We start from the raw sequence: 57,671 nt of genomic DNA on the forward strand, positions 1-57,671 counted from the left end.
ACAGAGGCGTGGATGACGCGAAGAATATTGCGAAGATTTTGCATTGGTGCATAAAACAACAGTAATATAACAGCTTGGCAACTCAAAAAGTGTAATACCAGCTCCCTTTTAAAAAGGGAGTTTTTTTATTTCTGATTCAGCCACTCTTCATAGGAAACCACACCCAGTTCCGGTTTTCCGGCACCTTCCAGAATTGAAATAAATTCCAGCTGGTTTCCGTCCGGATCATTGAAGTAAATGGCCAGTGCCGGCATCCATGCAAAAACCATGGGTGCTTCAGTTCCGTTTTTGAGGAAATTGTAAGGCTTTAATTTTTTGCCTTTTAAAAACCCGGCCGCGTAATGCAGGATGTCTTCCACATCAGCAGAAAATGCAAAATGCCTGGTCTGCAGGTTTTCTTTCTGTTCCCACAATCCCAGCATGGCTGCTTTGTTTTTTCCGATCCATAAAAATGCAATCGGGCGGGTTTCATCCCGGTGAGCCGGTTCCAATCCCAAAACTTCGGTGTAAAACAGTACAGCGTTTTCCAGGTTGCTTACCTGAATATGGGTTTCGTATAATCCTTTAATCATCGTTTAAATTTTAATTAAACAAATATAAACAACCGGCTTCCAAAAGTGGCCGCCTGCTCATCTTTTTAGGCAAACTGAATGATAGAGAGATTTTATTTCTGATTGACTTTAAAAAGTAACAGCATTTTGTTATTCCGTAGGAATCTAATCATGAGTATGATAAGTATTGCCAAGATTCTTACGCAATGGTAAACTTTACAGTTATTCTGATACTGGAAAAACTATTAATTAATAAAAAATAAAACTTTTTTTCATAAAAACTTAACTGCGCAAAAACACTGCGCAATACCGTCATTACTTTGCATCAGAAATCAGGGAGGAATGATGATCCTCAAAAATGTTTAACAATAAAAACAGTAACCATGAAATTTAATTTTTTAAGAAAATCAACGCATGCCGCCACCAACTACGAAGGGGCAAAAGCATTCACGATGACCCCTGCAGAAGAACTGTACAGTGCTGTTGTTACCACAGGATTATCAAACACGTCTTATGAAAAGGGAAATGACAGATTAACAAGAATCCAGTCTCTGATTCAGAAAAACGACCCGGAATTTGTAGCAAAGCTGGCGGTCTATGCAAGGAAAGAAATGTACCTGCGCTCTATTCCATTGGTTTTAACGACTGAATTGGCGAAACAGGTTTCGGGAACAGATCTGGTAAGCAAAACGGTTGACGGAGTGGTTCAGAGAGCTGACGAAATAATGGAATTGCTGGCATATTACCAACTGGCCAACCAGAGGACGGATGTTAAAAAACTGAACCGGCTTTCAAAGCAGATCCAGAAAGGCCTGATGAAGTCGTTCAATAAATTTGACGAGTACCAGTTTGCAAAATACAACAGGAAAGCTGAAGTTACCCTGAAAGATGCCCTGTTCCTGGTGCACCCGAAAGCAAAGGACGAAAACCAGCAGGCTGTTTTCAACAAAATCGTAAATGATTCTCTGGAAACTCCATATACCTGGGAAGTTGAACTTTCCGTGTTGGGCCAGACAAAATTTGCGGATGATGCCGAAAGGAAATCAGCGTTCAGAAACAAATGGCAAGAACTGATCTTCAGCAACAAATTGGGGTATATGGCAACGTTGCGGAACCTCAGGAATATCCTGGAAGCAGGCGTTTCTTCAGAGGCGATGGCCAAAGTGTGCAGCTACCTGTCGGATGAAAAGGCTGTCAGGAACTCAAAGCAGCTGCCCTTCAGGTTTTTGTCGGCATACAGGGAATTGAAAACAATCGATTCGCCTTACCTGTCCTCAATCCTGGAATCACTGGAACATGCGGTAACGGTGAGTGCGAAAAATATCAAAGGTTTTGGTTTTGGCACTTCGGTGGTTATTGCAGCGGATGTTTCCGGTTCGATGCAGCAGCCGGTTTCCCCGAAATCTAAGATTCTGTTGTACGATATCGGCCTGCTGATGTCGATGATGCTGCAGTCGCAGTGCAGAAATGTAGTTTCCGGGATGTTCGGCGACCGCTGGAAAAGAGTGCCGATGCCTAAAAACGGGATCCTGAGAAATGTGGATGCTTTTTACAAAAGAGAAGGCGAAGTAGGATATTCCACCAACGGTTATCTGGTGATTGAGGATTTGATCGCCAGAAAAGAGAAAGTGGATAAAGTAATGCTGTTCACCGATACGCAGCTTTGGGACAGCAACAGCGGAGGAAACTCTTTTGAAAATTCATGGAACCGGTACAAAAGCATCAGCCACAATGCAAAATTGTATATTTTTGACCTGGCGGGTTACGGAAAACAGCCGCTTGATATCAGGAAAAATGATGTGTACCTTATCGCAGGCTGGTCCGACAAGATTTTCGATGTCCTGAATGCTTTGGAAGACCGGAAATCAGCTGTAGAACTGATTAAAAAAGTAGTGCTGTAAAAGGCACTGCTTTTAAAAATAAAAACTAATAACCATTTTTTTCAGGAGCTATTTCCCGCTTTCCGCTGTATCTTTTTCGCCAACGCTTTTTTTTTAAAGCCATTTCAGAAAAAGGATGCCGCTTCAATCGGGGCTAGGAAATAACTTTAGTATATTTGATTACCATAAAACGATATAAATATGATTTGTCCACATTGTTCAACAATAGTAAAATTTGAATGGAGATTATTTTTAGCCGGAGCTTCCAGGTCTTGAATTTGTGGATCTTTGCTCTTTTCTTCAAGGGAAAACGAATAGAATATAAAATTATCGAATTAAAAAATAATTTCAACTGCGTAAAAAGAATGCGTACCAATGCAATAACTTTGCAGCAACAAATAATAATAACCATAACCATAAAAACTTAAAAAATAACCGGTGCCGTAAGAAAAGAAATCCTTCGACTTCCCATTGAAACAGAGTCTTTTCGTGAGATCGCCCGGTTTTAAACTAACCAATGTCGTCCATAAGAGTTTCATCGATCAAACTTTCAATTTGAATACTATTTAAAAACTCTTATACCCTGTTACTTGGTTTTTAAATTAAAATAATTCAACTGCGTAAAAAGAGTGCGTACTGACGCAATAACTTTGCAGTAACAAATAACCATAACCATAACCATAAAAACTTAAAAAATAACCGGTGCCGTAAGAAAAGAAATCCTTCGACTTCCCATTGAAACAGAGTCTTTTCGTGAGATCGCCCGGTTTTAAACTAACCAATGTCGTCCATAAGAGTTTCATCGATCAAACTTTCAATTTGAATACTATTTAAAAACTCTTATACCCTGTTACTTGGTTTTTAAATTAAAATAATTCAACTGCGTAAAAAGAATGCGTACTGATGCAATAACTTTGCAGTAACAAGTAATCATAACCATAAGAACTCAAAAAAAGTAAGTGTCGTAAAACAGAATTTCTTCGTTTGGGGACAGCAATACAGGTTCGACTCCTGTTCCCGGAATCGGGATGGCGTAATGGTATCGCTCTGTCGGTAAGTCTCTGTTTGATTTTTTACCTTACTTAAAACAACCGGTGTCGTAAGAAAGGGTTCCTTCGACTTTCATTGAACAAAAACTCTTTTTAAAAATTGCCCGGTTTTAAATTATCCTGCCAGTGCCGCAGATAAAAGTTACTTTGATTTTTACAGGGGTTCGAAATCAAAGATTCGACGGAGTCAATCCGCTCGCCGAAAGGTATGGTCGAGTGGCTATACAGTTTTAGACAAAACTTTTATCAGTATTTGCTTTGTATTTTTAAAAATAAAATAATAAATATCAAGTGTCGTTTTAGAATCATACTTCGAATATTAATCATTGGGTCACAGGTTCGAATCCTGTCTTTTCCCTCGAAAAGGAGAAGTAGCTCAGCGGGTAGAGCAAATGCACTGAAAGATTCTTAATTTTTTACCTTGATTTAAAAAAGAAGAGTGTCGTAGAGAAAACTTACTTCGGTACATCTTATGATATGGGTTCAACTCCAAAAATAATCCTGAAAACGGTTTATATAAGTTTTTTCATTTTTTACCTCTTTTAATTTAAAACAAAAACAAGTGCCGTAGAATAGCGTTACTTCGCTGTCATAAAAGGGGTCGCGGGTTCAAAATGCAAAGTATTCGTGAACACAAAGAATAAAAATAAGAAATTATAAACAATCCCGCCTTTTCCACAACAAAAACACAAATGGAAACGGGAGCGTAGTTCAGCTGGTCAGAGCACGACTGCACTTTCTGAATGTTGTCTTGTTTTTATACATAAAGTGCCGTAAGGGAAAGGTACTTCGTCTCTTTGGGGAGGAATAATGAAGCCGGTAATTCCGGCAAGATTATCTGGTTCGACTCCAGCTTGACGTGCCCCGCCTTTTTTTCTTTTCCTGCCTTTTGCCTTTAATAAATAAATCCGGAAACGATGCGCATCGTTTCCGGATTTATTTTTATATTACGGTGCATCAGTTATTTGGCCTGTATTTTTTCAAATTCTTTTTCAAAGGTTTTTTTCCACTTGGCGATGGTCGTTCTGCTGATCCTGTATTTTTTAGACATAAAGCTGGTAGACAGGTTATGTTTCTGCTGATACTGCAGGAGCTTCAGCATGGTCTTCTTATCATAGGTCTTCAGCTGCTGGTTGTTTTTCAGGCTTTCTTTGGATGATTTAAAAATCAGATCGTTAAGTTTTAATATGTCCTCTGAAGTCTTCAGGTTATTCAAAAGCCTCAGGGTTTTAGGGTCTTTCAGCTTTTCAGGATACTTTTCCCTAAGCATATCCTGATAAATTTTCTTATAATTGGGGCGCATGATATTCAGGGTTTAAATTTTTTGCAGCCAGCGGTGCAGCGTGCTTTTGGGAATGGAATATTCATTGATAATTTGAGTATGTGTCATGTCGCCGGACTTTATCTTACCAATAATGAATTCCTTTATTTCCTGGGTATAAATATTTTTCCTGAAGTAGGGGATCTTTTCAGAATTCAGGCTCTTGCTTTTATCAACGGCAGAAGGCGGCGAGTATAAAATCAGATGGGAGCTGTAGATTCTGAAAAAATCATACTGCAGCAGCTTGGAGCATTTTAAAAGCACGTCTGTATCCACAGAAGCACCGGCATAGATTTTTTTAAGGCTTTCCTCATCCTTTTTCAGGAAATTACAGATTCTTTCAGTACTTATTTCCAGTTCCTGTACTCTCTCTTTAATGAGCTTTCCTATATGTATTTCTTTGTATAGCATTATTTAAGTAAACATTAGCGTATCAATACAGCGGCAGATAGTTTGGTTATCTGTCTGTATCAAGTTGATTGATAGAATAAATATTCTTATAAAGATAAATTTTTTTTAACAATAATGCATTATTATTATTTTATTTGTAAAATTAACCGGACAATAATCATATAGTTTATCAATAAATCAGTCATGATAACTTTTAAAAGATGTCATCTCCATAAAATATTTGTTATGTGAGTTGATAATCTGTCTCCTATGCCCATTACTTTAAATTTGTTAAAATTAATTAACTATTTTATTTCAAATGTAAGAAAATTATAAATAAAATTGTTTAAAGAGGTTTAAACTAGTTATTCAAAATGAAATATTGGTTAAAATTTAAAATTTTAAAACCTTTTAACGTCAGCAAGGAGCTGATGACCGTTTCTGAGCAATGCAACAGGATAAAATTTGTGCAAAAAAAATCAAGTGCCTACCTTTGGGGCCTCATGAAAAATACCTTAAGCCTGTTCGATTTTTCGAAAAAAATAAATTATAAAAATGAGTTGCTGGCCGGATTTACCGTAGCCATGACCATGATTCCGGAATCGCTTTCATTTGCAATTCTGGCCGGTCTCTCTCCTTTAACAGGTCTGTATGCCGCCTTTATGATGGGGCTCGTTACTGCTGTCCTGGGAGGCCGGCCCGGCATGGTTTCCGGGGGTGCGGGCGCAACCATCGTGGTGCTGATAGCGCTGATCAAAACCCACGGGATAGAATATCTTTTTGCAACCGTTATGCTGGGAGGTGTTTTGCAGCTGATGGTCGGGATGTTCCGGTGGGGGAAGTTCGTACGGCTGATTCCGCAGCCTGTGATGTACGGCTTCCTGAATGGGCTGGCGGTCATTATTTTTATGGCCCAGGTTGAACAGTTTAAAATTACGGGTGCAGACGGGGCTGTGAGCTGGCTGCAGGGCAGTTCGCTCTATATCATGGCCGGATTAACCGCCTTAACAATCGCTGTTGTATACTTTTTTCCTAAAATTACAAAAGTGGTTCCGGCATCTCTGGTAGCGATTATATTTGTTTTTGCCGTGGTTTCGGGATTCGGGATCAGTACGAAAACCGTTGCCGACATTGCCAGTATCAGCGGAAAGCTGCCTAAGTTCCATATCCCGCAAATTCCTTTTTCATTGGATACTTTACAGGTTATTTTTCCGTATGCGATGATCATGGCCGGAGTCGGGCTGATTGAATCGCTTCTGACCTTATCCATGGTGGATGAAATTACAAACTCCAAGGGGAATGCCAATAAGGAAGCCGTAGCACAGGGGCTGGCCAATATCACCAATGGTTTCTTCGGCGGAATGGGCGGCTGTGCCATGGTGGCACAAACCCTGGTAAACCTCAACGCAGGATCCAGAACGCGGCTTTCGGGAATTATCGCTTCGCTGACTATTTTAATTATTATCCTCGTTGGGGCCCCGTTCATTGAGAAAATTCCGATGGCTGCTTTAGTGGGCGTAATGATGGTGGTGGCCATCAGTACGTTCCAGTGGGTATCGATCAGGATTGTCAACAAAATGCCGAAATCCGATATCTTTGTTGGTATTACGGTAGCTCTGATTACAATCATCCTTCATAACCTGGCCCTGGCTGTTTTGGTCGGCGTAATTATTTCAGCCCTGGTTTTTGCCTGGGACAATGCGAAAAGGATCCGTGCCAAAAAATATGTGGATGAAAGCGGTGCTAAATACTACGAAATTTACGGGCCGCTGTTTTTTGGTTCTGTCACTGCCTTTACCGATAAATTTGATCCGTCAGGGGATCCTGAGGTTGTGGTTGTTGATTTCAGGGAAAGCCGGATTGTTGATATGAGTGCCATTGATGCCCTGGATAAACTGTCAAGAAAATACAGTGAGATGGGTAAAAAACTTCATTTAAGGCATCTGAGCAAGGACTGTATAAAAATGCTGAAAGATGCGGAAGCGGTTATTGAAGTGAATATTCAGGAAGATCCTACCTATAAGGTAATGCCTGAAAATTAATCAGGATGAGACTTTAATTTCAAAAACAGATCCCGGTACTGTACCGGGATCTGTCTTAAACAATCATATTTGATTTTCTAAAATACTATTGGTTTTAGGGTTGTTTTTTTAGTAGCTTCAGCTTTTTCCCCTTCTGTTTCATGAAATGAGCATCTCTGGTCAATTGGGAAACACTTGTTTTTTCCTTATCGGATAATAAAGGAGATTTTCTTCATAGTTACGTGTCTGATATCCTGAAATTAATGATAGTGTTTATCAAGTGTGGTATTTATTTTGTGTTTTGTTAAATTTTTAAGGCTTTTAATTGTTTATATTTCATATAATGTATGTATATTTTATTATATATAAACCGGCCACAGCATCTTTGGACAGTGCAGTGCATATCAGAAAGTCTTAAATAATTCTTAAAAAAAATCAGCATAAGTTTAAAAATTCTATCTTTGGGGAGAGTTGGTACAATTCAGTAAAAACTAATGATTAAACCTGAAGTCAATTCATTTTTTCTAAGCTAAATGAAACTTTAACTTATAAGATTTTGAAAACAGATATAGACATCCGCAGTCACTCACATTTCTCCTTTGATCTGTGGCTTACCCTCATTAAATCCCATCCTGAATTTAAAGCAAAAAGAGTGGAACTTTTTTCTTCATTCTTTGAAGTTGACCAACCAGTTGGTGAAGTGGCGAAAGTGGTAAAATACTATGATGATCTCTGTAACACCATTAATGAGGTGACCGGCGGGAACGTAGACACTTTTGAAATCTATCTGCTGATTCTGGGTGCATTGAATGCGGACCTGAAACAGCTGGACCAAGAGAAATTAAACGGCTTCTACCAGAAAAGCGAAGACCTGTTCCTGGAATATAAGCCGGTTGTGATTTTCGAAAATTTGCATGATTTTTTTGAAGAAATCAGGAATCAGGGCAAAACCATCAGCATCCTGAGCAATACAGGCTTTATCAAAGGCAAAACGATGAGGAAATTCCTGATCAATGAAAACCTTGACCAATATATTGATTTCCATGTATATTCCGATGAAACGAACTGCTCAAAGCCCAGTCCGCAGATATTCCGGGAAGTGAAATCCTTAATCAAGAACAGGGAGCTAGACTTACACCGGATCCTGCACATCGGTGACAATCCGGTAGCGGATTACCAGGGCGCAAAAGATTTCGGCTTTAATGCACACCTGATCAAACACCCAGTATTATAAATAATATGAACACAAGATACAGCTTACATCCCATTCATTCGGCAGATGCGTTTACCTTTTCTCCTGAAGAATACAGCTATTTTAAATATGGCGACAAGGCATATGCAGAGAAATTTGCCAAAGAACTTTTCAATGGCTTCGTTTCTGAACACAGCGGCCTTTTGGATACCGAAAAAGAAATCGTCGTGCTGCCTAGCCCTTACATGGCGATTCCTACAGCTTCCAATTTTTTGTGTTTTTACTTTAAGAAATATCTTGATTTTTACCTGTTTAAAAAAGGAAAAAAATCGAGCATCTTATCAAAAATCAACAGGAACCATACCTATACCGCTGATTACGGAAACCTGAGTTTTGAAGACCGGAAAAATTTAATATCCAATGACACCTATTACCTGGACAGGGATTTTCTTAAGGGAAAACTTTGTATTTTTATAGACGATATTAAAATCACGGGAAGCCATGAGTATACCGTAAATAAAATTCTGGAACAGTATAACGTAGAAGGGGACTTCCTGTTTATGTATTATGCTGAACTGATGAATTTTGAGATCGATCCGAAGATTGAAAACTTCTTTAATTACTATGCGGTGAACAGCGTGGAACATATTGCGGAAGTGATGATGAAGCCCCGTTTCCAGTTCAATACAAGGATCGTAAAATATATTTTAGGCCTGGAATCAGGTAAATTTGACTATCTTTCGTCTAAAGTAAAAAAAGAACAGATGGATCACCTGCTTGAGCTGGCCATCAGCAACAATTATCATTTAATAAAAGATTATAAAAACAATATAGACACTTTAACACAAACTGAATTATATTATGGCTATTAACTTACAGAAAGGACAGAGAGAAAATATAAACGCGCCTAAATTCACCGTAGGATTAGGATGGGATGTCAACAATACTTCAACAGGCACAGGCTTCGATCTGGATGCTTCCCTGTTTTTACTGGGCGAAAATAAAAAGCTGGTTTCCGATAGCCACTTTATTTTCTACAACAACCTGGAGTCTCCGGACAAAGCTGTTATTCACACAGGGGACAACCTTACAGGGGACGGATCGGGAGATGATGAACAGATTAAAATCGATTTAACCAAAATTGATGATGCCGTAAAGGAAATCACGCTTGTTGTCACCATTCATGAAGCAGATGCCAGAAGGCAGAATTTCGGGCAGGTAAGGAACTCTTTCATCAGGATCTTCAATACCGATACCAATGAAGAGATCCTAAAATATGAACTGGACGAAGATTTCTCCATTGAAACGGCTGTGGAATTCGGAAGAATTTACAACAGAAACGGGGAATGGAAATTTGAGGCCGTAGGAAGCGGGCAGAGAGAAGGCCTTGACAAATTTGTATCAATGTATCAATAATCAACTATGGATAATCAACCCAACCAACCTATAGACCCGCTTCAGTCCATTGAACCGCTTAAAACCTTTGAGCCTGCACCTATGCAGCAGCCTGCACCGGCCGCTAACCAGGGAGCTGCACCGGTAGTGGTGGACAGGGACGGAAACGTCAACCTGGCCCAGTTACAGGTAGAAGAGCGCAGGAAATATGAAGTGCTTGCCGATTCCATCGATGAAACCAACCCTGGATCCATCGTAAATTTCGGAGCCGATCTCCAGAGGACCCTTTCCAATCAGAGTGACAGCTTCTTAGGCAATGTAAGACGTTCAAATTCCGGAGAAGTGGGAGAGCTGATCAATAATTTACTGGTCGAGCTTAATTACGTGGATGTCGAAGAACTCAACCAGAATAAATTCAAAAGCTTTCTAAGCAAGCTGCCGTTTATGAAGACGCTGATGACGCAGGTAGAGAATTTATTCGCGAAATATGACAAGATCATCAATAATATCGACCAGATTGCCTATAAAGTCAATGCGGGAATTATTACCTCGACAAAAGATAACGCAGTACTGCAGACGATTTTTGAAAGCAATGTAAATGCGATCAAACAGATTGAAGAACTGGTAATTGCCGGAAACCTCAGAATGGAAAAAGCAGCGGCCGAGCTCGCAACCATGGAGGCTGCCCCGCAGAATTACCAGGACTATGAAATTGCAGACAAAAGGGATTTCATCGCGAGGCTGGACCGCAGGCTGGCAGACCTTAAAGTGGTGCGCCTTATCATGATGCAGTCGCTTCCGCAGATCAGGCTGGTACAGAACAACAACGTTTCCATTGCTGAAAAAGCGCAGACGATCCTAACGACCACACTGCCGCTCTGGAAAAACCAGCTTTCACTGGCTGTGGCCATGTACAGGCAGCAGCAGAGCATTGAGATCCAGCAGAAGGTTTCTGCCACTACGGAAGAAATCCTGAAGAAAAACGCAGAGCGCCTGGGCCAGAACTCAATCAATGTAGCGAGAGCCAATGAGCAGACGGTCGTTTCTGTGGAGACTTTAAGAGAAACCACTTCAAAACTGATCAGTACCCTGAATGAAGTAAAACAGATCCAGAAACAGGGAGCGGAAGGAAGAAGAAAGCTGGATCAGGATCTGATGACGCTGGAACACGAACTGAAAGCAAACGTAAGAGGATAATAATACCCTGAAAAGGTGGATGATGAAGCTGTAAACATACTGTCCCAAAGCAAAAGAAGGTTAACGAGACTTAAGCTTCTTGCCAATTTTTTTGAAAATGCCGATATAATCTCGATCTATATTAAAACCGATGTTATACATCATCTTTTTCAGGAAAATGAGGCGCTTGACTACAGTAAGCTTGAGCTGTTCCACCTGCAGTATACCGACAGCCTCATCGAACTTCTGACCAAAATCAAAAGGCAGAAGGAACATGATATGCTGGCAGTCATCAATGAAATTGATGTCAATAATAAATACATTTCAGGTTTTGAAGAAAAGCAGGCCGATGGTTTTGAAACAGACCGGAGAATGTACAGCGGAATATTTTCCAGCCATTTAAGAAATCTGTATAAAGACCTTACGGAAGATAAATTCCGGCTGAACTGGGAAAATGTGCTGTATTTCTATAAAAAATACGCAGCCGAATTTTACAGGGCTGGTGTGGATGAGGAACTGTTGAAGTCCGGTTCATTTCCGGCATATCAGTACCATGATTACCAGATCGAAAGGAAATTGCTGGGAAGGCTTAATATCCAGAACTTTAAAGTCCGTTTTGTCTGCGGGTACAACATCTCTGGGAATGAGTATGAGTTGTTTAAGCTGTTTCAGACGGACGACTGTTTTATATTTGATATTGAAGGCAGGAAAATGTACCTGATTGATCCCAAAAAGCTGGAGAAACTGGATGCCCTACCCAATGAATCAAACCGGCAGACCCTTGTTCAGCAGCTGAAGAACAAAAACCGGAAGCTGGAGGAAACCATCGGGGAAAGAAAAAGAATGCTGCCGGACCAGGTGATTACTGTTTTGCAGGATTATCTGAAAAATCTGGAAAATGTAGACATCATGAGCAGGATATTCGACATCAATGAAGAAACCAATATCCTTCGTGCGATGCTGAATTTAAACCTTAATAATTAGTAATAAAACCAAACCGTGAAACCGCGAGACATTAAATTAAAGGTGATGAACGGTTTTGCAGAATAATAACAACAACACTAAACATAAAAATATGGCGATTAACTTACAGAAAGGTCAGAGGATCAACCTGACAAAAGAAAACGGAACAACGCTTACACAGGCTTGTGTAGGGATCAACTGGGGAGCAATAGAGAAAAAAGGCTTTTTCGGAGGAACTTCAAAAGAAGCTGTGGATCTTGACGGAAGCTGTATTTTATACGATGCAAATAAAAATGCCACGGAAGTGATCTACTTCGGTAACCTGAAATCCAAAAACGGATCTGTAAAACACAGCGGTGATGATTTAACAGGTGACGTGAACGGGGATGACGGGCTTGACAATGAAGTAATCACCGTAGATTTCAGCGGCCTGGATTCCAGTGTAGAGCATGTTGCTTTAGTATTGAACAGCTACAGAGGACAGGATTTCGGAACCATTCCTTTTGCTTCAATCAGGATTTATGAAGGGACGCCTACCAATGTGAGAGAAGTTTTCGCTAAATATGATATTGCCAATGATGCCTCTTTTAAAGGTCATGTGGCGATGGTTATGGGCGTATTCTACAAGAAAAACGGAGAATGGAAGTTCAATGCCGTAGGAGATCCCACAAAAGACAGGAAACTGGAGGAAACGGTTGAAACCGTAAAACAGAAATACCTGTAAATAATAAATGAATAAGTATTTTATTAGTGTCAATAAAAAGGTTTAATCCGGTTTTACCACTGATAAAGTATACATATTTAAAAATCAGCAATACCTGTCTGTTGTACAGCTATTGCTTTTATCGTATCATAAGCACATTAGAAAGTGGACAAACATCAAAGTATTTTAGATCTTCACCCCGGTCTGGTTTGGGGATTTGCGGTAACTGTAGTTATCATGCTGCTCCTGGACTTAGGGGTTTTCAATAAAAAGAGTCACGAAGTTTCCTCAAAGGAAGCCACCATCTGGTCTGTTGTATGGATCTCGCTTTCCATGGTTTTTTCAGGAGTGGTCTATTGGGTTTTCAATACAGACGGTTCACCGGAAAGCCATGCTTTGGCAGTAGAGAAATTTACGCAGTATCAGGCAGCATACTGGATTGAGAAAGCCCTTTCGGTAGACAACCTGTTTGTATTCATCCTGGTTTTCGGTTTTTTTAAAGTCCCGAAATACCTTCATCACAAAGTCCTTTTCTGGGGGATTATCGGGGCACTGATTTTCAGGGCGATATTCATCTTCGCAGGAGTGGGTTTAATCAATCTGACCTATCTTCCTGAAATGAATATTTTCGGGCACGCAGTGAAGATTAATGTTGTGATGGCCCTGTTCGGCCTGTTCCTCGTCTATGCCGGAATTAAATCCTGGGGAGGCGGTGACGGTGATGAAGACGAGGATTACAGCAATACCGCGGGAGCAAGGCTGATTAAAAGATTCTGGAAGGTTTCCGATAATTATGCAGGAGATAAATTTTTCACCGTTCAGAACGGGATTAAAATGGCAACGCCCCTTCTGGTAGTGGTTGCCGTAATTGAATTTACGGATGTGCTCTTTGCAGTGGATTCCATCCCTGCGATCTTTGCTATCTCCAATGACCCTTTTATCCTTTATACCTCCAATATTTTTGCGATTTTAGGATTAAGGTCCCTGTATTTCCTGCTGGCAAACTTCATCCATATGTTCAGCAAGCTGCCTTACGGGCTGGCCGTGATCCTGACTTTTATCGGGATAAAAATGCTCATTGCACCGTGGATTCATATTCCGTCCCCGGTTTCATTAGGAATTGTAGGCGGAGTCCTGGTCATTTCCGTTCTTTTATCAATCATTTTCCCTGATAAAAAAGAAGATGACGGTAAAGAAGAGCTCGGACAATAAACTAATAAAAAGGCTTTACCATGTGTAAAGCCTTTTTATTTATGATAATTATTTGATTGAATAAATTATTACCGCTGGTATTTCAGAAGCTTATTGATCTTCCGTCGGGTCTGGACAGAAACTTTGTACGCCTCATCCCTGAGCCTCTGGATTTTCCCTACAGGCTGAAAGAAAAGTTTGTTTTCAAAAGGATTAAATGACAGCATTTCGTTGTCACAGGATGTGGCATCCAGAAGCGAATTCCTTTCAATCCTTACTTCCCCGATTTTTACATAGGGGGACTTTTTCCATTCCACATTCAGCTGGTTGACAGGCTGGTGCTTCAAATTATAACAGATCTGGATCAGAACATCAGCTGTAAAATCCTGATTGTTTAAATACTGCTCAATCGCATCCTTTACTTTTAATTTTTTTCCGAAATGCCTGTCCACGCCCTGCGGTTTCAGCTTAATCTTCATCATATGGTCTCCCAGGCGGTATACGCCTACAGAATGGAAATCGAATGATAAAATAAAATCATTTCTCTTATTCCAGAGTTTAATCACATTTTTCGCAAAGGAAGCGGTAAACGTAGAAGGAATTACTTTGATAAGCTGCAGCAGCAGGGAAAAAGAGTTCCATTTTTTAACAAAGAACTGGTTTACTGAAGTGAACAGTTTTAAAAAAGTACTTACGGAATTAATCGGGAATAAAGGAAAATTAACCATCGGGTAATTCGCGATGAGCATACCGTTGTTATCCTTTATTTTAACGGCAAAACCATAGGCAGGAATGTCTTTTTTACCACGTTTAACTTTAAGGTGCGCATTGGAGAACCTGATGGTCAAATCATATTTTTCCTCATCAAAAAACGGCTGGAATTCCTCAGGAATACCTTTGGCAATTAAAAATTCGCCCTTCACAACCGCGTAGGTCTTCGCATGGGCATTACGCGTGGCGTAGTTAATGTCACTCGTCGTAGGTGACTGTTCAACGAAATCCGAAATGCTTTTTTTGTTAATTTCAAGAAGTTTCTCTTCGTCTGCAGTCAGCTTATCGTATTCCTTATTGTATTTTAATGGATCTGGCATTCAGTTTTTAAGTCCAATTATAACGCCAAGTTTTTGAAACGGTGTTAATAGAGTATTAATGATATTTGAACTTTCTTGACGATAAAGGTTTATGGTTAACCGATTTAATATTAAAATACTGAAAACAAAAAGGTTAGAGCGGGTAAAGGAGACCTCAACTGAAAAGTCTTCACTTTACCGTACAGATCTTCGCGCCTTAAAAAATACTATATTTGTAAAAAATATCAATTATGGGCGTAGCAGATATGTTATTTAAGCGTAAAAAAGAGCAGGCAGAAAAGAATCTGAATGACGGTAAAGAGTATATGGAAGCATATGGCAAGCGTGAAACGGTTGTTCAGCTGCCAAGCGGCCTTCAGTATGAGATCATCAAAGAAGGAGACGGGGAAAAACCGGGCCCGAGGTCTACCGTAAAATGCCACTACCACGGAACCACGATTTCCGGAAAGGTTTTCGACAGCTCTGTGAAAAGAGGGACTCCTGCTTCATTCCCTTTAAACAAGGTAATCAAAGGATGGACGGAAGCATTACAGCTGATGCCTGCAGGAAGCAAATGGAGACTGATTATCCCGCCGCATCTGGCGTATGGAGACCAGCAGATCAGCAAGGAAATCGGGCCGAACAGCACCCTTGTCTTTGAAGTTGAATTGCTTGAAATTAAATAGGCCCATCTTAAAAATAGCTTAAAATTTACCCGGATTCCGGGTAAATTTTTTTATTTCCGTATTTTAGTCAGGAGATTAATTAAAAACAGTTAGGTAATCACAACAGGATTGGAACAGTCTTGCTGATTAATAAAATACAATGAAATGAAAAAACTGATTTGCCTTTTAACAGCCTTCTGTCTGCTGGCTTCCTGTATGTCCAGGAAAAACCAGGCCATCAGGCAGAATATTCTGACTTTAAAAGACAGCTACTGCAAAGCCCCCTTTAAATACAATTATTCAGAGAAAATACCGTCTTACCGTTCAGATTCCATTATTGCAGCCAACCAGGACCTGAAAGGTATTTTTTCTGACCAGAGCATCCTGATTTTAAATGCCCTGGATAACCTGGATGAAGTTCATGAAATCATGGAGCTTAAAAAAGATACTTCCCTTGCATCGCAGGTAAAGGTTCTGCAGCTCAAAAGTAAAATCAACAGCAAAATAACCATTGCTTTAACGGAACTGGATGCGGTGGCCGCAGAATTTGACTGTGAAGGAGAGCGGGTGGCACAAATCGGGAATTATGTGGATAACCTGAATGATTCAAGGAACAACAGGCTGATCTTATATTCCATTGTTACAGGCGCCGCCGCATCCATCGCAGGAGGAATTATAAGAGATGATGCGTGGAGCAGTGCCGTTGATATCGGAGGCGGCGCTTTAGGCGCAGGATTCGGCCTGGCCACTTTTAACCCCAAAGGGAAAAAAGTGGAATTCATCCATCAGAGGAACCTATTGAGGGACATCTGGAAGGAGAAGCTGGAATCCCCAAATTTTCCGCCTTTTATATGGTATATGTACACAGAGAAGAAATTTTCAAACAAAGAGAAACATTCTATTATCAGCAGCATGAAACAGCGGTGGCTGCATTATCAGTTTGATGATGATCAGAACGCCGCAGACCGTTCCGTTATTTTCAGCGATGGAGGGTACTACCGTTCCGGCGACCTGCATGACAGGGCGGCTATGCTGAACCAGATGCAGTCGGCAACACGGACCATCAATCAGAACATCAATTACCTGCTCCTGGACCTGGACAAGCTGATCTTGTAACCAAGTAAGAAATAAGGCCGTTTTTTCTTTAAACCGGCGGTTAAAAGCGCCTGAATCTGTACATTTGCTGCTGATTATTGTTACAGATGTCAGAATTAAAAAAAATCAGGGAAGAACAGAACCTCACGCAGGAAGAACTGGCCGGAAAGTCAGGCATTTCCGTCAGGACCATTCAAAGGATCGAAGCAGGAGCCGATCCTAAGGGTTATACGCTTAAAAATTTGGCCTCAAGCCTTAACATCACTGAAAAAGAGCTATTGGCTCGGGACATTCAGGCAGAGATAAAAATACAGGCTGAAGAACCTTTTTTTACAGGAGAAAAAGAAGAATCCGTTAATTATACCTGGGTTAAAATGATCAATATTTCTTCACTTCCTTTCGCATGGTTACCGGTTGCTAATTTCCTGCTGCCGTTATTGGTGATGTTTTTCACAAAACAGAACTCTTCAATAGCCAAACAGATTATTTCCCTCCAGATATTCCTGGCCGTCATTTCGCCCGTTATTTTTATGATTGTCGCTCTTCTTAAGCTTGGGTCTAAGGCTGTCCTCATGACCATGATCCTGCTCACCCTTTCCAATATATACATCATCCTGAGAAATGCGTATGAAATTGACCGGAAACAAAAACTTTTCTATAAGCTGAATTTCAGTATTATATAAGGCTGGCAGGCAATTGTCAGGTCTTTGTCAGGTTGAATTTTCAGGTTCTATTTAATTATTTCTGAATCTTTGCCAAAAATAATTCAATGACAAAACGTACCTGCATCAGCATCTTTATTTTCTTTCTTTTCATCGGGAGCCTGAAAGCCCAGATCGATAAAAATTCACCTTTATTTACAGAACTGAAGAAACAGGACAGCCTCTTTTTTGAGCGCGGATTCAATAACTGTGATATGTCCTACCTGGAAAAATCAGTAGCCGGAGATCTTAAGTTTTACCATGACAAAGGCGGTTTTCAGGATAAACAACTATTTCTAGAAAGAACAAGACAGAATATCTGTTCCAATCCTGACCAGAAGCCTATCCGTAAAGTAGTAGAAAACAGCCTGGAGGTTTTTCCTCTGTATAATAACGGGAATCTGTATGGTGCGATACAGTCCGGGGAACACCGTTTTTATATCCGGGAAAAGAATAAAGAAGATGTGCTGGGAGGCCAGGCAAGGTTCACGACGGTCTGGTTGAAAAAGGACGGAAACTGGATGATGAGTGATGTCCTGAGCTATGATCATCAACAGCCGGGTAAGGCACAGATTACAGATCCTATTGAACAATTGATGAAAAACAACCGTATTCCGACTTTAGGATTGGGCATTATAGAAGGTGGAAAACTGACACAGGTAAAAGTATACGGAACGCTTGACGGCAAAACGGCCGCACCTTACAACAGTCTTTTTAATGTTGCATCTTTGACGAAACCGGTAACCGCACTGGTTGCTTTGCGGCTGGTAAGCCTTGGGAAATGGAGCCTTGATGAGCCGCTTTATCACTATTGGACAGACCCTGATCTTGCAAAGGACGTCCGGCATAAAAAATTAACGACCCGATTGGTGTTAAGCCATCAGACCGGTTTCCCGAACTGGAGATGGCAGCGCAAAGATAATAAGTTAAGCTTTGAAGCTGATCCCGGAACGCGCTACCAGTATTCAGGAGAGGGCTTTGAATACCTGCGGAAAGCGATTGAGAAAAAGTTCCGTAAAAGTCTGGAACAGCTGGCAAAAGAACTTATATTCCGGCCTCTGGATATGGGCGACACCAGTTATATCTGGAACGAGCAAAAAGATTCGGAAAGAATGGTTACAGGTTACGATAAAAATGGGAACCCTTACGGAAACGTAAAAAATAAAACAGTGAATGCAGCGGATGATCTCATCACTTCTGTAGAAGATTACGGTAAATTTTTAGTGGCTGTACTGAATGACAGTCTGCTGTCACCCGCTGTTTTTGAAGATGTGAAAACCAGGCAGGTTAAAATCAAAAACGATAAATATTTCGGACTCGGTTTTGAAATCTATGACCTGGGAAACAATGATATCGCCCTTTCACACGGCGGTTTAGATAAAGGTGTCAATACCATTTCTTTCCTGTTGCCCAAAACAAAACAGGGCCTTGTCATTTTCACCAATGTCGAAAACGGATATACCATTTATGAAGCCCTGATCAATCAATACTTTGGCGGGGCCGGAAAAAAGATTGTAGAAATAGAAACCAGGTAAGGCTCAATGAACCGGAATAAATTACAGTTAATTTTGCAGTCGGGTTAAAATTATTTCTCGCAGATTTTTATGTGCATTTAAATCTGCGAGATCTAAAAAAACCTGCAAGAATATATGCAGCAAGCAAGCTTTAAAATTTCGCAGAGTTTCAGTACTTAATTTAACACATTTTTAATTGTAATTGATTTTGTTACAATTAAGAAAATATTTACCTTTGCAAAGTAATCAAGATGAATAACACAAGATTTGCAACCGCAGTACATATCATGACGTTACTGGCAGACAGTCCGCAGGATTGGCTTACATCCGAATGGATGGCAGGCAGCATTAACATCAATCCTGTAATGGTCCGTAAAGAGCTGAGTATTCTGAGGGAAGCAGGTCTGGTAATCAGCCGGCAGGGAAAAGAGGGTGGAAGCCGGCTGTCCAGAGATGCGGAAGCTGTTACCATTGCGGAGATTTACGCTGCAGTGAAGAACACGGATGTCTTAGGTAAAAAGAACCGAAAGCCCAATCCGCTTTGTCCTGTTGGAAAAGAAATCAATGATCATTTAAATGCCCTGTTTTCAGAAACAGATCAGCTGGTTATAAAATTTCTGGGAAATAAAACCCTTAAAGAATTTACAGATCATTTCAGTTAAATTTTTTTGATTATAAATGTAACAAAATGTATTACAATTAATTTAAATAAAAAAGTATGAAAAAAGTAGCAGTAATCGGAGCCACAGGATTTGTGGGAACACATGTGATTAAAGAATTGTCAGACAGAGGATATGAAGTGGAAGCTATCGTAAGAGATGCCTCAAAAGTTCAGCAGAATGAAAAAGTAACGGCAAAAAGTGTTGATGTAAACCATGTAGAGGAACTGGCGGAAGCCTTAAAAGGAAATGATGCGGTGATCAGTACATTCAATGCAGGCTGGACCAATCCGAACCTGTATGATGATTTCCTGAACGGTTCCGTGAATATTGAAAAAGCCGTAGAACAGTCAGGGGTAAAAAGATTCATTACCGTTGGCGGGGCGGGCAGCCTATTTATTGACGGAAAGCAACTGGTGGACGGTCCGGATTTCCCTGCCGATATCAAGCCCGGGGCCACTGCCGCGAGAGATTACCTGAACAGAATTAAAGAAAACAATACATTGGACTGGACATTCTTCAGCCCGGCTATCGAAATGCATCCCGGAACGGCAGGCGTAAGGACAGGAAGCTACAGAACGGCTCTTGAAAATCCGGTATTTGATGAAAACGGACGAAGTGTGCTTTCCGTAGAAGATGTTGCCGTAGTCTTGGTTGATGAACTGGAGCAGAATAATCACATCCGTGAGCGTTTTACAGCGGCTTACTGATCTTTTTCAGAATCTGCTTAAAAAAATTACGGCGGCCTCGTTCTGAACGAGGCCGCCGTAATTGCTCAATATAATCATTTAATCTCTTTATAAATTCATGAACAGCTTCGGGTTTACAGGCGTATTGTTCTTATGCACCTCATAATGAAGGTGCGGGCCGGTAGAGCGGCCGGAATTTCCTGATTTGGCAATTACCTGCCCCACTTTTACCTTGTCATTTGCTTTAGCTACCAGCTGGGACAAATGCCCGTAAAGCGTTGCAAGCCCGTTGCCGTGGGATACGATCACACAGTTCCCGTAACCGCCTTTCTGCCCTGAGAAAATAACCGTCCCGGCAGCCGTTGCCACCACGTCAGAACCGAACGGTACTGCGATATCCAGTCCTTTATGAAACTGCATCTGGTCTGCTTCCGCCGGTGGATTGTTCTTTTCTGTCGGTTTTTCCGTGTTGCTGCCTGCTGTATTTTTTGCTGATGCAGTGGCTGCCGGAGCCGAAGGAGCGGCTTTCGGTGTTACCATCACCTTTACCTGCCTTTTTTCTCCGTAGCTGTCGGTAACTTCAATAATTCTTTCTACCGGTTCAGCCTTTACTTCCGGAGCAGCAGGGGCCGCGGCAGGTTTCGGCATATTGCCCGGAGCGGACTTCACAGAGGCAAAAACGGTTTTAAAAGGGATCGGGTTCTTTCTGATCCCGAAATTCGATGAAATGTATCCTTCAGTAGGCATTCCCAAAGGAACCTGCATCAGTTTCTTTTGAAGATCCATCAGGTACTGGCTGTACCGGTTGGCCTGTCTGGCCAGATAAATGGAATTGGAAATGCTGTCTTTACTCAGAATTGTCAGTCTTTCAATGGGTACATCCTTAGACCTCAGGAAAGAATTCAGTTCTGTAACAGTCTGATCTACCAAAGTGAGATCTGTTTTCATTTTCAGGTAATCAACACTGTCTTTTTCAGTATTTATTTTAACAAGATTTACTTCATAATTTTTGTCGTCTTTTTCAGAATACAGTCTGGCAATGAACATGCCCTGTGCAAAAACCACTGATAAAAGCCCTCCCAAAAGGATGTTTATGTTCCTTCTGCTGCTTAGAAAGTTCTTCATTTTTCTTCTCTTAGTATGTTACAAAACGGTTTAAGCCTGCAAATTTAATTAAAAATATACTTTATGGCATATTTTTAACAACACTTTAAGTATTCAGATAAATAACGGAGAATTAAATATTTAATTGTCCTTAAATATTAATTTTTATTGGAAACGAGATTTTATCATGTATCTAAATACGTGCTTCAATCTTTGTTTTAATATATTTGCAATTCACATTTTCTATCATGGCTAAAAAGAAAACGGTTACAGAATCTAAATCGAATACAAAAAAAAGCAAGAATGATGTTGCAGTAGGGGTTGTCGGAAGCGGGAGTTTTGCAACGGCTATTGTAAAAATGCTTGTTGAAAACTGTAAAGTGGTACATTGGTGCGTAAGAAACGAATACGTAAAAGGAGCCATTGAGCAGAGAGGCCATAATCCGACTTATCTTACGGCAGTGAATTTTAATCTTAAAAATTTAAAGCTTACCACCGATATCAATGAGCTGGTGTCTGCCTGTGACACCATTGTGCTGGCTACGCCGTCCATCTATCTTTCTGATATGATGGGTAATATGACCTGTGATTACAAAGACAAGATTTTCGTTTCTGCCATTAAAGGGATTATTCCCAAAGTAAATGATGTAGTGGCCCATTACCTGCGGGATGAATTCAGGATTGGGTTCAGGAACCAGGCAGTTATTGCCGGGCCTTGCCATGCCGAAGAAGTAGCCATGGAGCGGCTTTCGTACCTTACGGTTGCTACGGTAGAAGAATCAACCTCTCAGAAATTGGTAGATATATTCAATTCTGATTTCATCAAGATGCGTTCCAGCAAAGATATCTTAGGAAATGAGTACAGCGCAATCCTTAAAAATATTTTCGCCATCGGAGCCGGGATTGCCAGTGGCCTGGGATACGGGGACAACTTTACGGCCGTTTTCGTCTCAAATGCCATCCGGGAAATGGAGACCTTCCTTGAAGCCATCTATGAGGCACCGCGGGATGTGAATGAAAGTGCTTATTTAGGGGATTTACTCGTAACAGCGTATTCACTGTTCTCAAGAAACAGGAACCTCGGGAATCTGATCGGGAAAGGCTATACGGTAAAATCTGCAATCCAGTCTATGAACATGGTAGCAGAAGGATATTATGCAGCGGATTCTATTTATAAGACCTCCAAAGAGAAAGGGCTGGCCCTTCCGATCATTGATACCATTTACGGAATTCTGTATGAAGGGAAAAATGCAGAAAAGCAATTCAAAAAACTCACGACAAAACTAAATTAATCCAGATCAACTGGATTGATTCGGGAATTTTATATCTGACACTTGGGTACCATTAATCTTAATGGTTGATTTTGCGATTTTGTTAGTCTTGTCATTGTATACCATCATTAAAACGTCATAAGTTGATTACTTTTGCCTATGTTTGAAAGGCAATACCCGTGTTCATATAAAATAAGGCAGATAAATTGTTTAAACAAGCCTTTACTCTGAGAAGTTTTCCCGAAATTTGATATCATATTTAAATTTTAAATTATGTCACAATCGCTTACAAGCAGAACGCCGAAACCGAAATACGACGTTGTCCTTATCGGTGGCGGGATCATGAGTGCCACCTTAGCTACTTTATTGCATGAATTTAATCCGGATCTGGATATTGCCATATTTGAAAGACTGGGCAGGTTTGCCAAAGAAAGCACCGCAGCCTGGAACAATGCAGGAACAGGGCATTCTGCATTTTGTGAACTCAATTATACGCCTGAAAAACCTGACGGAACCATAGATATCTCCAAAGCGGAAAGTATTGCGGAACAGTTTGAGATCTCCAAACAGTTCTGGTCTTATCTGATTACCAAAGGATACATTCAGGAGCCCAGAGACTTTATCAATTCCTGTCCGCACATGAGCCTGGTATTCGGTGAAAAAGATGCTGAATATTTAAAAAAGCGTCATGATAAGATGTCGGGTTCCGCTCTGTTCAAAGGAATGGAGTTTTCTACGGACCATGAAAAACTGAAAGAATGGATTCCTTTGGTCATGGGCAAAAGAAATCCTTCAGAAATTATGGCGGCTACGAAAATGGACTTGGGAACAGACGTCAATTTCGGGGCCCTCACCAGAAAAATGGGCAGGCATCTGCTGGAAGATTCCAATGTTGAGGTTTTCCTTTACCATGAAGTGAAAGACATCGATCCCAAAGAAGACGGAACCTGGGAAATGAAAGTGAAAGACAGGATCCACAACCATAAACAGGAAGTAAGAGCAGACTTCGTTTTCATCGGTGCAGGCGGATATGCGCTGCCGTTGCTGGAAAGTTCCGATATCAAAGAAAGCGAGGGGTACGGCGGATTTCCGGTTTCCGGGCAATGGCTGGTAACCCATAATCAGGAATTGGTGGAGAAGCATCAGGCAAAAGTCTATACCCAGGCCACTGTTGACGCACCGCCTATGTCTGTCCCTCATTTGGATTTAAGGATTATTGACGGTCAGAAAGCCTTGCTGTTCGGACCTTTCGCAGGGTTTTCAACAAAATTCCTTAAAGAAGGAAGCTATCTTGACCTTCCTGAAAGCGTCAATACCAAAAACCTGAAATCTTTATTCGGGGCATGGTGGCATAATATTCCGCTGACAAAATATCTGGTTCAGCAGGTAGCAATGACCAAAGCACAGAGGATACAGCATCTCAGGGAATTTGTTAAAGATGCCAGAGAAGAGGATTGGGAACTGAAAGTGGCAGGACAGAGAGTTCAGATCATCAAAAAAGACGAAAAAGCAGGCGGCAAACTAGAGTTCGGTACTGAAGTGGTGGTCAATAAGTCCGGAACCATCGCTTCTCTGTTAGGCGCTTCTCCCGGCGCATCTACGGCAGTGTATGCCATGCTGAATGTCCTTGAAAAATGCTTTCCTGAAAAACTGAACGTAGAATGGAAAGAAAAATTACTGGAGATGATCCCTTCCTACGGCCAGAAGCTTTCCGCAAATCCGGAGCTTACCGAAAAAGTGAGGGATTATACCAAAGAAAAGTTAAAACTTGAATACTAAACACCTGTAATGAGCAATGGGTGATAAGCAATAATCAGTTATCTTTGTAAATTACTTATTACCCATCACTTATCATTAAAACTGAAATGTCTGATACCCTTGTAAAACCGGTCATCGCAAAAGAACTTCTGGAATCTCTTCAGGCAAAAATAGAAGAGGAGCAGCAGGTGATTGTCCACTGCTGTTTTCCGGCATCGCCGTTTTTGGGAAACCTGATCAGGATCTGGAATACCACTTATCTTTTTGATAACCAGTCGGCACACGAGAGCAAGCTGATTCATGCAGAAAATATTACCATTTACCCGAACTGGACACCGGTTCCTTTTATGAGAGATTTTTGGTTTACCCTGGTTTTTTCAGGCCTCCCGAAAGACTGCAAAAGTTTTGATCTGAAAGAAGTAATTCCTGAAGAAGGCGGTTTTTTTGTAGAATCCATCAAACGGAACTCTTCAGATATTTACCGCGTAAAGATTTCTGAATCTTATTAATTCATGTTAGTCAGGGTCAGCCTGAAAGCCAAATATGGAAATAAAATTCAGTTTTTCACAACCATGCTGTGAAAAGCTGAATGTAAACCTTAAAAAAAGTACCGGTCAGCAGTAAAACCCTGAAGCCTTACGAAGAACGGTTTGATCAGGTTTATTATGAAATAAATGACTGATGATAAAATACTTAATGCTGCCGGAAATCAATGTAAATAAACTCATAATGAAAAATCACCTGTTTATCTTTTTACTATTTCCGATAATAATCTTCGCACAGAAGGCTTCAAAAGAGGAGCTGGAAGTAAAAAAGTTTCAGAAAGCACTGAATGAAGAATACCTGAACCCGAAGGAAACGCCTTTGCGTGGAGATCATTTCACCAATTTCAAAGCACACCCGTTCTTTCCGGTTAATTTAAAGTACAGGGTTACGGCAAAACTCTTAAAAACAGAGCGTGCAGAACCTTTTGACCTTCCTACCTCATCCGGCAAAACAAAACCGTACCGGGAATACGGCAAGGCCACCTTTACTTTAGAGGGGAAACCCTATACGTTAACCCTGTACCAAAGCCTGGATTTGATAAAACAGGCAAAATACAGGAATTATCTTTTCCTCCCTTTCCGGGATCTGACCAGTGAAAAGGAAACCTACGGCGGAGGAAAGTACCTGGACCTTACCATCCCGAAAGGCAATACCATTGTGCTGGATTTTAATAAATCCTACCATCCGTACTGCGCCTATAATGCGTATGATTACAACTGCCCGGTTGTGCCTGAGGAAAACAGGCTGCCCGTGGAAATCCGTGCAGGCGTTAAATATGAAGATATTTATCATTAACCTATGGTGAGCCTGCAGTTTTATAACGAAAGCGATTTTGCCGGAGTAAACTATACGCTGGATCATATCCAGGCGGCATATACTTCCACTGCAGCACTGGCACTGAACAGAATCTCAGAAAGGGACACCGGTCTGGAATTTGCCGTTACCGTTTTCAGCAATGAAAATCCTGCCGGGTTTTTTACCCTGGATTTCGGTGATGACAAGCTTGATGCAACAGGCAACCCGGATTCCGTATTGCTGCGGTCTCTGTCCGTTAACCCGGAATTTCAGGGGAAAGGAGTAGGGAGACGCATTATGTTGCAGGTAGACGGCTTTATTCGCGAAAATTTTAAAGACTGCAATGAAATTGTTTTGGCTGTAAACCATGATAACAGTTCCGCTTACGAATTGTACCTTAAAGCGGGATATCACAATGAAGGCCGGACCAAAACCGGCAGAAACGGGCTGCAATATCTGATGTATAAAAAACTTTAAGAAATTTTTAATCCATATTCTTATGTTTGGCGTGATCCTTTCTTCTCAATTGAGGTAATTCAAATCATAAAACATGGAAATCTCTCTTCAAAATCAGGTGGCGGTAGTTACAGGAAGCTCCAGCGGAATCGGGGCCGGAATCGTAAAATCTTTGGCATCAGCCGGGGCAACCGTTGTCGTTAACCATTCTTCCGAAAGGTCGGCCGGCGAAGCTGAAGCCATTCTCAAAGAAATCACCGAAGCAGGCGGAAAAGGAATTGTCTGTCAGTGTGATGTTTCCAAAGAAGACCAGGTAGTAAAAATGTTTCAGGACGTGGTTTCACAACTCGGCACTGTAGATATCCTGGTTAATAATGCAGGCGTTCAGAAAGATGCTAAATTTACTGAAATGACCCTCGACCAGTGGAACACTGTGATCGGCATTAACCTTACCGGCCAGTTTCTCTGTTCCAGAGAGGCCATTAAAGAATTTCTCCGCCGCGGGATTGATCCTTCACGCTCCGTTGCCTGCGGAAAAATCATCCACATCAGTTCGGTCCATGAAATTATTCCATGGGCAGGGCATGCCAACTACGCCGCGAGCAAGGGTGCCATCAGAATGCTGATGCAGACGCTGGCCCAGGAATATGGGGCTGATAAGATCCGCGTGAATTCCATCTGTCCAGGTGCGATTCAGACACCGATTAATAAAGATGCCTGGAGCACTCCCGATGCATTAAACTCCCTGATGAATCTGGTTCCTTACAACAGGATCGGACAGCCGCAGGATATCGGCAACCTTGCTGTTTTTTTGGCAAGTGACCTGGCAGATTATATTACCGGAGCCAGTATGTTCGTTGACGGCGGAATGACTACTTTTGAAAGCTTCTCAACGGGAGGATAAATTTTTGGCGCACACTTCCGGCTTTCACTGCTCGCTTTTTTGTGCCTGACGCATTATCCGGAGCTTACAAAAAGAGCTCAGACATGCCGTTCAATCCGGGGCGCAGGGCACGCAGGCAGGAACGGAAGATATTTGATACTGAAAAAACGCAATATTTAAATAAAATTATGAAAGAAAAAGACCGGTTGTCAGACATTGCATGGAAAAAATGGGGACCTTATGTAAGCAACAGGGAGTGGGGGCTTGTACGTGAAGATTACAGCGAAAACGGGGATGCCTGGAACTACACCAACCATGATACTGCAGAAGCTAAAACATACCGCTGGGGAGAAGAAGGGATCTGCGGAATCTGTGACAGCCTGCAGAAGCTGGTATTTTCGGTCGGATTCTGGAATAAGAAAGACAAGATGGTCAAGGAAAGGTTTTTCGGCCTTTCCAACGGGCAGGGCAACCATGGGGAAGATGTAAAGGAATACTTTTATTACCTGGATTCCACACCCACCCATTCCTATATGAAGATGTTGTACAAATATCCTCAGAATGCGTTTCCTTACGAAGACCTTATAAGTACCAATGCGGAAAAAACCAAGCAGGACCCTGAATACGAGCTTATAGACACCGGGATTTTTGACCGAAATGAATATTTCGATATTTTTATAGAATACGCAAAGGAAAGCGGGCATGATATACTGGTAAAGCTTACAGTCATTAACAAATCTGAAAATGAAGCACCGCTGGTTATTCTGCCTACTCTATGGTTCAGAAATACATGGAGCTGGGGTTATGATGCGTATAAACCGCGGATGACTTCTGGAGAGGCAGACCGGATCAGCATCAGCCATAAAGACCTGGAAATTAAAAATATCTATGCCGGCCAGTCGGGAAAAGTTCTTTTTTGCGATAATGAAACCAATAATGAACGCCTTTACCAATCCCCCAATGCAGCAAAATACTGTAAGGACGGCATCAATGACTTCATTATCAACGGAAATACGCAGTCCGTCAATCCGGAAAATACCGGAACCAAAGCATCGTTCTTGATAGATGAAACTTTTCAGCCGAAAGAAATAAAAACTTTTGAATTCAGGCTTTCTGATAAAGACCTGGACCAGCCTTTTGAAGATTTTAAAGATACTTTTGAAGGCAGGAAGAAAGAAGCAGATGAATTTTATCAGGAAATCCAGGACGGAATAGAAACGGATGACGAAAAAATGGTTCAGCGCCAGGCTTTTGCCGGCATGCTCTGGAATAAAATGTTCTACCATTACAATGTGGAGAAATGGCTCAAGGGCGATCCCGGCCAGATGCCTCCTCCAAAATCCCGCGAAAACATCCGTAATTCCGAGTGGAAGAGCCTTAACAATGAACACATCATTTCAATGCCGGATAAATGGGAATATCCCTGGTATGCTACCTGGGATCTTGCTTTTCATTCGATCAGTTTTGCACTGATTGATCCTGATTTTGCAAAACATCAGCTGAAACTGTTCCTCCTGGAATGGTATATGCATCCGAACGGCCAGCTGCCTGCTTATGAATGGGATTTCAGCGATGTAAATCCTCCGGTTCACGCTTGGGCGGTCTTTCGTGTTTTCAAGATTGATGAATATTTAAAAGATAAGCCGGATATTGCTTTCTTGGAAAGCACATTTCAGAAACTGCTGATAAATTTTACATGGTGGGTCAATAAAAAAGACATTAACGGAAATAATATTTTTGAAGGCGGTTTCCTGGGGCTTGATAACATAGGCGCTTTTGACCGCAATGCGGAATTGCCTGACGGCGAACATCTTGAGCAGTCTGACGGGACGAGTTGGATGGCTATGTTCGCTTTAAATATGATGAGAATTGCCATGGAACTGGCCCTGTATAATAAGGTCTATGAAGAAATGGCCATAAAGTTCTTTGAACATTTCCTTTCCATTGCAAATTCCCTTGATAATATGGGTGAGGAATGTTTCAGCCTGTGGGATGAGCAGGATGAGTTTTTCTATGATGCTATTTCTTCAGGGTATGGCAATCATATGTATCTGAGATTGAGAACTATTGTAGGTCTGATCCCGATGTTTGCCGTTGAGGTGATTGATGATGCCATGATCGAAAACCTGCCGAATTTCAAAAAAAGAATGCAGTGGGTACTTGAAAATAAGCCGGAACTCGCAGCCTTGGTTTCGCATTGGGACGTAAAAGGCCAGGATTCCAAACACCTGCTTTCCCTTTTGAGGGGCCACCGCCTTAAGAGGCTGTTGCACAGAATGCTGAATCCGGAGGAATTTTTAAGTGAATTCGGGGTGCGTGCCTTATCAAAGGAATATGAGGATAATCCGTACACCTTACAATTGAACGGGACCGATTATACGGTTAAATATACACCTGCAGAAAGTGACAGTGCCCTTTTCGGAGGCAACAGCAACTGGCGCGGCCCGGTCTGGTTTCCCATCAATTTCCTGATAATCGAAAGCCTGCAGCGTTTCTTCTTTTATTACAGCCCTGATTTCCTGGTAGAATATCCTACCGGAAGCGGGAATTATTCAAACCTGGATGAGATTGCAGATGCTTTAAGCAAACGGCTTTCAAAATTATTTTTAAAGGATGAAAACGGGAACCGCCCTTTCAACGGACAGTACCCGAGATTTCAGGACGATCCGGATTTCAAAGACTATATCCTGTTTTATGAATATTTTCACGGGGACAACGGCCGTGGCGTAGGGGCTTCCCACCAGACGGGATGGACCGGCCTGATCACCAAGATCCTGATGCCCAGATTCTCAAAAAAGAAAATTGCAGAATCGGAAACGGAACTTACAAAAGCTGATGAATAATTAAAGGCCAATGCTTTGTCCCAGACATCAATAAAATAATTTAAATATCTCAGATTTTAAAAATATAATTATTTGATTTTTAGCGGTTTGTTTTATATGCTTTACTCAAATATCTGTTGGATGACCTCAAGTGAAGGCGGTATCTGGAAGTCTGTAATATGATAATGGTAATAGACAAGGAGGCTGTCCAGCAGGTCTTTTCTGTAAACCGGCGGGATTTTTACACGGTAGGGGTCCGGAGCAGAAATGATCATTTTCCAGACGGCAGAAACTTCTTTATTGAACAGCTGGTGCATCGGTTCAGCAGAAAATGTGCCGGTCTCCGGATCAAGGAAATTCCCGGTATTCAGCAGAGGGGCAACCCCATGGATTTTTAAAATCTTAACTAAAAAAATATAATGTGCCTGATAATTCCGGTTTTCCAGTTCATGGATAAATTCATGAATGCTGACGAAAACATTCGGATTCTTATTTTCATGCCTGAGGTTCTGATTTAAAAAATCTGAAATAAAAAACACAACGGTGCTGCATTTTATGTCCGTATAAATGTCACTGCTTTTTACCATCTCGAATTTTGAAATGGTCTGTATTCCGTTTCCTTTTACCGGAAGCAAGGAAAAACTCAGGTGGCTCAATGGCAGAAGCAGGGCTTTCTTCTTATTCTTTTTGGTATAAATACCTTTCAGGAAATAAGACTGGAAGCCGTCATCTTCCGTAAAACAATGCAGGACCGCATCATTTTCACCATATTTTATATAAGATAATAAAAAACCGTTTTGTGAATTCATTAATTTAATTGACTACCGCAATCTTGGCTGTTGCTTTATCAGATCCGTCTTCATTGGTCATGAGTACGAAATAGATCCCTGAAGCTACCCTTGAACCTTTCTGGTTATTGAGGTCCCATTCGTAATAACCGCCTCTTGCTACTGCTGAGTTTACAATATTTCCGGCTGTATCGGTAATTCTGATATTGGTAACTTCTGCCAGTCCTTTGATGGTCACTTTCCCTTTAAAATTGCTATACACTACAGGATTCGGATAAACCAGGACATTCCCGAAATCCGAGGTAACATCGGCAATATCTCCCTGATAGGTAACAATTCCGTCATAAGAAGCAAAATATACCTTTCCGGTTTTCCGGTCTACTTTGATATCCGTAATGGTATTGGTAGGAAGCGGAGAGTTTTCTTTGGTAAAATGTTTGATGGTCTGCTGCCCGTCAGCAGAAAGATAGTATACCCCGCCGCCGTCTACGGAAACCCATTTATGATCCCCTGCATCCACTTCAATCTGCAGAATCTGGGTATCCCTGAAGAGTTCCTCACCAAGCCCGTTCTGTTCGATAATAACAGGCTCAACCACTGCACTTGCCGGGGTTTTTATCGCTGAAACGGCATTCGGTAAAATCCTTAACCCGATATCTCCGCCGATCCACGCATCACCTGATTTATCAACCGCAACTGAAATGGTTCCTCCGGAACTGGCAGCAAAGCCGTTGGCCTGGGTTAGAATATACTCCTTATCATCTGAAATATTTGTAGTTTTATTTGCATCATACGCTATGAAACTATTAGTTCGGGGAGTAGGGATGAAAAGCAAGCCTTCATAATATAGTGCTTTCTGTGCAGCCCCGAAATTCTGATTGGTGTTTCTTATCAGAAAATTATCGGTAGCCCTGTCATAGGCACCAACAGCTGTAAAAGGTCCGGGCGCTGTTCCGTCACCTGAAAAAGCAACCGTTACAAATAAATTATTGACATCATCAAAAGTAAGACCCACGGCTCGTCTTGCAGAAGTATCATCAGTGCCCAGGTTATAATTTTTGGCGAATGTAAAATCTTTGCTGCCCGCATTATATTTCATTTTATAAACACCACGGCCGTTTGAAGTCGTATAATTGGTAAAGAAAACATCAGCAGGATTTACAGGGTCCGAAACCGCATCCAGCACATTGAATCTCGTTGTGTTCCCAATAAAGTAGGAAGGGTAAATCCACTCCGTTCCGTTGAAATAATAGAATCCGGGATTCTTCGGATTATTGACTCCTGTATTGTATCTGCCTTCTCTTCCTCCGGTGGAAACGAGCATCTGGTTTTCACCATACAGACTTATTTTATAGGCGTAATTAAAATAGGGGCCGTCCGGCCTGAAAGTATTGCTGCTTTCATTTTTTATGCCTGATAGAACAGTTCCGCCGTATACACTGCTCCCTACAGTGGTTGCCGTGTTGCAGTCTTCCCCGAAGCTGACGGTATTATTGAAATTTCCGTTTGTATTGAATGTGTATACCCTGTTTACATCAGTAACAATGATATTGCTGTTGTTAACCACAACATCACGGACGTTGCTGAAATTCTGGGAAAGGGCTACCGCAGTCCCGCTGTTGTAGATATATCCTGTTGTTGCAGATGAAAAGCTCAGCACACCTTCTGAATCAATATGCCTGAAAGCACCTGCCAGATCTGTGGTCCATGTTGTGAATACCGGAAAAGTAGTGTTCATTTCATGGCTTTTTAAGCCTGTATTGGTTACTGCATATACTTTATTCCCGAAGATCGTTGCCTCATTACTTGCTTCATAGACACCTCCGGATAAAAAGAATGCCGAATCTTTAAATTCTTTTTTCTTCAGATCAAATATGGAAACACCATAGCCTGCGGAAATAACAGCCAGGTCTCCTGTAATGGAAATATGATTGATTCTCTTGCTTCCGTTGTAGCCTGTCGCAATTGGAATATCAACAACATATTTTATCCCGTCCTGAGAAATCACATCCAGCGACCCGTTTTGATAGCCTACTAGAGCAACTTTCGTCTGCGGATTGTAATCAAAAGCTGAAATTTTTACCTCATGCAGCCCATTAGCTTTCGATAGCTTGGTAATTTCACCGGTAGAAATGGTATAATAGAAAATCCCGTTTTCTGCTGCTGCCACAAGCTTCCCGTTGTCTTCCTTCATGGCCAGGACATTGTTGTAAGAAAACAGGTCTCCCCATTTTTTTGAAGAAATAGTCTGTGCATTTGCCAAAGGCAGGGATGCCAGGATACCGAGAGAAATTAAAGAGAGTTTTTTCATGCTTATTATGCTGTTATGCTGCTGTCAATCACCTGGTTATTCCAGGAAATGTGTTTTATATTTTTATCTGTATCAAAGAAGAAGTCTATTCTGCCTAAAAGCAGTCCGGCCCAGCCTACCTGGTTAACCAGGACATTTTTGCCCTGCCTGTTGATGAAAACCTGGGGCTCCGGCAGGAAAGTATGGGTATGGCCTCCTAAAATAAGGTCTATATTTTCAGTTTTAGCGGCTAAAATGGTATCACTTATCTTGTCCGGTTCGTCTTTATAATCATAACCGATGTGTGAAAGGCAGATCACGAGGTCACATTTCTGTTCGTTTTTAAGAAATGCGGAATAATGCTGTGCTGCCTCAACCGGGTCTGAATATACCGTTTCACCATATTGCTTCTTGCCTACCAATCCGTCCAGCTTTATTCCAACGCCGAAAAGCCCGACTTTAATGCCGTTTTTGTTGAAGATTTTGTAAGGCGAAGTTTTTCCGTCAAGAACAGTATTCTTAAAATCGTAATTCGAACAGATAAAAGGAAATTTTGCATTAGGCAAAACTTTTAAAAATCCGTCCAGTCCATTGTCAAAATCATGATTCCCCATGGTAGAGGCATCATAGTTCATCATGGACATTAATTTAAATTCCAGTTCACCTCCGAAAAAATTGAAATAAGGGGTTCCCTGGAAAATATCTCCTGAATCAAGAAGCAGAACGTTGCTTTCCTGATTCCTGATCTGCTGGATTAAGCCTGCCCTTCTCGCAAAGCCTCCCTGGTTAGGGTTTTTGGTGTAGCTTGCATCAAAAGGCTCTATCCTGCTGTGCTGGTCATTGGTATGAAGAATGGTCAATTGGTTTGCAGCTTTTACGCCGGGAATTTTTAATTCTTCCGCCATCATCATGTTCGGAGCCAGGGCTATAGCCAGGGTTCCGCCGCCTATTGTTTTTAAAAAACTTTTTCTATCCATTACTTCTTACCGGTAAAATTTAAACGAACATCTGTATTGGCCTTTATTTCCGGACTGTTTTTGAAATATTCAATAAAAAGGTCCCTTAATCTGATGCCTGTGGAAATGGCTTCTCCCTGGGCAAAAAATTTCATATTGTCGCCGCCCAGAGCCAGGTAATCAGAGGTGGCAATATAATAATCCTGAGCCGGATTAACGGTTTTGCCGTTGATTAGAGTTTTGGTTAACTGCCCGTTATCCGTTTCTATATACAGATGGGATACGGGGTTATTTACCTGTGTTTTTGCATAATAATCAAAAAGCCCCTGTAAATCGCTTCCTTTCATTTTTACAATGATCACTTCATTTTCAAAAGGCATTACTTCAAATATGCTTTTCAGTAAAATATCACCTTTCCCTATGGTTGTCCGGATGCCTCCGATATTGATGAGTGCGGCATCCACATTTTTATTCAGGTGGGCTTTTGCCCAGTTATCAGCTCCGCTAAATGTATAATCTGCTAAAAGGTTTCCCAGGTTGCTGTTGTTCCCCTGTTTTGTAAGATCTGTATCCGTATGGGAAATCTTCTGATTCATCTCCTGGTCCAGTTTCTGCTTATAAGGCTCAATAACCTTCATAAACGCCTCGTCATTCTTCAGTTCATTATTAATAGGAATGTTCTTCCGGGTCTGTATATCTGCCACCTGAAGCGGGGAAACCGTCTTACAGGAAGAGAGCGCAGCCAGTGCAATTCCTAGTAATAAGAATTTATTTTTCATATGTTGCCAATTATTTTAAAGATTGTATATAACCGCCAGTACCTAATAGTGCTTTATAAGCAACCCGGTCATGGCGATGGGATAATATCTTTACTATATGCAAATATAATTATATGTATAATAAAACATTATTATTTATGATAAATTCTTGGACTAAATTATTAAATTTGGAAAAATAATTCTTACAGATGAGCATTTTAAAAGGAGTAGGTGTGGCTCTTGTAACACCCTTTAATGAAGATTTATCCGTGGATTTCGACAGTTTGACAAAACTTGTGGAATACAATATTGAAAACGGAACCAGTTATTTAGTTGTTTTGGGAACTACGGCGGAAGCGGCAACACTTTCCGGTGAGGAAAAGAAACAGGTGGTAAATCATATCATTAAGGTGAATAATAAACGTCTGCCTTTGGTACTGGGAATTGGCGGCAATAATACCCTTGAGGTGAAAAAACAGATTGAAGAAACTGACCTTACCGCTTTTGAAGCAGTGCTCTCCGTATCTCCGTACTACAACAAACCTAATCAGGAAGGGCTTTACCAGCATTATAAAGCGTTGGCTTCCACAGGGAAAAATATTATTATTTATAACGTCCCTTCCAGAACGGGGCAGAATGTTGAAGCTGAAACAACACTGCGCCTGGCAAAAGAATTCCCGAATTTATTCCTGATCAAAGAAGCTTCACCGAACATTCTCCAGTATTTTGACATCCTAAGAAAGAAACCTGAAGGCTTTTCACTGGTTTCCGGTGATGATGAATTCACGCTTCCCGTAACTTTAGCCGGAGGCGATGGGGTAATTTCAGTAATCGGACAGGGATACCCGAAAGAATTCTCTGCAATGGTTCAGCTGGCTTTTGAAGGAAAGGTAAAAGAAGCCTACGAAATTCACAATAAAATGGTTGAGATTACAAGATTAATTTTTGCCGAAGGAAACCCGTGCGGAATCAAGGCGGTACTGGCTGAAAAAGGGATTGTGAAAAACTACCTGAGGCTTCCGCTTGTGGCTGCTTCAGAAGGCCTTTATGCAAAAATAAAAGCCGAAATGGAAAAAATATAACAGATAGATGAGCCGTCATAATAAATGGACGGTTTTTAAACTGGTAACTTTTTGAAGGTAAATTTATCACGATTAATCAAATAAATGGAATAAGGAAAGTGAAAGGCTGCAGGCTTTTCACTTTTTTAATCATCCTATTTAAAATAATGGAATTAATAAAAGCAACTGAAAGCGATATCCCTTTAATCCAGGATCTTGCGAAGCGATCCTGGGAAAGTGCGTATGCAGGAATAATTTCGGACCGGCAAATTGCGTATATGCTGGATTTAATGTATTCCGAAAAGGAAATATCAGCCCATTTTCAACATCCGCATTATCATTACTATCTGATTTTTGATGAAAACAACAAATCATTTGAAGGATTCATCGGATATGAGCACGGATACGAAGAGCAGACAACAAAACTGCACCGGATTTATCTTGTTCCTGAAAGTAAGGGCAAAGGCTTCGGAAAAAAGGCCCTTGATTTTTTAAAAGCACAGGTGTCGGGTAAAGGCGATACAAGAATTATCCTTAATGTTAATAAAATAAACAGTGCAAGGAAATTCTATGAATCACAGGGTTTTAAAATGTACGGTGAAGTTGTAGTGGATATAGGAAACGGTTTTGTAATGGATGATTTTGAAATGGAATTTTTAACTCACGGATAATAGACTTAAAATTCTGTAACATTTAGTCGCAATTCTATAAAAGGTGACATATTTATTTTAGCCATCTTTGCACCAGAACCAAATCACTTATAATAAATACATTCATATGCTTGGTCATAAGCTCAGGCTTTTAATCAGTATATTTTTTTCATCCTTAGTGTTTAAATTCCTGCATTTTTATAATGCAGGGATTTTTTTATATCATTGTAATAATTATTTCTTCGTATTTCACATTTAATTGAATAAATGTTTATATTTACGCTGTTGTTAAATGCATTAAAAAGGGATGAAAATGTATGTTAAATTTGACTTCAATACACTGTGCAAAAAGGTATTGGAAGAAAAGCTCAAAGAGCATGGACTGAAATACAGGCTGGTAAATTCCGGTGAAGTAGAATTTTTAGAGTCGGTTACCGGAACGCAGCGCCAGGCTATTAAGAACAGCCTGGAAGAATACGGAATGGAAATCATAGAGAGCCAGAAGGTAGCTTCGGTACAAAAAATCAAGGATATCATTGTAAAGCTGGTCTTTTCCGGTGAAATGATTTCTGTGAAAGCCTCAGTTTACATTGCGGAAAAAATGAGCCACAGTTATGGCTATCTTTCTACTCTGTTTTCAGAAGTAGCCTGTACTTCAATTGAAAATTTTATTATACTTCAAAAGATTGAATACGCAAAAGAGCTGATTATCAGTAATCAGTACAGCCTTACTGAAATTGCTCATAAACTCAACTATTCCAGTGTGGCGCATCTAAGTACCCAGTTTAAAAATACCACAGGGGTTACCCCTTCTTATTTCCAGAAAATCATTGCGGGCAGGAGGAAGGCAGACAGTTACAACCAGCAATACCGTAACGCGGTATGACCAGGGAATGTCTTAATGTGATGCTGATGGATCATGATGAAGGGAACCATATTTTCTTTAAGAATATATTTCAGGACCTGAAAATCAGGATAAAAACCAGTGTATTTTTTACCGGGCCTGATATGGTTAATTACCTGAAAAGTGAAAAGGCCGTTATCCCGGAACTTCTTTTTATGAATTATGATATTCCTGAGAAGAATGTATTGAACTGCCTGGCTGAAATCAGGTCATGCAGTAAACTCAGCCAGATGACTGTTGCTGTTTATTCATCAGATTTATCATCGGATGCAGAAGAAGAAATCTTTATAAAAGGAGCAAATGTTATGATGACGAAGCCGGATAATTATAAAGATCTGAAGAAGGCACTTACTGAAATAGTGACGGTTAACTGGCAGTATCACACATCCGGGCTCAACAAAGATAATTTTATCATGAAAGTGTGAAAAATTATCATTAAGTTATTTCCATATTAAAATTAATTGTCTATATTTGCTGTATAATATTCACATAATGGTGAAAACAGAACGAGATTTATACTTTAAATTTTACAGAATGTTTTCTTTATCAACATGGATTTTAAACTAGATTATATCATCACAATGTTAGTAAAACAGAATGAATTATACCAATTTCCAGCTATAAGCGCAGAAGATCTTTAAGCAAAACGGTACAATCATGAAAACTCGGAGAAGTTAAAGGAAATTATACATGTTAATTCATTGTAACCCTTTGGCAACAACAAGTTAGTTTTTATAAATAAGCAAGTTGGAAACATAATTCATTTTGTTTTTTTACTTTATTTTAAGCTTAGCATCAAATAATTATATCATATTCAGATCACCAAATCACAAAATATTAAGCGAAAAATAAAAGTATGAACAGTGAAGTAAAGTAATTTTCTTCAAATAATAGTTTTATAAGGGGAGGCCGCGGAAGATTATTTCTTTTCGCGGTTTTTTTATGAAATTTTACTCCACTTATTTTTTCCTTTGTACTGCCTTAAGTAATAATTTTTAAGAACCTGATGTTCCGGCAGGGCCAGGAGGGAATCTCTTGTAAGGATTTTTTCTACCGAACTTTTTGTGGTCTTAATAATCGCTGAATCATTCACCAGGTCAAGCTTTTTGAAATCCACGACTCCGCTCTGCTGTGTGCCCAGAATATCTCCCGGGCCCCGAAGCTGCATGTCCACTTCTGAAATTTTAAAGCCGTCATTGGTTTCCACCATCGTTTTAATCCGGGTCCTGCTGTCGGATGACAGTTTATCGGAGGTCATAAGGATGCAATAGCTCTGTTCTGCACCCCGGCCCACGCGCCCGCGAAGCTGATGGAGCTGTGACAGTCCGAACCTTTCTGAACTTTCAATAACCATTACGGAAGCGTTCGGAACATTTACGCCTACTTCAATAACCGTTGTGGCAACCATGATTTCTGCTTTTCCGGAAGCAAAATAGCCCATGGCCGCATCTTTTTCGTCCGGCCTCATTTTTCCGTGAAGCATGGTGACATTATAATGCGGAAAATTATCCATGACGTTTTCCAGCCCCGTCATTAAGTTTTTATAATCTAAAGTCTCGGATTCTTCAATTAACGGATAGACAAAATAAACCTGCCGTCCTTTCTGTATTTCTTCGCGGCAGAAATGATAGACATAGGCCCTGTCTTTTTCCCGCCTGTGGGCTGTAATTATCGGTTTTCTTCCTATCGGCAGTTCATCAATCACCGAAACATCCAGATCAGAATAAAAGCTCATGGCCAAAGTTCTCGGGATAGGGGTAGCCGTCATGATCAGGATATGGGGCGGGATTTTATTCTTGGCCCAAAGCTTGGCCCGCTGTGCAACCCCGAATCTATGCTGTTCATCAATAATCGCCAGCCCGAGATTATGAAACTTAACTTTATCCTCAAGAACGGCATGGGTTCCCACCAGGATTGAAAGCTCACCATTTTCCAGTTCCTGATGGATGATCCTGCGTTCGGAAGCTTTTACAGAACCGGTAAGGAGCCTTACGTTCACGCGGGTTTCTTTCAGAAGGTCTTTAATCCCGTTGTAATGCTGCTGTGCAAGAATCTCCGTGGGAGCCATAATACAGCTCTGGAAGCCGTTATCCTTTGCAATAAGCATCGTTAATAAAGCAACCATGGTTTTCCCCGAACCCACATCACCCTGCAGGAGCCTGTTCATCTGGACCGGGCGCTTCATGTCCAGCCGGATCTCTTTAAGCACCCTTTTCTGGGCACCGGTAAGGTCAAACGGCAGGTGGTTATTGTAGAAATCATTGAAATAATCACCTACAACCGGGAAAGGGTTTCCTGTCGTATGGCTTTTGTGATGGAGTTTTTTTAAAGCGTAACCCAACTGGAAGAAAAAAGATTCTTCGAACTTTAACCGATAATTGGCCTTCTCAAAATATTCCATATCCTTTGGGAAATGGATGTTGAGATAGGTGTGTTGTCTTGACAGGAATGAAAAAGCCTTTATCAGGTAATCCGGAAAATTTTCATGGATAAGGTTCGGGATCTCTTTACAGATGTTTTTTAAGACCATCTGAAAAAATTTCTGGTTCAGCCCTCTTTTGGTAAGCTTTTCCGAGCTCGGATAAATAGGCTTCAGCCGCATATCCGTGTCTTTTTTTTCTTCAATTTCTATTTCCGGATGCGCCATGGAAAACTGGCCGTTGAAGACATTGATCTTTCCGTAGATATAAATTTCCTGATTAACGGGAAGCTGTTCTTTCAGCCATTTCGAATACTGGAACCACACAAGGTCCATAGAGCCCGTATCATCATTGAATTTTGCCGAAAGCCGTTTTATTTTTCCGGTCTGTATTTCCTGGATACCGGTAATTTTCCCTTTAAGCTGAACGTCAGTGCTTACTTCGTGGAGCTGGGCAACTTTATGGACCTTGCTTTTATCCAGGTAGCGGATCGGGAAGAAGTTCAGCAGGTCTTCAACGGTAGAAATTCCCAACACATTTCTGATGAGTTTGGCTTTTTCAGGACCTATTCCTTTGACGTATTCTATGGAGGTTTCTAAATTCATTTAAAAGGTCCACGAATTTCGGGAAAAATTAGAAATTAAAAAAGGCCTTCATCAATGAAAGCCTGTATTTTATTCTTTTATTTTAGATTTGAATTTTTTCTGGTAGTCTTCCCACTGTTCCCTTGACCGGATTTTTTTGAAAAGGTCCTTGCAGATAAGATCCAGATAAGGCTCCAGTTCCCTGGCAGACAACTCTCCCTGAAGAATGGTAATCGGGCCTCCTTTTTCATCAAGGAAAACTGTGCTCGGCACTGCGCCTACATTCATATACTGGGTGAATTCGTGTAAAGAATTACGGACTTTCTTATGTTCCGTATTCGGGTTTGAAAATGTTCTTCCGAAAATTTCCACCTTATTTTTTTCTTCTGCATTGAATTTAACCGCATAATAATTTTCATTCAGGATTTCAGCAATTACCGGATGGCCATACGTTTTTTTATCCATTATTTTACACGGGCCGCACCAGTCTGCATAAAAATCAATAAGTATTTTTTTGGGATTTTCTTTCTGGGCTTTTAAAGCTTCTTCAATGGTCATCCATCTGACCTGGGCAAAACTCAGGGTCAGCATGAACAGGCAGATTATGCTTATGATTTTCTTCATGACTTGATATTTAAGTAAAAACAAGCATAATGTGAATGTCTATTTTACATCCTGCATTAATTTTTTTACGAATGGAGAGATCAAAATTAGTACCACTCCGGCAATTACTGCATATAAACCCAATTGCTTGTATCCATCGGTATAAGTGATAAAAGCATCGTAATTGGTGGACCCGCTTTTGGCAGTCGCAAGCCCGGCCCCGATGATACCTGCAACATACTGGCCGTAAGCGGAGGCTAAAAACCACATTCCCATCATCATTCCCTGGAGATTTTTGGTTGACAGCTTGGTCATGATCGATAGCCCGATCGGCGACAGGCACAACTCTCCCAGAGTAATAACCAATAAAGCAATCGTGAAGAAATTAAGTGAAGTGATTCCCGCTGCATTCACAAATAAGCGGGTAGCAAATAAAACATAGTATCCCAATCCTAAAAAGATAAATCCGAGGCCGAATTTTATAATGGTATTGGGTTCGATTTTTCTTTTATTCATCCAGATCCAGAGCAATCCGATCAAAGGAGCCAGAAAGATGATAAAAAAGGCGCCTCCTGAATTATTAACTCCGTTCGGATCTAATCCCAAAAGGTCCTGATTTAAATTTTTTGCGGCAAAAATACTTAATGAACCTCCGCTTTGCTCATAAATCCCCCAGAATAGGATGGAAAACAGAATGAATACCAAAGCAGCCCAAAGCTTTTTCCGTTCGGAAGGGGTTACTTTGGTCATTTCGTAAAATAAATAAATCAGGGTCAAAGGCCCGATAGTCCACATAAAATAATCGGTATATTCTGTCTTGGCAACCATGACCATAATGATAGGAACGAAGATGAGCGATAGGATATAGACGCCATATTCGATCCATTTCGGAATGGGTGCCGACTGTACATCGTGATCTGGATGTCCGGGCTGAAGCCCAATGGTACCCAGGCTTTTTTGCGTAAACACGAAATTAATAAGGCTGATGACCATTACAATGGCGGCAAGCCCAAAAGCAACATTCCATCTCGTGCCTTCGGAAATTACTTTTGTGAAAATTTCTCCTTTTCCGATGGCAATACACAGATAGCCGCCGAGCAGGGCCCCGAGATTAATACCGGCATAGAACAGGGAAAATCCTGCATCGGCTCTTGAATCGTTAGGTTTATACAGCTGCCCGACCATTGAGGAAATATTCGGTTTAAAAAAACCAGTTCCCACTACAGTAAACGCGATACCAAGGAAGAAAAATTTATGCGGATCTGCGGCCAGGATTAAACTCCCCACAATCATTAACAGTCCACCCCAAAACAGTGATTTCCTGAATCCCAGTATTTTATCGGCGAATAAACCGCCGACGAAAGTAAATGCATATACAAATGCCTGGGTGGCCCCATACTGGAGGTTGGCTTCACTTTCATGAAAATTGAGTTGTGAGATCATAAAAAAGACCAGCATTCCCCTCATTCCGTAGAAACAGAATCGTTCCCACATTTCAGAAAAGAAAAGGCTCCAGATCTGCTTAGGATATTTTCCTTTGAAATTTTGTATTTCTTCCAGCGTTAAGCTCATAATTGCCTATAATTATTTAGTTTGGGTTGTTTTGTTTTCCTGATCAAGCTCGAAACGTATCCTGTCCTGATCAATGATGTGCTTTAATTCTTCCTCTTTCGGAAGGTACAATAAATATTTGCTTGCAAAGAGATTGTTTCTGTCGTTCAAAACAGAATATTTTACAATGGTTTCGTCTTTCTCTGAGCACAGTAAAATGCCTATTGTCGGATTGTCGCCTTCGTTCCGCTTCAGATCGTCATACATTCTCACATACATATCAATCTGCCCGATGTCCTGATGTGAGAGTTCACCTGTCTTTAAATCAATAATCACGAAACATTTTAAGATATAGTTATAAAAAACCAAGTCAATGTAAAAATCCGACGTAGCTGTTGAAATGTGCTGCTGCCTTGCCACAAAAGCAAATCCTTTCCCGAATTCCAGTAAAAATTTTTCAATGTGATCTATAATCGCAGTTTCAATGTCTTTTTCAGAACTCTTTTCATTCGGATTTAATCCCAGAAATTCAAAAATATAAGGGTCTTTTAGAACACTGTGAATGGTTTCATCAGGAGATTTTTTATGTTCTAAAACCCGTTCGTAAGCAAGGGAATTGATCTGTCTTTTCAGATCTCTGTAGTTCCAGTTGTTTTGGATAGATCCATTGATATAATAATTTATTTTGTCTGGATTATTCAATCTTATCAGCAATCTGTAGTGTGTCCAGCTTAATTCGTGATGCCATGCGTCACATATTGGAAACGAATTATAAAAAGATTTCATATTTCTCAGATTACTTTCATCAAACCCTTTTCCGAATTCCAGAGTCAGTTTCCTGGAAAGGTTTTTTGAGGTATGTTTTCCGTATTCTGCATGTTCCTTTCCTTTCTGCTTATCTTCCACAATACGGTTCCCGATCTGCCGGTAGGTAAGCAAAAGGGTAGAATTGGCAATTCGGAATACCTTTTCACGGGATTGGGTGATAATCTCTTTTACCGACTGAAATAAATAATTTTCGGAAACTTCCATCATACGAAAATAAAAAAAACCTCCGACTTAGCAGAGGTTTTCAGTATATTTTTATTGATGCGGATTAGTTTACACCGTGCATCATTTTCTTTAATCTTGGCGATAATATTGCTAAAATTACAGCAGCAATACCACACAATACTACGAATACCATAAAGAATTCAAATAAATTATGGATTTCCACGCCGGCAAATGTTGTATTGGCAACAGGCAACTGTTCCTTTTCAAATAAAGCGACCTGCTCCGGCGTAAGCGTTACCTTTTTATCCAAGACATCCTGAAGGTTGATGCCTAATTTTTCCGCTTTCACAAATTTATCCCCGGTTGCCGGAATAATCGCTCCTAACGAACCTGCCAAAGCATAACCCGCAGCATTTGAGATGAAGAAAACTCCGTACAGTAGAGAAGCAAACCTTTTAGGAGCCAGTTTGCCTACCAATGACAATCCGATTGGAGATAAACAAAGTTCACCCATAGTCTGGATAAGATACAGTAACATCAACCATTTGATGGCCAGTAATCCTGTATTTCCAAGGTCTTTTACGTTGTATGCAATAATGAAATAGGATAATGCAATCAGTGCCAGACCCATTGCCTGTTTCATCGGGGATACGGGCTCTTTTCCTTTTGCTCTCAATTTATCCCAAAGGATACTGAAAGGTAAAGCCAGGGCCACAACGAATAACCCGTTGAAAATCTGAACCATTGACGGCGGCATATTCCATCCGAAGATATTCCTGTCGGTCTGGTTATCTGCAATGAAGGTTAATGAAGACCCGGCCTGCTCAAATGCAGCCCAGAAGAAAATAATAAAGAACGAAACGATATAAATTACCCAGATTCTATGTCTTTCCACTTTATTTTCTGCAGAGCTCATAATTAAAAATGCCAGGGAAATCCCTGCAGCATAGATGAAAGGGTAAATAATCCCTTTAATCAACTGTCCCATTCCTACAGAGCTGAATCCGAATTCTCCTACCAAAATGTATCTGAATACAAAGAAAAGCGCAACAAATAACACGGCGGCAATTCCCATATTTTTACCTGAAAATTTTGCAGTCTGGGTTTCTCCTTCTTCAAAATCCTCACTGGTATTGTTCTTTGGCAATCCACCGATGGGCCTTCCTTCCGGTGTTACAACATATTTATTTTTAAGGATAAAGAAGGTTACCGTACCTACAAGCATGGCAATAGAAGCTGCTAAGAATCCCCATTTAAATGCGAAGATATCCCTAACGCCTGCAGAATCTTTAACATCACCCAAGTACGGACAGATAAACTGGCCTAAGAATGCCCCGATATTGATACCCATGTAGAAAATGGTAAATGCAGAATCCAATTTTGATTTTTCCTGTTTAGGATAGAGGCTCCCCACCATTGAGGAAATATTCGGCTTGAAAAAACCGTTTCCAAAAATAATAATAAACAAGGCCAGCCACATTAATGTTTTTGCACTGACCAAGTCAGACGAAAATGTTGAAGCACTGAAGAATAAAAGCAGCTGCCCGATGGCCATCAAACTTCCGCCTACCAGAATCGCATTCCTGTTACCGATGTACTTATCGGCAATGAAACCTCCTAAAAGAGGAGTTAAATAACATAACGCAAGGAAACCACCATAAATAATTGCTGCATCTGCTTCTTTGATGAGAAGAGAGTTCACCATAAATAAGGTAAGCAATGCCCTCATTCCGTAGAAGTTGAATCGCTCCCACATTTCTGTTCCGAACAGAACCCATAATCCTCTAGGATGTCTGGAACCCTTATTCTCTACAAATTCATCCTTCTTCGGATTTAATGCTTCAATGTTATCCATTTTTATTGTTAATTTTTGTTAAGACTGACAAATATAGTTTTTTTTGTGTTTTCGGCAAGGTTTAATTTTACATTTAAATAAAAAAGCCGCAGAATACCCCTGCAGCCTGATTTTGTCTTGTTATAACGGGTTTAATGCCCCTTTTCTTTCATGATTTTATTAAGCCTTTTCAGCATGGAAAGCCCTAAAAGTGTGGCAAATATCAGCAAGGCAAAATTCACCAGGAAATAATTCATCTTGTTGTCATAGCTGTACCAGGTACTGGCCAGGATGCCTGAAAGCTTGTTTCCGACTGAGTTGGCGAGGAAGAAGCCGCCCATCATCAAAGCGGTAATCCTGGCCGGCGAAAGCTTTGAAACAAAAGACAGCCCCATCGGGGAAAGGCACAGTTCTCCCACAGTGATAACCCCGTAGCCGGCAATCAGCCACCACGGTGAAACTTTTACGGCCCCGTTGTCTCCGGCCCAGACCGCCAGAACCATCACCAGGCAGGAAAGGGCTGAAATAAATAATCCCAACACGATTTTTGTAGGCGTCAAAGGCTCTTTTCCTTTTCTTCTTAAGAAAGCCCAGACGCCTACCACTACCGGCGTCAAAGCAATTACCCAAAACGGATTGATCGACTGGAACAGCTCGGTGTTGTACAGATAGACTTTGCTTTCAGGGTCTTTTTCCAGTTCTGCTTTTTGTTCAGGAGCAATATTCTTGAAATAAATATCTTTTCCGGTTGTTTTTACGGCTTTTCCGTCCTTGTCTTTCTGGGACTGATACTGTTCGTCGTACACAGGCACTTCCTTATCTGCATAGCTTTTGCCGTCCACCATATAGATTCCTTCCAAAGGTTTTTCCATAGAGGCGGGCACGCTTCTGTCCGTATAATAGTTGGCCCATCGGGTCAGGGCGGTTCCGTTCTGTTTAAATACTGCCCAGAAGAACATGCTGATCATAAATACCGATAACAGGGCACCAATAGATGCTTTTTCAGCAGGCTTGGCTTTGAAGTACAGTGAAGCATAAAAATAAATAACCGGCACACAGGCAAAAATAAAGGCATCCGTACTGTCGCTTCCGAAGATATTTCCGGGAATAACCCAGCCGATGACCCCGGCAACAATCGCAGGGACAAAAACTTTAAGCATAATTTCAGAAAGCTTGGTGTCACCTTCCTGTACGGGTTTCATCTGTGCAGCATGGATGTAATGTTTCCGGCCGATCGTAAAGATCACCAGACCTGCCAGCATGCCGACTCCTGCCGTGATAAAGGCCTCGCCCCAGCCGAATTTGTTCCGCATAAAAGCAGCGATAATGTTGCAGATGAACGCTCCGATATTGATGCCCATATAAAAAATATTATACCCGGAATCTTTATTGGCCCTGTAAGGTTCTTCTGAATACAAGTTTCCTAAAAGGGTGGAAATGGTCGGTTTAAAGAACCCGTTTCCGATAATAATTAGGGCCAATGAGGAATAAAAAAGGGGAAGGTCTTTGAAAATACCCATCCCGATATATCCCGCTGCCATCAGGATCCCTCCCAGATAAATGGATTTGATATATCCTAAAACCCGGTCGGCTAAAAAACCTCCGATGAACGGCGTGAGATAGGTCAATGCAATATAAGTCCCGAAAATATCGTCCGCCGTCTTATCCGGAAGCCCGAGGCCGCCTTTGATCCCGGCAGGTTCAATAACGTATAAAACAAAGATACCGAGGATCAGGTAATACCCGAAACGCTCCCACATTTCAGTAAAGAAGAGGAAAGGCAAGCCTTTGGGATGTTTGGTCTTCATAGTTTCAAAATTTCAAATTTCACAAATATAAAATTTTAAAAACAATAATTGAATTTTATTAACTTTAGACAAAAGATGGGCAATGGAAATTACGATAAAGGATATTGAAAACAATTTGAAAACATTACCAAAAGGATTTTTACTTGAAGTAAATGATTTTATTGATTTTTTAAAATATAAACATTTGAAGAAAAAACAATATGAAGTTCCTGAATGGCAGAAGGAAGAAGTAAGAAAAAGAATGGAATATGCTCAGAATAATCCTCAAAGCTTTGTCTCTGAATCTAATATGGATGATTTTATAAATAATCTGGAAAGTAAAAGCTGAAGTGATTTATACTCATTTTGTTAAAGATGATTTAAAGGAAATTAACCGGTGGTATAATAAAATTGACAATAAATTATGGAATAATTTTGTGAAAGAATTTCTTTCGAAAATTATTTTTATTAAATGAAATCCGTTGTCTTTAGAATAAAAGTGCGGGCATAAGAGAGTTGCTTTTCTTAATAAATTTCCATACGGGATTCATCATTTATATGACGAAAGTAAAAATACCGTGATGTATATTCCGTTTTTCATACATCCAGAAATCCTGAGAATCTGGAAAGCAGAAAATAAAAACCCGAATCTTAAAATAAAGATTCGGGTTTTTATAGTTAATTCTTATGGGGTTCTATAAATTCTCCAAGATAAAATCAGTCATTTTCTGATACAGCTGCGGTCTGGTCTGCCCGCCGTAGATTCCGTGGTTTTTATCCGGATAGGCCATAAATTCAAACTGTTTTTTATTCTGAATCAAGGCTTCCGAAAATTCCATGGAGTTCTGGAAATGTACATTGTCATCAGCAGTCCCGTGAATTAGCAGAAATTTTCCTTTCAGTAAGTTTGCATATTCAGTAGGGGAGTTCTTATCATATCCGTCAGGGTTTTCCTGTGGCGTTCTTAAAAACCTTTCGGTATATACCGAGTCATAATACCTCCAGTTGGTTACCGGTGCTACGGCAATTCCCGCTTTGAAAACATCCGCACCTTTGGTCATGGCTAAGCTCGTCATGTATCCGCCGAAGCTCCATCCGAACATTCCGATTCTTGATTTATCGATGTAGGACTGGTTCCCGAGCCACTTTGCTGCAGCAATCTGGTCTTCGATTTCGTATTTCCCTAAATTCATGTAGGTAACTTTCTTGAATTTAGTCCCTTTGTAACCCGTCCCGCGTCCGTCTACACAAGCCACGATATACCCTTTCTGCACCAGATGGTTGAACCATAATGCATTCCCGTTGTCCCATGAATTCGAAACCTGCTGGGAACCCGGGCCCGAGTATTGAAACATAAACAGCGGGTATTTTTTATTTTTATCAAAGTTTTTAGGCTTCATGATCCAGGCATTCATCTGGTCTCCGGCTTCATTGGGGATGGTGATGAATTCTTTGTCAATAAAATTATCAGCTTTTATTTTCTGAAGCTGGTCATTATTGTTCTGGAGCTCTTTTACTACTTTTCCGTTTCCGTCCTTTAACACAAAAGTATAAGGTTTTGAAGCGGTAGAAGATGTCTCAATGAAATAATTGTAATTTTTGCTGAAGTTTGCAGAATTGTTTCCGTCTCCGTTTGAAATCAGCATGGCTTTTCCATTTTCGATATTGATTTTGGAAATTACTTTATTGATGCTTCCTTTCTCTGTGGTCTGCACATAAATTTCCTTTGATTTCGGATTGAATCCATAATAATCGGTTACTTCCCAGTTGCCTTTCGTTACCTGTTTTTTCAGCTTTCCATCCTGGCTGTACCAGTATAAATGACGGTTTCCGTCTCTTTCAGAACCCCACAGGAAACTGTTGTCATCCATGAATTCCAAAGTCACGTTATCGGTGTCTACCCATTTGTCATCCGTTTCGGTAAACAGCTTTTTCACTTCTCCGGTTTTTGTATTTACTTTCAAAACGTCAGAAGCATTTTGTATCCTTTCAGAAGTGATCAGAACGATTTCATCGGCTTTTGCAGTCTGGATAACATTCGGAATATAATATTTTTTAAAATTATCCAGGTTTACCTTTGTTTTGCTGTTGCTGTCCAAAAGGTAGATGTGCGCAGAAACCATAGAATTTTTTTCTCCTGCTTTCGGGTATTTGTAACGCATCTCACTCGGATAAAGTGTTTTTCCGTAGATGGGAATATAAATTTCAGGAACTTCGCTTTCCTCGGATCTTACAAAAACCAGGGCGTTGGAGTTTTTCGTCCAGTCATACAATCTTGCATGCCCGAATTCTTCTTCATATACCCAGTCGGCCAGACCGTTGAGGACTGCATTTTTCTTTCCGTCATTTGTAATCTGGATTATTTTTCCGGAATCAAGATGCTGGTAGAATAAGTTATTATCGGCAATAAAGGCCACTTTGGTGCCGTCAGGTGAGAATCTCGGCTCCTGGACGAATTTTCCTTCATTCAAAGCAATGACTTTGCCCGATTTCAGGTCTTTGATGTCAAATTTCCCCAGAAAAGAATGTCTGTAAATCGGCTCGCTTTCTTTTAATAGCAGGATCTTTGATTCATCATCAGAAAACTCATAACTCTCGAATCTTCCGTCAACAATATTTCCCTCTTTCTGAGACGTTTTATACGCATACTTGGCAATTCCTCCCTGTTCGATCACCAGATAATTTTCACCGTTTTTCATAGAGGCAATCCCGGCAATGCCTTTTCCCCGGTAATATCCGGAATATATTTTATCCAGGGTGATTTCCTGAGCGGATAAACCCTGGGATACAGCAGCTACTGCAAGTGTCAATAAGAATTTTTTCATTTCTAATTTTAAAGATTTCAAATATAACAATTTTATTATATGCATAAAAAAGCATTTGAATGAGATATTGGCAAAAAAATTGAATAGTTAAAGTCTAATCCAATCAAATTCAATAATAAGTATGGAAACGAATGCACATGACCAGAAGCTGAACCGTTATGAACTGGAAGACAAAATCCTGTATACCGGATTTTCGAGTTATGATGATGCTCAGAAAACAGCTGAAGAGAAAGGCGGAGAACTGGTAGAAGCAGCTTTCAGGGATGGTAATGATAATCCGGCGATTACTAGCGAAGCGGGACTTTTGGATAAAAAGCTCCATTATTTTGTAGATGCAGGAGAAGAATATAAATTTATCCATTCTTCAGACCCGGCTTTCAAAGATTATGCGGATGAGCTTCAGAAAATAAAGGCTAAACTACGGGAAGATGCTCCGGATGAGCGTTATATTACCAATTTTGAAATCGAAAATGCAGAAGACCCGATTGTGGTGATCAAAGACGGGCATTTTGAATCCGTAACTTCACGGGAGCGTTCAAAATACCTGAAGAATGCGAAAGTATATGAGATTGCCGTATCTGTGCCTAAATCTTAAAATATAACAGCAGTGAGCGATAAAAAGTATTCAAAAAAAGCTCAGGAGAAAATACATGAGGTTATGGATGAATTTAAGGAAGGGAAACTGAAATCTTCTTCCGGCGATCAAGTGACCGACAGAAAACAAGCCGTAGCTATCGGGATTTCTGAGGCAAGAGAAGATGGACTGAAAGTCCCGAAGCAGAAAAAATAAAAATTGCTAATTAATAAAGTCGGCCTGAACTTAGTTCAGGCCGACTTTATTTTCCATTGAATAAAATAAGCGGTCTGGTTTTAATCATATTAACCCTTATGATTGTAAAGGACTTCATAATATTCATCCGCCATCCTGTCACTGTTAAACTGGTCTCTCACATCATTCATGGCGTTGTACTGAATCTGTCTCCACTGATTCGGATTGTCATAATAGGCCGGTAGGATTTCGTTTTCAAGGATTTCATATAATGCGTTCAGGTCATAATTATCCTGTTCGTAAACACTCATGTTCTCATAATCACATTTAGGAACCACAAAAGAATTCTCGCCGTGTTTTGCAAATTCAGGAATCCATCCGTCATCTGTTGAAAGGTTAACGGAACCGTTCATGGAGGCTGTCATCCCTGAAGTGCCTGACGCTTCTCTCGGAACCCTCGGGTTGTTGAGCCAGAGATCAGAGCCCTGTTTTAAAGATTTGCTTAATGCAAGTTCATATCCGGTGAGAACGGCCATGCTTTTATAATTCTTACTTTCTTCGACCAGGGAATTGAACGTTGAAATCGCAGAATAATCCATCGGGTAAGGCTTTCCTGCCCAGATGATCTGGACCGGGTATTTGGGATGGTTAAGCAGTTTAGAGAATCTTTTTTTGTCATGCAGGAGCAGGTCGGCACGTTTGTAACCGGCAAATCTCCTTGCCCATACGATGGTGAAAATATTGGGATCGAATAAATTCCCGGTCTGGTCTGCCACTATTTCAAACAGCTTTTCCTTCAGATGTTTTTTACGGGCATCAAAACCTGCTCCATCATTTCCTTCTTTGGCTTCATAAAGAGGCTGGTCTGCCCAGTATTTGAATTCCTGAGCGTTGGTAATGGAAGTAATTTCACAGATTCCCTCATATTTGCTCCACATTGTCCTGGAAACGGTCCCGTGGAGCTCAGAAACCCCATTGGCCATTTTTGCCATTTTTAATGCGCAGAGTGAATGGTTGAAGCTGTCATCATCGGAACCTTCAATACGCTTCACTTCTTCCATGCTTAATCCTGAGAAATAAGACATGTCGTGACAGAGTTTCAGGCTGTGCTTTTCATTTCCGGCTTCTTCAGGCGTGTGGGTGGTGAAAACCAGTTTTTCTTTCACCCTGTTCAGGTCTCCGTTATACTTTTTCAATAGATGAAAAGCAGCAGGAAGCCCGTGGGCCTCATTTAAATGATAAATTTCCCTTTCCATATTCAGTTCATCCAGCAGCTGGGCACCTCCTTTTCCAAGCAGGATATACTGGGCCAGTTTGGTTGCTTCGTTGGCATCATACAAACGGTGACTGATGGTTTTGGAAACGTGGTCGTTTTCCGGGACATCTGTTGAAAGGAAGAACATCGGGGCTGTATGGAAGATCTCAGGATCAAGATACCATACTTTTACCCATACCGGGGCACTGTGGATTTCAATCTGAAACTTAATTCCCGTATCTTCAAGGAAGCTGTACATTTTCTTTGTCCAGACAGGCTGAAGGGTCTGGTCATGGTTCCTTGCCTGATCATAATATCCGAATTTCCAGAGAATTCCTATCCCGATAAGGTCCTGTTTAAGATTATAGGCACTTCTCATATGAGATCCTGCCAGGAACCCGAGGCCTCCCGAGTATATCTTCAGCACCTGTTCAAGGGCAAACTCCATTGAGAAATAAGCTGCCTTTTTAGAATATTTGGGATTAACGGTAAAGGGTATTTTAAAGTTATTAAAATCCATACAAACAATTTTATATTTATATAAAGATATTAAATATGAAAACAAACTCTGTGTTAATTATTCAATAAATTATTTAAAAAAATCCCTGTCTGCCGTTTTTTTAAGTACCTTTAAATGTAAAATTTTGATAGTCAAAAACTTCATGATGCACAATGAAGTCCGTATGTGTTCAGCCGTCATAAAAAATGAAGCACATGAAAAAGAAATTTTCTGATGAGGATTTAATTAAAAATCTGAGTTTATATTACCTGAACCGGCATCTGAAAAAGAAGCCGATTGAAAAGTATCACCGTACCATAGACGAATCCGAGCTTCATGACCGCGAAAAATACAGAAAGAAAGCGGAAATCCTGCTGCTTAATTCTTTTATGCACCATTTCCCTGACGTAAAGTTTGAAGATTTGACCTGTGAGAGCCCTGATTTCATTGCAAAGTTCAACGATAAGAAAATCGGGATTGAGCTGACCGAAGTGATCAACCATATGGAAATGAAAAAGACAGAAAGCAGCCTGAATAAAATGTTTCGTCAGGCTGAAATTATCTTGGAACAGGAAAACACCGCGAAATACCGCGGTGTTTATTTTTTAGAATTCCTTCCGGGTATAAAGTGGATTACCTTAGAAAACCAGCAGGAAATCATTTTAAACATCTGCAGGAGCATTAAACAGGGAAAGCCTGCCGGCTGTGTAAAAAGAATAAGAAAGTCCGCACACCGGAGGAATGTTTTTATCACCAACGAATATAATATGAACCTTTTTGATGAACTGTGTTCAGGAAAAATTGTGGAACTGATCCATAAAAAGAATGAGAAATTCCCTTATTACGACAGTACGGTTGATGAATGCTGGCTGGTTATTGTTTCAGATATGAACTCCATTGCATCACGGTATACTTTCATCCAGGATAAAGAAAATCTGCAACAGGTAAAAAGCCCTTTTCATAAAATCTTTCATTTGGAGAACCTTTGCGGAAATCTAACAAGTATTAAATAATTTTTTGTTGATATACCATAAATTTATATTTTTTTATGAATTATTATTATTTTATACGGGGTGTTTGATGCGAAATGTTTATATTTGATAAACACAATTTTACATCAGTTTATCACTATCATCAAATTGAAACCATGAAAAAATATCTATTCCTTTTTTTTCTGCTGATCTCAAGGATTCTCTTTTCTCAGGCAGACTGTTCCACGGCTCTTGCTGTATGCGGGAATTCCAGTATTACCTATTCACCATCCGGAATCGGAGCCGTTAATGAGAGCTTAGGAGGCTGTTTAATTACAGGCGAGCATAATTCGATCTGGTACAAAATCACCATTGCCACAGGAGGCACGCTGACTTTTGATCTTGTTCCCGGAGATCCGGACGCAGACTATGACTGGGCGATCTACGGACCGAATGTTTCCTGTGCAAACCTGGGAGCCGCCATACGCTGTAATGCAGCCACAGTGATCGGAGTGGGTGCTTCTACAGGGCTAAATATGACCAGTACGGTTACCAGTGCTGCCGGAGGTTCTGCCACGCCCTACTGCAAATACCTTGATGTTCTGCCGGGACAGACCTATTATTTGTACATAGACAACTGGGTGGATGTATTCAACCCGACCCTGGCGCCTTTCTCCTTAACCTGGGGCGGAACGGCTACCCTGGCTTCGCCGTTTACCAATCCTGCAATCCAGACCCAGCCCTTTTCGCCACCGGGTGTTCCTGCCGCCAATCCTGCGGATCCCAGGGAGATTGTCATATGCCAGAACCCTGCGGTTTTTAATTTCAATACTTTGTCTGCCGGAATCCTTAACGGAAATGCGAATTTCCAGATCAGTTACCATACTTCTCAGAATGACGCGCTTTCAGGCGTAAACCCGATCCTGGTACCGCAAACCGTAAGTACAACTGCTGTTTATTATTTCAGTATTCATTACCAGGACCCGGCAAACCCCAATAACCCGCTTAATTCCTGCAGGCAGGTGGGAGCTTTTAAGTTTAAACAGGGGAATATTACAGGTACGAATGTAAATCTTTTCAGCTGTAACAACAACAATGCGGGCATAGGTACATTTAACCTCACTTCTGCCGCGGTCTTCGGTGATCCGCTGGCCATCAAAAAATATTACCATACTCTGGCTGATCTAAATGCGGGAACCAATGAAATTACCAACCCTGCAGCTTTTGTATCTGCGGAAGGAATCGTATATGTGAAAATAATCTCATCATTCGGATGCACGGCAACAGCCGTCATTTCTCTGAAATTTTATCCTGTTGTGGTGGTAACCGAGGCCAGTTTAAGATCATGTTTCATAGAATCAAACCCTTCAACAGCCTTATTTAACCTGACAACAGCAGCGGTAGCCGCACAGACGGGCATTAAAAAATATTATCCGTCTTTAACAGATGCCCAGAACGGGACCAATGAAATTCTGAACCCAACCGCTTATATAGCGCCTAGCGGCACTGTTTTTATAAAAGTTACCGACGGAAACGGATGTTTTGCCATCGCCAAAGTCAATTTGTTGGTTCTGCCTCCCGTATATTCCAATATCCTGCAGGATAAAATAATCTGTATGGAAGATAAAACAACGCTGGATGCAGGCCCGGGTTTTACCGCTTATGAATGGAGCACCGGTGCTACTTCCCAAACGATTAATAATGTCGGCGCAGGAACATACTGGGTCAAGCTGAAAACAGGTGAATGTATTACGCGGCAGACCGTAAAAGTGTATTCTTCCGAACAGCCGGTAATTTCAGATGTGGATATTGCCAATACTACAGTTACCGTAAATGTTAAAGGCGGAACCCCGAAATATCAGTATTCTATGGACGGTATCAACTGGCAGGATTCGAATGTCTTTACCAATGTGATCAGAGGCGATCATCATGTTATGGTAAAAGATGCTTACGACTGTGAACCTGTTGATATCACCATTGTTGTCCCGAACCTGGTTAATGTGATTACCCCAAACGGAGACGGTGTTAATGACATTATTGACTATTCTGCATTGGGAAACAAGCAGAACCTGGTATTTAATATTTTCGACCGTTACGGAAATAAAATATTCGAAGCCAATACATTCAATGCTTATAAATGGGACGGAACCATCGGCGGTAAAAAAGTCCCTACCGGTACCTATTGGTATTCCATAACATGGAATGAAAATGACAAAAAGAGTACATTATTCAAATATTCAGGATGGGTCATGGTAAAAAACAGGGAATAGAGATTATCTGATGATAAAAAAGCCATCTTACGGAAGATGGCTTTTAATTAAATGCATTGGTATCTTTAAAATAATCGGAGAGGTATAATATCTTTCCTTTCTCGGAGAATTGGATGACGGTACAGATTTCATTTTGGTAACTTCCTTTTCCCAGTCTGTTTCCTGATGAACGCGTCTGGTAAAAATACCTGTTGTTTCCCAGATTGAAAATTTCAGAAACATGCCATTCTAATTTTTCATAACGCTTGAAAATAGCCCTGAATAAAGCCAGAATCCTGCTTTTTCCTGAAACTTCCTTCATCGGCGGAATCCAGATGGTGCTTTCATCGGTAAACCATTTTTCAAGATGTTCCGTATTCAGAGAATTTAAGTCTTTCATAAAATGACTGATTCTGCAATTCATAAGTTCTGTTTAACATAATATACGCGAAAAACCTTGATCTGGTTTTAAATTTATCTTTATGAAAGACTTATTGACACAATGGTCCGGATATTATAAGCTGGAAACCGGTAATTTGATCAGGTTTCCGATGAGCAGATGTACCGGAAACATAATGAAAAGAACAATTTAAAACCTATCCTGAAATAAGGGATGAATTTAAGCAATAGACTCAATCAATCCAGAATTCATATTAAATTATTATCTTTGCAACCACAAAATTCAGAAACAATAAATGTCTCAATTTCACAGAACTGCCGCATTTCATACCCTTGGCTGCAAATTAAATTTTGCGGAAACATCCACAATTGCCCGCCAGTTAACCGATGCGGGATATGATAAGGTAAGTTTTCATGAGAAAGCGGACATTTACGTAATCAATACCTGTTCGGTGACGGAAAATGCAGACCGCGAATGCAAGTTTCATGTAAAAAGAGCGATGAAAGCCAATCCGGAAGGACTGGTGGTTATTGTAGGATGCTATGCCCAGCTGAAGCCTGAAGAAATTTCCCGGATTACGGGAGTAGACCTGGTATTGGGTGCCAAAGAGAAATTCAATATTTTAAGTTACCTGGATGATCTGGAGAAATCCGGAAGCGAAGGGCTGGTTCATTCCTGTGAAATTGAAGAAACCGATTTCTTTATCGGGAGTTATTCGATCGGGGACAGGACAAGAGCCTTTTTAAAGGTGCAGGATGGCTGTGATTATAAGTGTACGTACTGCACGATTCCTTTAGCCAGAGGAATTTCCAGATCAGATACCATCGAAAATGTATTGAAAAATGCCCGGGAAATTGCAGCAAGAGATATCCGCGAAATTGTTCTGACCGGTGTAAATATCGGTGACTACGGCAAAGGCGAATTCGGAAACAAAAGGCACGAACATACTTTTTTAGATTTGATTAAAGAATTAGACCGGGTAGACGGGGTCGAAAGAATCCGCATCTCTTCCATTGAGCCTAATCTTTTGAAAGATGAAAGCATCGAACTGGTTTCAAGAAGCAGGAGCTTTGTTCCGCATTTCCATATCCCTCTGCAGTCAGGAAGCGACGATTTACTGAAAAAAATGAAGCGCCGCTATCTTACCGGACTTTACAGAAACCGGGTAAACAAAATCCGTGAAGTGATGCCCGATGCGGCAATTGGTGTTGATATCATCGTTGGTTTTCCGGGAGAAACTGAAGAATTGTTTATGGAAACCTATAATTTTCTGAATGAGCTTCCCATCAGTTATCTGCATGTTTTCACCTATTCTGAAAGAGAAAATACCGAAGCTGCCGGAATGGATGGTACGGTACCTATCCCTGAAAGAAAACATCGCAATAAAATGCTGAGGATCCTTTCTGAAAAGAAAAAAATGGCCTTCTATCAGGCACAGCTTGGAAAAACGCTTCCCGTGCTTTGGGAACATGAAAATAAAGACGGAAAAATGTTTGGGTTCACAGAAAATTATGTGAGGGTACAGAAAGATTTCGATCAGGCTTCTGTTAATCAGATTGAGTTTTTAAAACTGGAAAAAATTGAGGCAGACGGTGCCGTTTCTGTCATGAATTCTTTTGAACGTTTCTTAGAAAAGATTTAAGCCTGTTTATTTACTTTTTCTG

52 protein-coding genes (2 of these 52 running past the window's edge) are annotated in these 57,671 nt (G+C 40.7%); 33 read left to right on the forward strand and 19 right to left on the reverse strand.

Going from position 1 to position 57,671, the window contains the following annotated elements; translation table 11 throughout:
• On the forward strand, positions 1-65 hold the end of the coding sequence (locus SD427_RS03850) for a 3'-5' exonuclease (RefSeq protein WP_320559974.1). It extends 487 nt beyond the left edge of the window; 65 of the gene's 552 nt are visible here — the last part of the coding sequence; its start codon lies off the left edge, out of view; the stop codon is at positions 63-65.
• Positions 66-125: 60 nt separating this feature from the next.
• On the opposite strand, the gene SD427_RS03855 is transcribed toward SD427_RS03850, so the two are convergent.
• Positions 126-572, reverse strand: a complete 447-nt coding sequence (locus SD427_RS03855; protein ID WP_320559975.1) for a VOC family protein — start codon at positions 570-572, stop codon at positions 126-128.
• Positions 573-934: 362 nt separating this feature from the next.
• Between SD427_RS03855 and SD427_RS03860 the strand changes: the two genes are divergently transcribed.
• The gene (locus SD427_RS03860) at positions 935-2,452 is read left to right on the forward strand and encodes a TROVE domain-containing protein (protein ID WP_320559976.1); all 1,518 of its coding nucleotides are present in this window, start codon (positions 935-937) and stop codon (positions 2,450-2,452) included.
• Positions 2,453-4,441: 1,989 nt separating this feature from the next.
• Here the strand turns inward: SD427_RS03860 and SD427_RS03865 are convergent.
• Together SD427_RS03865 and SD427_RS03870 are read right to left on the reverse strand one after the other, a co-directional pair.
• Positions 4,442-4,783, reverse strand: a complete 342-nt coding sequence (locus tag SD427_RS03865) for a helix-turn-helix domain-containing protein (RefSeq protein ID WP_320559977.1) — start codon at positions 4,781-4,783, stop codon at positions 4,442-4,444.
• Positions 4,784-4,795: 12 nt separating this feature from the next.
• Positions 4,796-5,212: a transposase gene (locus SD427_RS03870; protein ID WP_320559978.1), complete on the reverse strand. Its 417-nt coding sequence runs from the start codon at positions 5,210-5,212 to the stop codon at positions 4,796-4,798.
• 482 nt (positions 5,213-5,694) lie between these two features.
• Here SD427_RS03870 and SD427_RS03875 point away from each other — a divergent pair, with 482 nt between their 5' ends.
• The 8 genes from SD427_RS03875 (at position 5,695) to SD427_RS03910 (ending at position 13,853) form a co-directional block, all read left to right on the forward strand.
• A complete protein-coding gene (locus SD427_RS03875) occupies positions 5,695-7,233 on the forward strand; it encodes a SulP family inorganic anion transporter (RefSeq protein WP_320561013.1) in 1,539 nt (512 codons plus the stop codon).
• Positions 7,234-7,768: 535 nt separating this feature from the next.
• Positions 7,769-8,446 carry an HAD family hydrolase gene (locus SD427_RS03880; protein WP_320559979.1) on the forward strand — a complete coding sequence of 226 codons (678 nt, stop codon included), beginning with the start codon at positions 7,769-7,771 and terminating at the stop codon, positions 8,444-8,446.
• Between the two features lie 5 nt (positions 8,447-8,451).
• Positions 8,452-9,276 carry a phosphoribosyltransferase family protein gene (locus SD427_RS03885; protein WP_320559980.1) on the forward strand — a complete coding sequence of 275 codons (825 nt, stop codon included), beginning with the start codon at positions 8,452-8,454 and terminating at the stop codon, positions 9,274-9,276.
• Positions 9,266-9,820, forward strand: coding sequence for a TerD family protein (locus tag SD427_RS03890; protein ID WP_320559981.1), 555 nt, complete (start codon positions 9,266-9,268; stop codon positions 9,818-9,820). Before SD427_RS03885 ends, SD427_RS03890 begins: the two co-directional genes overlap by 11 nt.
• A gap of 6 nt (positions 9,821-9,826) precedes the next feature.
• The gene (locus SD427_RS03895) at positions 9,827-10,996 is read left to right on the forward strand and encodes a toxic anion resistance protein (protein ID WP_320559982.1); all 1,170 of its coding nucleotides are present in this window, start codon (positions 9,827-9,829) and stop codon (positions 10,994-10,996) included.
• A 15-nt stretch (positions 10,997-11,011) separates the two neighbouring features.
• Positions 11,012-11,959 (forward strand): hypothetical protein, encoded by a 948-nt coding sequence (locus SD427_RS03900; protein WP_320559983.1) that lies wholly within the window; start codon positions 11,012-11,014, stop codon positions 11,957-11,959.
• A 91-nt stretch (positions 11,960-12,050) separates the two neighbouring features.
• Complete coding sequence (locus SD427_RS03905) at positions 12,051-12,662, forward strand: TerD family protein (RefSeq protein ID WP_320559984.1); 612 nt, start codon at positions 12,051-12,053, stop codon at positions 12,660-12,662.
• A gap of 144 nt (positions 12,663-12,806) precedes the next feature.
• Positions 12,807-13,853 carry a TerC/Alx family metal homeostasis membrane protein gene (locus SD427_RS03910; RefSeq protein ID WP_320559985.1) on the forward strand — a complete coding sequence of 349 codons (1,047 nt, stop codon included), beginning with the start codon at positions 12,807-12,809 and terminating at the stop codon, positions 13,851-13,853.
• Between the two features lie 68 nt (positions 13,854-13,921).
• On the opposite strand, the gene SD427_RS03915 is transcribed toward SD427_RS03910, so the two are convergent.
• The gene (locus SD427_RS03915) at positions 13,922-14,923 is read right to left on the reverse strand and encodes a catalase (RefSeq protein WP_320559986.1); all 1,002 of its coding nucleotides are present in this window, start codon (positions 14,921-14,923) and stop codon (positions 13,922-13,924) included.
• 230 nt (positions 14,924-15,153) lie between these two features.
• Here SD427_RS03915 and SD427_RS03920 point away from each other — a divergent pair, with 230 nt between their 5' ends.
• The 6 genes from SD427_RS03920 to SD427_RS03945 all read left to right on the forward strand — a co-directional run bounded on the left by SD427_RS03920 (position 15,154) and on the right by SD427_RS03945 (position 20,246).
• A complete protein-coding gene (locus tag SD427_RS03920) occupies positions 15,154-15,588 on the forward strand; it encodes an FKBP-type peptidyl-prolyl cis-trans isomerase (protein ID WP_320559987.1) in 435 nt (144 codons plus the stop codon).
• Between the two features lie 144 nt (positions 15,589-15,732).
• A complete protein-coding gene (locus tag SD427_RS03925; RefSeq protein WP_320559988.1) occupies positions 15,733-16,683 on the forward strand; it encodes a hypothetical protein in 951 nt (316 codons plus the stop codon).
• 86 nt (positions 16,684-16,769) lie between these two features.
• On the forward strand, positions 16,770-17,345 hold the full coding sequence (locus SD427_RS03930; protein WP_320559989.1) for a helix-turn-helix domain-containing protein: 576 nt from the start codon (positions 16,770-16,772) through the stop codon (positions 17,343-17,345).
• A gap of 86 nt (positions 17,346-17,431) precedes the next feature.
• Entirely contained in the window at positions 17,432-18,898 is a 1,467-nt protein-coding gene (locus SD427_RS03935; protein WP_320559990.1) for a serine hydrolase, read from the forward strand.
• A 230-nt stretch (positions 18,899-19,128) separates the two neighbouring features.
• On the forward strand, positions 19,129-19,539 hold the full coding sequence (locus tag SD427_RS03940; RefSeq protein WP_320559991.1) for an Rrf2 family transcriptional regulator: 411 nt from the start codon (positions 19,129-19,131) through the stop codon (positions 19,537-19,539).
• A gap of 56 nt (positions 19,540-19,595) precedes the next feature.
• Entirely contained in the window at positions 19,596-20,246 is a 651-nt protein-coding gene (locus tag SD427_RS03945) for an NAD(P)-dependent oxidoreductase (protein ID WP_320559992.1), read from the forward strand.
• An 87-nt stretch (positions 20,247-20,333) separates the two neighbouring features.
• Here SD427_RS03945 and SD427_RS03950 read toward each other — a convergent pair whose 3' ends face one another.
• Positions 20,334-21,350 carry a M23 family metallopeptidase gene (locus SD427_RS03950; protein ID WP_320559993.1) on the reverse strand — a complete coding sequence of 339 codons (1,017 nt, stop codon included), beginning with the start codon at positions 21,348-21,350 and terminating at the stop codon, positions 20,334-20,336.
• A gap of 227 nt (positions 21,351-21,577) precedes the next feature.
• Between SD427_RS03950 and SD427_RS03955 the strand changes: the two genes are divergently transcribed.
• The 7 genes from SD427_RS03955 to SD427_RS03985 all read left to right on the forward strand — a co-directional run bounded on the left by SD427_RS03955 (position 21,578) and on the right by SD427_RS03985 (position 29,881).
• Complete coding sequence (locus SD427_RS03955; RefSeq protein WP_320559994.1) at positions 21,578-22,621, forward strand: NAD(P)H-dependent glycerol-3-phosphate dehydrogenase; 1,044 nt, start codon at positions 21,578-21,580, stop codon at positions 22,619-22,621.
• Positions 22,622-22,873: 252 nt separating this feature from the next.
• On the forward strand, positions 22,874-24,379 hold the full coding sequence (gene mqo, locus SD427_RS03960) for a malate dehydrogenase (quinone) (protein WP_320559995.1): 1,506 nt from the start codon (positions 22,874-22,876) through the stop codon (positions 24,377-24,379).
• An 86-nt stretch (positions 24,380-24,465) separates the two neighbouring features.
• A complete protein-coding gene (locus tag SD427_RS03965) occupies positions 24,466-24,867 on the forward strand; it encodes a hypothetical protein (RefSeq protein WP_320559996.1) in 402 nt (133 codons plus the stop codon).
• Positions 24,868-25,087: 220 nt separating this feature from the next.
• Positions 25,088-25,699 carry a DUF1684 domain-containing protein gene (locus tag SD427_RS03970; protein WP_320559997.1) on the forward strand — a complete coding sequence of 204 codons (612 nt, stop codon included), beginning with the start codon at positions 25,088-25,090 and terminating at the stop codon, positions 25,697-25,699.
• A 3-nt stretch (positions 25,700-25,702) separates the two neighbouring features.
• Positions 25,703-26,176 carry a GNAT family N-acetyltransferase gene (locus SD427_RS03975; protein WP_320559998.1) on the forward strand — a complete coding sequence of 158 codons (474 nt, stop codon included), beginning with the start codon at positions 25,703-25,705 and terminating at the stop codon, positions 26,174-26,176.
• 73 nt (positions 26,177-26,249) lie between these two features.
• Complete coding sequence (locus tag SD427_RS03980) at positions 26,250-27,059, forward strand: glucose 1-dehydrogenase (protein ID WP_320559999.1); 810 nt, start codon at positions 26,250-26,252, stop codon at positions 27,057-27,059.
• Between the two features lie 167 nt (positions 27,060-27,226).
• On the forward strand, positions 27,227-29,881 hold the full coding sequence (locus tag SD427_RS03985) for an MGH1-like glycoside hydrolase domain-containing protein (RefSeq protein WP_320560000.1): 2,655 nt from the start codon (positions 27,227-27,229) through the stop codon (positions 29,879-29,881).
• 101 nt (positions 29,882-29,982) lie between these two features.
• Here SD427_RS03985 and recO read toward each other — a convergent pair whose 3' ends face one another.
• The 4 genes from recO to SD427_RS04005 are packed head-to-tail and all read right to left on the reverse strand — an operon-like array spanning position 29,983 to position 34,673.
• Positions 29,983-30,669, reverse strand: coding sequence for a DNA repair protein RecO (gene recO / locus SD427_RS03990; RefSeq protein ID WP_320560001.1), 687 nt, complete (start codon positions 30,667-30,669; stop codon positions 29,983-29,985).
• Positions 30,670-30,673: 4 nt separating this feature from the next.
• Positions 30,674-32,959 (reverse strand): T9SS type A sorting domain-containing protein, encoded by a 2,286-nt coding sequence (locus SD427_RS03995; protein WP_320560002.1) that lies wholly within the window; start codon positions 32,957-32,959, stop codon positions 30,674-30,676.
• 5 nt (positions 32,960-32,964) lie between these two features.
• Complete coding sequence (locus tag SD427_RS04000) at positions 32,965-33,915, reverse strand: metallophosphatase (RefSeq protein WP_320560003.1); 951 nt, start codon at positions 33,913-33,915, stop codon at positions 32,965-32,967.
• A complete protein-coding gene (locus SD427_RS04005) occupies positions 33,915-34,673 on the reverse strand; it encodes a 5'-nucleotidase C-terminal domain-containing protein (protein WP_320560004.1) in 759 nt (252 codons plus the stop codon). The genes SD427_RS04000 and SD427_RS04005 overlap by 1 nt, the downstream gene beginning before the upstream one ends.
• A 188-nt stretch (positions 34,674-34,861) precedes the next feature.
• Between SD427_RS04005 and dapA the strand changes: the two genes are divergently transcribed.
• The 4 genes from dapA (at position 34,862) to SD427_RS04025 (ending at position 37,692) form a co-directional block, all read left to right on the forward strand.
• Entirely contained in the window at positions 34,862-35,734 is an 873-nt protein-coding gene (dapA, locus tag SD427_RS04010) for a 4-hydroxy-tetrahydrodipicolinate synthase (protein WP_320560005.1), read from the forward strand.
• Between the two features lie 146 nt (positions 35,735-35,880).
• Complete coding sequence (locus SD427_RS04015; RefSeq protein ID WP_320560006.1) at positions 35,881-36,384, forward strand: GNAT family N-acetyltransferase; 504 nt, start codon at positions 35,881-35,883, stop codon at positions 36,382-36,384.
• A 286-nt stretch (positions 36,385-36,670) separates the two neighbouring features.
• Positions 36,671-37,249, forward strand: a complete 579-nt coding sequence (locus SD427_RS04020; RefSeq protein WP_320560007.1) for a helix-turn-helix transcriptional regulator — start codon at positions 36,671-36,673, stop codon at positions 37,247-37,249.
• Complete coding sequence (locus tag SD427_RS04025) at positions 37,246-37,692, forward strand: response regulator (RefSeq protein WP_320560008.1); 447 nt, start codon at positions 37,246-37,248, stop codon at positions 37,690-37,692. The genes SD427_RS04020 and SD427_RS04025 overlap by 4 nt, the downstream gene beginning before the upstream one ends.
• Positions 37,693-38,207: 515 nt before the next feature.
• Here the strand turns inward: SD427_RS04025 and recG are convergent.
• The 6 genes from recG to SD427_RS04055 form a co-directional block, all read right to left on the reverse strand.
• Positions 38,208-40,292, reverse strand: coding sequence for an ATP-dependent DNA helicase RecG (gene recG, locus SD427_RS04030; protein ID WP_320560009.1), 2,085 nt, complete (start codon positions 40,290-40,292; stop codon positions 38,208-38,210).
• Between the two features lie 69 nt (positions 40,293-40,361).
• Positions 40,362-40,895 carry a thioredoxin family protein gene (locus SD427_RS04035; RefSeq protein ID WP_320560010.1) on the reverse strand — a complete coding sequence of 178 codons (534 nt, stop codon included), beginning with the start codon at positions 40,893-40,895 and terminating at the stop codon, positions 40,362-40,364.
• Between the two features lie 39 nt (positions 40,896-40,934).
• Positions 40,935-42,446 (reverse strand): peptide MFS transporter, encoded by a 1,512-nt coding sequence (locus tag SD427_RS04040; RefSeq protein ID WP_320560011.1) that lies wholly within the window; start codon positions 42,444-42,446, stop codon positions 40,935-40,937.
• 12 nt (positions 42,447-42,458) lie between these two features.
• Positions 42,459-43,460, reverse strand: a complete 1,002-nt coding sequence (locus tag SD427_RS04045) for a PDDEXK nuclease domain-containing protein (protein ID WP_320560012.1) — start codon at positions 43,458-43,460, stop codon at positions 42,459-42,461.
• 61 nt (positions 43,461-43,521) lie between these two features.
• On the reverse strand, positions 43,522-45,273 hold the full coding sequence (locus tag SD427_RS04050; protein ID WP_320560013.1) for a peptide MFS transporter: 1,752 nt from the start codon (positions 45,271-45,273) through the stop codon (positions 43,522-43,524).
• A gap of 131 nt (positions 45,274-45,404) precedes the next feature.
• Positions 45,405-47,060, reverse strand: coding sequence for a peptide MFS transporter (locus SD427_RS04055; protein WP_320560014.1), 1,656 nt, complete (start codon positions 47,058-47,060; stop codon positions 45,405-45,407).
• 82 nt (positions 47,061-47,142) lie between these two features.
• On the opposite strand from SD427_RS04055, the gene SD427_RS04060 reads away from it, so the two are divergent.
• Positions 47,143-47,388, forward strand: coding sequence for a hypothetical protein (locus tag SD427_RS04060; protein ID WP_320560015.1), 246 nt, complete (start codon positions 47,143-47,145; stop codon positions 47,386-47,388).
• 346 nt (positions 47,389-47,734) lie between these two features.
• Here the strand turns inward: SD427_RS04060 and SD427_RS04065 are convergent, their stop codons facing one another.
• Positions 47,735-49,864: a S9 family peptidase gene (locus SD427_RS04065; RefSeq protein ID WP_320560016.1), complete on the reverse strand. Its 2,130-nt coding sequence runs from the start codon at positions 49,862-49,864 to the stop codon at positions 47,735-47,737.
• Between the two features lie 121 nt (positions 49,865-49,985).
• On the opposite strand from SD427_RS04065, the gene SD427_RS04070 reads away from it, so the two are divergent.
• Positions 49,986-50,459, forward strand: a complete 474-nt coding sequence (locus tag SD427_RS04070) for a hypothetical protein (RefSeq protein ID WP_320560017.1) — start codon at positions 49,986-49,988, stop codon at positions 50,457-50,459.
• Positions 50,460-50,471: 12 nt separating this feature from the next.
• A complete protein-coding gene (locus SD427_RS04075) occupies positions 50,472-50,654 on the forward strand; it encodes a DUF6496 domain-containing protein (RefSeq protein ID WP_320560018.1) in 183 nt (60 codons plus the stop codon).
• Positions 50,655-50,743: 89 nt separating this feature from the next.
• Here the strand turns inward: SD427_RS04075 and glgP are convergent, their stop codons facing one another.
• Positions 50,744-52,408: an alpha-glucan family phosphorylase gene (gene glgP, locus SD427_RS04080; protein WP_320560019.1), complete on the reverse strand. Its 1,665-nt coding sequence runs from the start codon at positions 52,406-52,408 to the stop codon at positions 50,744-50,746.
• Positions 52,409-52,602: 194 nt separating this feature from the next.
• Between glgP and SD427_RS04085 the strand changes: the two genes are divergently transcribed.
• Both SD427_RS04085 and SD427_RS04090 read left to right on the forward strand, forming a co-directional pair.
• Entirely contained in the window at positions 52,603-53,400 is a 798-nt protein-coding gene (locus SD427_RS04085; protein ID WP_320560020.1) for a hypothetical protein, read from the forward strand.
• 134 nt (positions 53,401-53,534) lie between these two features.
• Positions 53,535-55,628 carry a gliding motility-associated C-terminal domain-containing protein gene (locus SD427_RS04090; protein ID WP_320560021.1) on the forward strand — a complete coding sequence of 698 codons (2,094 nt, stop codon included), beginning with the start codon at positions 53,535-53,537 and terminating at the stop codon, positions 55,626-55,628.
• Positions 55,629-55,671: 43 nt separating this feature from the next.
• Here SD427_RS04090 and SD427_RS04095 read toward each other — a convergent pair whose 3' ends face one another.
• The gene (locus SD427_RS04095; protein WP_320560022.1) at positions 55,672-56,007 is read right to left on the reverse strand and encodes a nuclear transport factor 2 family protein; all 336 of its coding nucleotides are present in this window, start codon (positions 56,005-56,007) and stop codon (positions 55,672-55,674) included.
• A gap of 295 nt (positions 56,008-56,302) precedes the next feature.
• Here SD427_RS04095 and mtaB point away from each other — a divergent pair, with 295 nt between their 5' ends.
• Complete coding sequence (mtaB, locus tag SD427_RS04100; RefSeq protein ID WP_320560023.1) at positions 56,303-57,649, forward strand: tRNA (N(6)-L-threonylcarbamoyladenosine(37)-C(2))-methylthiotransferase MtaB; 1,347 nt, start codon at positions 56,303-56,305, stop codon at positions 57,647-57,649.
• 6 nt (positions 57,650-57,655) lie between these two features.
• Here mtaB and SD427_RS04105 read toward each other — a convergent pair whose 3' ends face one another.
• A protein-coding gene (locus tag SD427_RS04105) for a hypothetical protein (protein WP_320560024.1) crosses the window boundary here: on the reverse strand, positions 57,656-57,671 show its end. 662 nt of this gene lie beyond the right edge of the window; the window shows 16 of its 678 coding nt (coding positions 663-678); its start codon lies beyond the right edge, outside the window; it ends in the stop codon at positions 57,656-57,658.

The sequence above is a fragment of the Chryseobacterium sp. JJR-5R genome, from assembly GCF_034047335.1.
Classification (GTDB): domain Bacteria; phylum Bacteroidota; class Bacteroidia; order Flavobacteriales; family Weeksellaceae; genus Chryseobacterium.

What these genes read in the sequence shown, in the direction of transcription:
- SD427_RS03855 (WP_320559975.1), bottom strand. Translation starts at nt 572, where the DNA reads ATGATTAAAGGATTATACGAAACCCATATTCAGGTAAGCAACCTGGAA.
- SD427_RS03860 (WP_320559976.1), top strand. Translation starts at nt 935, where the DNA reads ATGAAATTTAATTTTTTAAGAAAATCAACGCATGCCGCCACCAACTAC.
- SD427_RS03980 (WP_320559999.1), top strand. Translation starts at nt 26,250, where the DNA reads ATGGAAATCTCTCTTCAAAATCAGGTGGCGGTAGTTACAGGAAGCTCC.
- SD427_RS03965 (WP_320559996.1), top strand. Translation starts at nt 24,466, where the DNA reads ATGTCTGATACCCTTGTAAAACCGGTCATCGCAAAAGAACTTCTGGAA.
- SD427_RS04005 (WP_320560004.1), bottom strand. Translation starts at nt 34,673, where the DNA reads ATGAAAAATAAATTCTTATTACTAGGAATTGCACTGGCTGCGCTCTCT.
- SD427_RS03870 (WP_320559978.1), bottom strand. Translation starts at nt 5,212, where the DNA reads ATGCTATACAAAGAAATACATATAGGAAAGCTCATTAAAGAGAGAGTA.
- SD427_RS03875 (WP_320561013.1), top strand. Translation starts at nt 5,695, where the DNA reads ATGAAAAATACCTTAAGCCTGTTCGATTTTTCGAAAAAAATAAATTAT.
- SD427_RS04035 (WP_320560010.1), bottom strand. Translation starts at nt 40,895, where the DNA reads ATGAAGAAAATCATAAGCATAATCTGCCTGTTCATGCTGACCCTGAGT.
- SD427_RS03985 (WP_320560000.1), top strand. Translation starts at nt 27,227, where the DNA reads ATGAAAGAAAAAGACCGGTTGTCAGACATTGCATGGAAAAAATGGGGA.
- SD427_RS04085 (WP_320560020.1), top strand. Translation starts at nt 52,603, where the DNA reads ATGAAAAAGAAATTTTCTGATGAGGATTTAATTAAAAATCTGAGTTTA.
- SD427_RS04070 (WP_320560017.1), top strand. Translation starts at nt 49,986, where the DNA reads ATGGAAACGAATGCACATGACCAGAAGCTGAACCGTTATGAACTGGAA.
- SD427_RS04025 (WP_320560008.1), top strand. Translation starts at nt 37,246, where the DNA reads ATGACCAGGGAATGTCTTAATGTGATGCTGATGGATCATGATGAAGGG.
- SD427_RS04095 (WP_320560022.1), bottom strand. Translation starts at nt 56,007, where the DNA reads ATGAAAGACTTAAATTCTCTGAATACGGAACATCTTGAAAAATGGTTT.
- SD427_RS03940 (WP_320559991.1), top strand. Translation starts at nt 19,129, where the DNA reads ATGAATAACACAAGATTTGCAACCGCAGTACATATCATGACGTTACTG.
- SD427_RS04050 (WP_320560013.1), bottom strand. Translation starts at nt 45,273, where the DNA reads ATGGATAACATTGAAGCATTAAATCCGAAGAAGGATGAATTTGTAGAG.
- mqo (WP_320559995.1), top strand. Translation starts at nt 22,874, where the DNA reads ATGTCACAATCGCTTACAAGCAGAACGCCGAAACCGAAATACGACGTT.
- SD427_RS04015 (WP_320560006.1), top strand. Translation starts at nt 35,881, where the DNA reads ATGGAATTAATAAAAGCAACTGAAAGCGATATCCCTTTAATCCAGGAT.
- SD427_RS03885 (WP_320559980.1), top strand. Translation starts at nt 8,452, where the DNA reads ATGAACACAAGATACAGCTTACATCCCATTCATTCGGCAGATGCGTTT.
- SD427_RS04055 (WP_320560014.1), bottom strand. Translation starts at nt 47,060, where the DNA reads ATGAAGACCAAACATCCCAAAGGCTTGCCTTTCCTCTTCTTTACTGAA.
- SD427_RS03915 (WP_320559986.1), bottom strand. Translation starts at nt 14,923, where the DNA reads ATGCCAGATCCATTAAAATACAATAAGGAATACGATAAGCTGACTGCA.
- SD427_RS03970 (WP_320559997.1), top strand. Translation starts at nt 25,088, where the DNA reads ATGAAAAATCACCTGTTTATCTTTTTACTATTTCCGATAATAATCTTC.
- SD427_RS03955 (WP_320559994.1), top strand. Translation starts at nt 21,578, where the DNA reads ATGGCTAAAAAGAAAACGGTTACAGAATCTAAATCGAATACAAAAAAA.
- SD427_RS03975 (WP_320559998.1), top strand. Translation starts at nt 25,703, where the DNA reads ATGGTGAGCCTGCAGTTTTATAACGAAAGCGATTTTGCCGGAGTAAAC.
- glgP (WP_320560019.1), bottom strand. Translation starts at nt 52,408, where the DNA reads ATGGATTTTAATAACTTTAAAATACCCTTTACCGTTAATCCCAAATAT.
- SD427_RS04000 (WP_320560003.1), bottom strand. Translation starts at nt 33,915, where the DNA reads ATGGATAGAAAAAGTTTTTTAAAAACAATAGGCGGCGGAACCCTGGCT.
- SD427_RS03945 (WP_320559992.1), top strand. Translation starts at nt 19,596, where the DNA reads ATGAAAAAAGTAGCAGTAATCGGAGCCACAGGATTTGTGGGAACACAT.
- SD427_RS04045 (WP_320560012.1), bottom strand. Translation starts at nt 43,460, where the DNA reads ATGATGGAAGTTTCCGAAAATTATTTATTTCAGTCGGTAAAAGAGATT.
- SD427_RS03865 (WP_320559977.1), bottom strand. Translation starts at nt 4,783, where the DNA reads ATGCGCCCCAATTATAAGAAAATTTATCAGGATATGCTTAGGGAAAAG.
- SD427_RS04020 (WP_320560007.1), top strand. Translation starts at nt 36,671, where the DNA reads ATGAAAATGTATGTTAAATTTGACTTCAATACACTGTGCAAAAAGGTA.
- SD427_RS03895 (WP_320559982.1), top strand. Translation starts at nt 9,827, where the DNA reads ATGGATAATCAACCCAACCAACCTATAGACCCGCTTCAGTCCATTGAA.
- SD427_RS03930 (WP_320559989.1), top strand. Translation starts at nt 16,770, where the DNA reads ATGTCAGAATTAAAAAAAATCAGGGAAGAACAGAACCTCACGCAGGAA.
- SD427_RS03920 (WP_320559987.1), top strand. Translation starts at nt 15,154, where the DNA reads ATGGGCGTAGCAGATATGTTATTTAAGCGTAAAAAAGAGCAGGCAGAA.
- mtaB (WP_320560023.1), top strand. Translation starts at nt 56,303, where the DNA reads ATGTCTCAATTTCACAGAACTGCCGCATTTCATACCCTTGGCTGCAAA.
- SD427_RS03950 (WP_320559993.1), bottom strand. Translation starts at nt 21,350, where the DNA reads ATGAAGAACTTTCTAAGCAGCAGAAGGAACATAAACATCCTTTTGGGA.
- recG (WP_320560009.1), bottom strand. Translation starts at nt 40,292, where the DNA reads ATGAATTTAGAAACCTCCATAGAATACGTCAAAGGAATAGGTCCTGAA.
- SD427_RS04040 (WP_320560011.1), bottom strand. Translation starts at nt 42,446, where the DNA reads ATGAGCTTAACGCTGGAAGAAATACAAAATTTCAAAGGAAAATATCCT.
- dapA (WP_320560005.1), top strand. Translation starts at nt 34,862, where the DNA reads ATGAGCATTTTAAAAGGAGTAGGTGTGGCTCTTGTAACACCCTTTAAT.
- SD427_RS03890 (WP_320559981.1), top strand. Translation starts at nt 9,266, where the DNA reads ATGGCTATTAACTTACAGAAAGGACAGAGAGAAAATATAAACGCGCCT.
- SD427_RS04090 (WP_320560021.1), top strand. Translation starts at nt 53,535, where the DNA reads ATGAAAAAATATCTATTCCTTTTTTTTCTGCTGATCTCAAGGATTCTC.
- recO (WP_320560001.1), bottom strand. Translation starts at nt 30,669, where the DNA reads ATGAATTCACAAAACGGTTTTTTATTATCTTATATAAAATATGGTGAA.
- SD427_RS03935 (WP_320559990.1), top strand. Translation starts at nt 17,432, where the DNA reads ATGACAAAACGTACCTGCATCAGCATCTTTATTTTCTTTCTTTTCATC.
- SD427_RS03995 (WP_320560002.1), bottom strand. Translation starts at nt 32,959, where the DNA reads ATGAAAAAACTCTCTTTAATTTCTCTCGGTATCCTGGCATCCCTGCCT.
- SD427_RS04065 (WP_320560016.1), bottom strand. Translation starts at nt 49,864, where the DNA reads ATGAAAAAATTCTTATTGACACTTGCAGTAGCTGCTGTATCCCAGGGT.
- SD427_RS03905 (WP_320559984.1), top strand. Translation starts at nt 12,051, where the DNA reads ATGGCGATTAACTTACAGAAAGGTCAGAGGATCAACCTGACAAAAGAA.
- SD427_RS04060 (WP_320560015.1), top strand. Translation starts at nt 47,143, where the DNA reads ATGGAAATTACGATAAAGGATATTGAAAACAATTTGAAAACATTACCA.
- SD427_RS03925 (WP_320559988.1), top strand. Translation starts at nt 15,733, where the DNA reads ATGAAAAAACTGATTTGCCTTTTAACAGCCTTCTGTCTGCTGGCTTCC.